Raw genomic sequence first — 55,344 nt, forward strand, 5'->3', positions numbered from 1 at the left:
TAGGAACAGGCAGCGTCCCGGCCGCGTACTGCCGTCGAGCGGTGATGTACGCGATGCCGGTCGACGACGCCCACTCCTTCAAGTTCACATGAGCATCATAGCTACCTTAACAGCGCCAAAGATGCTCAACACGCCAGCAGTTAGTTACCCCCAGACGTGGTCTTCCGCGTCGATCGCGTTCAGGAGGTCGGCCATCGCCGCGGCGTCGGACACGGCCATCGGGCGCCACACGAGGTTCTGCGATGCGACAGTCATGATCGCGACCCTAGGGAGCCCGGCGGGGGATGTCATCCCGATTTCGGCCCGGTGATGAAGTCCGATGTTCGGACTGGCCAGTGGTCATCGGCGATCAGTGATCGCTTGCTGGATGCGCCGTTCTGGACGCCTGTCAGCGTTGTGCGGTGCGGTCGTCGTACGTCTCGCGGGCGTCGAGTACTTCCTCGATGTGTTGCACCGACCACTCGGTGAGCGCCTTCAGAGGGCCTCGCAGTGTCTGGCCGAGCGGCGTCAGCGCGTACTCCACGCGGATCGGCGCCTCCGGGTAGACCGTCCGCACGATCAGCCCGTCGCGTTCGAGGGTGCGCAGCGTCTGGGTGAGCATCTTCTCGCTGACTCCCGCGAGCTCCTGGCGCAGCCGCGTGAACCGGCACGCCCCGTGCCGGCCGAGCTCGCCGAGCACGAGCACCGACCACTTGCTGCCGATGTGGTCCAGGACGTCACGTGAGGGGCAGCCACGTGCGTAGGGGTCCCACGACGATGTGGGCTCGTTCACCTTCTGGCCGGTCGGCACCGTGCTCACCTCGATCGTTTCGCCCGGGTGGCCACCTTACCCGGAAGTGCGTACTTACGGAAAGAGAGTGACCAGGTCATCGTGATGGACATGCCGCGGGAGGTCCACGGCAACTAGGGAGATCATCATGTCGATCGTCGTCACCGCCGCCTCCGGGCAGCTGGGCCGGCTCACCGTCGAAGCGCTGCTGGCCCGCGGGGTGCCGGCCGCCGGCATCATCGCGACCAGCCGTGACGTCACCACAATCAAGGACTTCGCCGACCGCGGTGTCGACGTCCGCCGCGCCGACTTCGCGGAACCCGACACTCTCCCCGCCGCTTTCGCGGGTGCGGACCGGCTCCTGCTGATCTCCACCACGACCCCGAGCGAGCGTGTCGCCAACCATCGCCGCGCCATCGACGCCGCAGTGGCTGCGGGCGTGCAGCTGGTCGCGTTCACCAGCATGCTGCGCGCGGACACGTCCACCACCATCCTCGCTCGCACCCACCATGCCACCGAGGCGTACCTGTGCGAGCGCCTGCCCAGCGTCATGCTGCGCAACGGCTGGTACCTGGAGAACTACACCGCCCAGCTGCCCCAGGTGCTGCAGAGCGGGGTCCTCGCCGGAGCCGCCGGCCCAGGCAGGATCAGCGCCGCGACCCGCGCCGACTACGCCGACGCCGCCGCGGTCGTGCTGACCACCGACGGACACGCCGGCACGACGTACGAGCTGGGCGGGGACCACGCCTTCACCCTGACGGAGCTGGCCGCGGCGATCTCGGCCGCCAGCGGGAAGCGGATCGAGTACACCGATCTCCCGGTCGACGCGTTCGCCCGGCTGCTGACCGGGGTGGGCGTGCCCGCCGCATTGGCGGACGTCCTCGCCGACGCCGATCGCGCCATGAGCCGCGACGAGCTCTACACCGACTCCGGCGACCTGCGGCGCCTGATCGGACGTCCGACCACGACCCCCGCCGAGGCCATCGCCGCCGCACTCCAGGTGTAGATGATCTCAAGAGCTACATAGCTGCCCTCTCGAGCCGGCGCGGGAAGTCCTGCGCGGCGCCGGTGATCTCGGCGGCGTGGCCCATCGGGTAGGCCGGGTGGTCGCCGTTTGGCGACCACGTCGTCGGGTGGGGCCATGCGGCTATCCATGGGCGAGGGCCCCGGCGCAGTTGCGCCGGGGCCCGGGTTTACAGGTCGATACACCATTTACCGACAGGTTCGTCGGGTTGTCGTTTCCACACCTGCCGTTGCGGACGGCGTGCGGTGCGAGGATCGCTTAAGCGTGACCGGAGACCACCTTTCGTACGATGGAATTTCGGTGTCCACCCCCAGGCCGGAACTGCGTCCTGGTGGCGGGCGATCCAACGGTGTTCAGCCCTCCCTTTCCTCTACGTCCGTTACTGCGGTGACGCTGCCTGCCTGTGCCGGAACCCCACGCGACTTCATGGCCCCGGACGCGTGCGACAGGCGGTTTTTCCAACAGGAGCCCTGAACCTGCATCAGCCCCTGCTTGATCTGCCCTGACCTGGACTTACGTCAGGGGCTTACCTGCACCATGCCGTACCTCTTGCACTACTTCTCCGTGCGGAGCCGGGCGAGCCACGACGTGTATCCGGGCCCTGCTTGACGCTCGGCTCGATCGTCGTGTTGCGGCGATCTCTGCTGTCAACAAGAAGAAAACTAGCCAGATCCGGCGACAATGTCTAGTACGTACGACATAGATTTTCTCGGGCGATCTCAGAGGGCTCCGGCGGTCGCCATCGCGGCCGGCAGGGTGAGCGTGAACCGGGTGCCGCCGTCGGTCCCGGGCCCGGCAGTGATCGTGCCGCCGTGTGCCTCGACGATCGCCTTGCTCACCGCCAGGCCGAGGCCGGTCCCCTTGATGTTGCTCCCGGTGGCGGTGCTGGCCCGGAAGAACCGGTCGAACAGCAGCGGGTACTGCTCGGCCGGCACGCCGATCCCGTTGTCGGTGACCGTCACGACGATCCCGGTGTCGTCATGGCCGGCGGTGACGGTGACGGTGCCGCCCGGCAGGGTGTATTTCACGGCGTTGGACAACAGGTTGTCCAGGACCTGCTGCAAGCGCCGGGCCTCGCCGGAGATGACCGGCAGCGGCCCGATCTCGGCGGTCAGCGTCAGCTGCCGGGCGTCGGCGGCACCTCGATGGTTCTGTACGGCCTCGTGGATCAGAGGTCCAGGTGCCACGGGTTCCGGGTGGAGCGTGTTGCGGCCGCCGTCGAGCTGGGCCAGATCGAGCAGGTCGTCGACCAGATTGGTGAGCCGGCCGCTGGTACGGTCGATCACGGCCAGGTTCTTGCGGAGCTTGTCGGGCAGTGCCGGGTCGGCCGCCATCATCTCGGTGTATCCGCAGATGACGCCGATCGGGTTGCGCAGTTCGTGGCTGACCACGGCGACGAGGTCGTCTTTCATCCGGTCCAGCTCGCGCAGCTGACGTACCTGCAGTTGTTCCTGCTGGAGCAGGTGTTCGCGCCGGTCGGCGAGGCGCCGGCGTTCGGTGATGTCGTGCAGGAAGGCGTGGAAGACCGGGGTGTCCCGTTCCAGGCACATCTGCATGGTCATCTCGACCGGGAACTCCTGACCGGTGCGGTCGGTCGCGGTCAGCTCCACCCGCCGGCCGGACAGGCGTGACGTGCCGGTGCGCCGCGTCAGTTCCAGGCCCGCGAGATGCGCGTCGTGGAAGCGCTCCGGGATCATCAGTGCGGTCGCCGGCCGGCCCACGGCTTCGGCGGCCGACCAGCCGAACAGCCGCTCGGCTGCTTCGTTCCAGGTGGTGACCTGCCCGTTGCGGTCCATCGACACGAAGGCGTCCTGGGCGGTGTCCAGCACCGAGCGCATCCGTGCCGAGGACAGCATGAGCTCGCCGTGCGCCGTGTGCAGGGCGATCTCCGACTCGGCGTTGGCCGCCAGGTCCTGCAGGATCTCCACCTCGGTCTCGGACCACTGCCGGGGCTGGCCGTCGATCGCGCAGAACGAGCCGAGCACCTGCCCGTCCGGCGAGCGCAGCGGAAAGCCCGCGTAGGCGATCACGTTGAGGTCGGGAATGGCCAGGTTTCCGCAGAGCCGGCCATCGGCCCGGGCGTCGGTGATGACCAGGGGAGCCTGGTCGGTGACGACGTACTGGCAGAACGAGTGCGACAACGGGGTCTGTCCCCGTGACGCCCAGGGCTCGTCCAGCCCGACCGCGCTGACGAACACCTGGCGGTCCGCGTCGACCAGCGAGACCAGGGCGACAGGGGCGTTGACCAGTCGGGTGGCCAGCCGGGTGAGCCGGTCCAGGGTCGTGGCCGAGTCGGCGTCGAGCAGCCCGGTGGCGCGCAGCGCCTGCAGTCGGACAGGGTCGTCGACCCGGCCCTGCACGCTCAGTTCAGCAATGTTGTCAGCCATCGCGAACTCCTGATCGACCGGCCACCGCCGCAACTGAGCAAACAGGCCCAGTGCTTCGGAAAGGTGGGGGTACTCGCGGGACCAGTTCGCGGCGGCACCTACCGGTGCGCGGCTCCTACCTTGCCGGTCTTCATGACGTAGTTAGTTTGCTCGCGAGTTCGGGCACCCGCTGTCGCTGAGTTTCGGCACCACCGAGATCTCACCTATCTCGATGTTCGTGAGTTTGGGCCCCACCCCCAGCGAGATTTGCTCACGCGTCGGCGGCTGACCCTGCCGCTCACGCACGGTGACGAGTGCTTGAGACAGGGCAAGCCTTGTCAGCGGCAGTTCCGAGTGCCCGAATCGAGGCTCAGCCGAGATCAAGTGGTCGGTATCCAGAATCGCAGCTTCTCGCCGCGCTGATCGTCGAAGATACCGCCGTTGGCCTCGATGACCTTGCGGGAGGCGATGTTCGTGGCGTCGCACATGACCAATGCCGACGGGATGCCCAGACCGTGCGCCAGAGGCAAGGCGGCACGCAGCATGGCTGTGGCATGACCGCGACGGCGAGCGGACGGTCGGACGTCATAGCTGATATGGCCGCCGACGTCCAGTAGGGAGGGCGTCAGGCGGTGTCGGATCGCGAGACGGCCCAGGTAATCGTCGCCCTGGATCCACCACAGCGAGGTCGAAGGCACATAACCTTCGGGTCGGGGCGAGTCCTCCAAGGACTGCGCGCGCAACCAGCCGACATACCCGGAGAAGCTCTCCCGCGCCGCCCAACGATGTCCGAATTCGCGTAACTCGCTTCCGATCATGGTCAGGTCGGCGGAGTCACCTCGTCCTTCGGCGCGGAACTCTGCCATGGCGGCGAGGAAAGACCGATGCACCTGTTCGGTGGGGAGGCTCAGCTGGGGCATACCGTTCATGGATACCGAGTCGGGCGATCCTGCGCATCGGGTTTTCGGCAGATCCGCGCGATCAGAGTGGGTGACACGGCCCTATGTTGTAACTCGCTGTGGCGGGCGGTGGTGGGCTCGGTTTGTGAACCTGAACCTGATCCGATTCGTGGACGAGCCGGGTGGGGCTCGGGCGTCACGATGAGGCGGTGAATGCGGTCGCAGGCGTCGCCTTCGGCCCGTTAGCCTCATGCGATGATCACGCTGATGCCGGTGCTGGAGCGGTGGTCCGCTGACTGCCCGTTCTGGCCGGCCGAGCAGACCGACTTCTATTTCGCGGTTCCGCGAATGCCGACGTCGCAGCAGGTGGGGGCGGTGGTCTGGACGTTGATCGGCCGCAGCGTGACCGCCGATGACCTTTCGATCACCGCGACGGACGCGGTCGAGGCGATCGAAAAGTATCTGGCCTGCGACGACGGAGACTTCGCGCCGGGTGGATTGCGGATGGGCGACGAGAACGTCGTCATCGACCCCGGATGCTGCGTCGGCCTCGACGAATGGCGCGACTGGCTCCGTGTGATCGGCGGTGAGGTGATCGACCTCGGCCATGACCCGGATCCGCTGATCGAGCACCGAGGGCCGGTGGTCCGGGTGTGGAGGGACGGCGGCCAGCTTCCTGCAGGGTCGGTTCTCGGCCCGGACGAACCACACATCGACATCCCGCGCCATATTTTGCCGAACCTATTGAATGCGGTTCAGCATGATCTCGCTGGTTTCCTGACCGCTCTGCATCCGTGGGTGCAGGGCATTCGCTCCGATCTGGCGGATGCGCTGGCCGCGGCGATGGATCGGCGCCTGCAAATCAGCGAGCCTCTCGGCATCTGACGCAGCATGCGCTGCTATCCCTTGCCATCCGGTGCTCGTCACGGCACCATACTTCGAGAATCTGTATCTGCTCGCGCCGCAGGAGGGCCCGCTGCCCGACGGCCGCAACGGCCTGTTGTTCTCGCTCGCCCTCGCCCTCGCCCTCGGCGACGGCACCTGGCCGCTGATCGCGTTGGACGACATCGCGTGGTTCGTCAGCCACATGTTCGATTCCTGGCAGGGCTGGGGCGAGCGGGACCTGGCCGTGGTGGGCGACAGTCTCACCGGGCAGCAGATTGCGTCCGTCTTCGAACGCGTCACCGGAGTTCCCTCGGCCTACCAGCCGTTGCCACTCACCACCCTGCGTGACGCCATCCCCGGGACCGGCCATGACTTCGCGGCCATGTTCCGGTTCTTTCAGAGTCGCAACATCGCCGTCTGCGACCGCGACATCGAGGCTCTGCGAAAGCTGCACCCGCAGCTGACGACGTGGGACGCCTGGCTGCGCGCGACGAACTGGGACGGCAGGCAGAAGAACTGCGAGCAGGAGAGTAGCCGCCGCAGTCGTGCGAGTGGCGGCGGCTCACTCTCAGGCCGTAGACAACGCGCGTCCGACGTGCCGTGTCCGTCATCGAACGTGAGCGGCACGTCGGTTCGGTGACAGGTGGATCCGCCGCATCCGGCGGTGGCGCCGAAACTCGCGTACAAAACCAGGTGTCCTTTGCCATCAGTGATGAGGTACTGCCAGTTGATGTACGGCGTCTGGGTGTTTCTGCCGGATAGGGGAGGCACGATCGGGTGTCTGCTGCCGTGCCGGAGTTCGGCGGGTTCGTACGGTCAGGTTGGCTCGACGGTGCGGGGGCGTTGGTCTCGTGTTGGGGCCAGCCGTTTGAGTGGTGCCGGTCGATCCGGTGGTTCTCGTCGCACCGGGGCAAGCGCAGCTTCTCGTTCCTGTGGTGGGTTCAGCAGGACTGGGCCGGACTTCTTCGTGCGATTCCGCGACGGCTCGGCGGCGGTCGTTGACGTACGCCCTGATGATCGGATCGAGCCGGAGGATGCGGCCAAGTTCGCGGCCTCGACGCAGGCGTGTGCTTCGGTCGGGTGGGATACCAGGGGGTGGGCGGGCTACCGCCGCCGCCGGGTCGCCGGTGACGACCTGGGCCACGCCATGACGGTGATGCGTCTGGTCGACGAGTACGCGGCGCGCCGGGTCGACGCCTGAGCGGTACGGTGGCCCGGCATTGCCGTCACGGTCCAATGTGGTCTGAGTCCGGTCTCAACCGTCGTCACAGGAGGATGAAGTGCGGATCTATCTGGGTGGGCCGATGTTCGACCTGCCGAACGTCGAATTCAACCTGAACCTCGCCGCCCGGCTGCGCAAGAACGGCTTCGTGGTCTACTGCCCCAACGAGAACGAGGCGATCAACGACAAGACCCGCACCGACATCACCCCGGAGAAGGTCTATCTGCAGGACCGTGAGGAGTTGCTGGCCAGCAACGTTTTCCTCTGCCAGGTGTCCGAGGACTCCGGCACCATGTGGGAGGCGGGTCTGATGGCCTGTCTCTCCACCGACGTGGACCCGAGCAGGTACTACGGCGTCATCGGACTGGCGACCGACATCCGCCTGGCCACGGTGCCAGACCCGGCCAAGAGCGGGATCGAGAATCAATCCTGGGCGGTCAACGCCTTCGTGATCGGCGGCCTCAAGACCTCGCTCGGTGTGGTCGGCGACGTCGACAGTCTGATCGCCCGCCTGCTGGAGATCCGGGCCGAGCGGGAAGAGACCGAGGACGCCCGTTCCTGACCGTCGATCGGCCCGGTCGAGGCGGAACACCCGGGCTCGTCCCGCGCGGCCCCGGACGTCATCGCCCTCGGCCCGGCGCGTGCGCGGCGGGCCGCAGATCCGCATCGTAGAGGTTGACCAGGAACGACGTGGCGAGGGTCAGTTCGGTCGCGGCGCGCATCTCGGGCAGTGACCGCCAGACCGGGCTGATCCCCTCCTGGTTGAGAACCACGTCCTGGGTGCCGCCGGCCTCGGTGACGAAACAGTTCCAGCGGTGTGCGTCGGCGCCGCGGCGGCACGAGTCCCCGGGGATGTCGACGTCGCCCAGGTGGTGCAGCGCCCGGGCATCGAGCGACGTCTCCTCCAGGAGTTCCCGCCGGGCGGCGTGTGCGGGATCCTCGTCCACCTCGACGTGCCCGGCCGGGATCGTCAGCCCGAAAGGGAACCGGGTCCGGCGGAACAGCAGGTACTCCCCGGCGTCGTTCCGGACGAATATCCCGGCGGTCTGATGCCAGTACTCGCCGTCCGCGGCGAGCCACCATCGGATGTCCGGGGTGATGATGACCGCCCGTGGCCGGTGCGCTCCGCAGGCCCCGCAGACGTAGAGGCCGGCCGCGTCCCGCGTGAGGTTCTCGCTGCCGCAGTCGATGCAGGTGGTGCGTTCGCATTTCTCGTCGATCAGGGCCGGGTCAAGCTTGACCATGACTCACCACCTCCGTGAATTCGACCAGGCTGTCGAGCCAGTCGATGTTTTCCCGCGTGAACAGTTCGCCCGGCACGAGCCCGGTGGCGACCCCGACGAAGTCCCAGCCCGCACCGAGCGCCGCGGACATGTCCATCAACGCGTCGCCGACATAGACGGTGCGCGCGGCGTCGACGCCGCGGCTCTCGAGAACGCCGCGGGCGAGGGCGAACACCGCGGGATCCGGTTTGTGCGCGCCGGTGATGTCGGCACCGTGCACGAACAGCAGCCGCGTGACGGGGAAACCGATCCGGGTGAGGTCGGCGATCGCCGGCTCGGTGTTGGCGGATGTGACGACACCGACGTGGATCCCGCGGTCCAGCAGGTGGCCGACCAGATCCACCGCTCCCGCCATGGCGGTCTTCGGGAATTCCGGTTCGAGGGCCAGGTTGGCCGCCCGCAGCTCGGGCAGGGGCGCCGCCGACCGGTACAAGGTTGTGATCAATTCGTCGAACGGCCGGCCCCAGTGCCGCAGCAGATCGTCATCGGTCACCTCCAGGTCGTAGACCCGGGCGGCGACTGCCTTGTGGTGGTCCCACTTGGCTTCCCGGCTCCGCAGCAGGGTGTCGTCCAGGTCGAAGACGACCGCGCCCGCGCGCAGGATCTTGCGGCGGGCCTGCCGCACTCTGGCCGCTACCATCCTCGGTCCTCCGGCGCCGGGGCCTCGTCACGCTGATGCCGTCCCATGTCTTAGAGGAACACCGTTTCCGGGTCCAGGCCGAGCAGCACCCGGCCGTGCACCTCCAGCGCGGAGTCGGCGTTCAGCGCGGCGTGCAGACTCATCGCCAGCGAGTCCCGGCCGATGCGCTGGATCGGCACGTCCTGCCGGATCGAGGAGGCGCCGGACGCCTTCTGCACGATCTCCACCGCCTCGTGCGAGAGCCTCGTGCTGTACGCCGCCAGCGCGCGCGCCTCGGCCCGTTCGGTGAGGGTGTGCGCGGTCCGCCGTTTCGCCGCGCCGGCCACCGCGGTGACGAGCCGGTCGCGCAGGGCGGTGGCCGCCAGGATCTTCATCCGCACCTCACCGGCCTGGTGATGGGTGATGGCCGCCGTGCGCTGGGCGGTGTACCGGGTGAAGGTGATGCCCCGCCCGTCGACGTGCTGGGTGAAGAAGTCCTCCGCGGCCTGGGCGAGACCCACCGGCGGCCCGGAGTTGTATGCCGACAGCAGGGGATAGAGCTCGTAGTGGAAGAAGTCGTCGGCCGCGCTCGGATGCGACGGCGGCCGGCTCCACCGCAGGTCCGGGAACGGCAGGACCCGCTGCCGGGGGACCAGCAGATCCGCCACACTGACGGTGCAGCTGCCGGTGCCTTTCAACCCGGAGGTGTGCCAGTCGTCGTGCACGGTGAGATCACCCTTGGGCACGAGGACCAGGACCTGGCGGCCGTCGGCGCGGGCGCCGAGCAGGTCCCAGGTCGCATCGTGGATCCCGGTGTTGAACGCCCATTTCCCGGTGAGCCGGTAGTCGTCGCCGTGCGGGGTGAGCGCGCCGGTCGGGCTGGAGACGATGCTGACCCGGCTGGCCGGCGTGGCGAACACCTCGTCGGCGACCTCCGCGGGGAAGAGGCTGACGGCCCAGGCACCGGTGAAGTAGATCGTCGTGCACCATGCGGCCGAGCCGCACCCGCGGGCGATCTCGGACAGCGCCCGGACCTGCTCGCCGAGATCGGCCTGCCGGCCCCCGTACCGGGTGGGTACCGGCATCCGGAACACGCCGGCCGTGCTGAGCGCCTCGATGGTCTCCGGTGCGACTCTTCCCATCTGCTCGGTCTTGGTGGCATTGGCGGTGAGCACGTGCGAGACCGCCCGAAGCGGCTCAAGACCGGAATCCGGCATGGCGACTCAACCCTCGCTTTCCTTGCGACGGAAACAGAACATCGAGGCCAGGACCGCAAGGCCGGCCAGTACGGCGCTCAGCACCCCGGTCGAGCCCCAGTCGAAGCGGGTGACCGCGGCGCCGAACAGCGGCGGCGCGAGCAACGTGCCGAGGCTGCCCAGCTGCGCCAGGACGCCGTTCGCGAGGTCGGCGTCGGCCCCGTCGTCGACCGTGTAGGGCACCAGGGCGAACATCAGGGAGACCAGGAAGCCGTTGGACACCAGGGCCACCAGACCGGCGCCGACGGCCACCCAGGTGGGCGCGAAGGACGCGAAGGTGATCGTGACCACCACGGGCACGACGACGATCCACCAGAGACCGCGTTGCGGAGAGCGCGAGCGTCTCAGCAGCAGGGCCGCGGTCACGCTGCCGAGCACGTTGCTGAACGACAGCACCGCGGTGACGACACCCGCGTCCACCACGCTGAGACCGTGCTGCTCGGTCAGGTATCGGGGGAGCAGCGTGGTGACGGCCACGCCGATCGCGGCGATCGCGGCGAACGCCGTGGCGAGCAGGACCGGCCGTCGGCGCAGCTTGATGGTCGTACGGTGTCCCTCGTCGGTGCTCGTCGTCGCGGAGCGCACGTTCCGCAGCACGCCGAGGAGCAGGATCAGCGGAGTGACGGCCAGGAGCGCCAGCCACGCCCGCCACCCCCAGGCCACGGTGATCGCCCCGCCCAGCGCCGCGGAGACGCCGAGGCCGATGGGGACGCACGTCCCCCACAGGGCGAGGGCGGCACCGCGAGCCGGGCCCTCGGTGATCCGCATCAGGGCCACCGGTCCGGCCACGAAGACGAGCAGGTAGCCGGCACCCGCGACGAGCCGGCTGACCAGAAGTACCCCGAATCCGTCCGCGAGGGCCGCGCACCCGCCGGCGACGCCGAGAATGAGCAGCCCGGTCAGCAGGGCCGTCCGGAAGCCGAGGCGCCGGATCAGCACCCCCGCTGGCAGCCCCAGGGCCGCGGCGACGCACGTGACGATCGAGGTGGTCCACCCGGCCTGGACCAGGGAGAGCCCGAGTTCGTCCTGCAGGATCCCGGAGATCGGAGCGATGGCGCCGAGCACCGCGGCCGCGAGCACGCCCGTGCCCCACACCGAGCCGACGGCGAGGATCACTCTCCTGCGGACTTTGCCGCCGGCCGGTGCGGTGGTCATGGAATTCCCGGTCATCGATGTGGCGCCTCTCGCTCCGATGGTTCTCCGTCGATCAGGTGTTAAGCCCGAACCGATCGAGGAGTTCCTGGTCCCCGGACACGTACGAGGTGTCGGTGATGACGGTGTGGTCGGACGGGCCGCGGCTGCACATGCACATGTGCCGGCCGGTCGAGGAGACCCGGACCGCACGGGCGCCACCGCTGACCATGATCTCCTCGGCGATGTCCTTCACCAGGAACTCCTGGATCTGGAAACGGCGGCTGTACGCCTGCACGAGACGTGGGAACTTGCCCAGTCCGAGGATGCGGTCGCCGGGTACGTAATCGATGTGCACCTTGCCGAAGAAGGGCAGGAAATGGTGGGCACAGATGGAGAAGTAATTGATGTCGTGCACGCGGACCAGCCCGCGGTGCTCGCCGTCCACCTCGACCGTGGTCTTGAGGATCTTGGCAGTGTCGGTCTCGTAACCGCTCAGCAGCTGCTTGTAGGCCCGGACGATGCGGTCTTCACATTCCGGCTCCTCGTACCATGCCAGTGCGCGCTTGTCCTGGGTGATGTTCTCTTCAAGCCATTGTGCGATGGTCATCTTTCGCTCCGTTCTGAGCTGCGGGCGGGGCAGACGGTTACTGCTGTTTCAGAACCTCGTGGTCATCCAGGTATCGGCCGACGGTGCCCCCTCTCAATGACTCCCATGAATGGCGACCGGCCTCGTAGATCCGTTCGTGATCAGAGCCCGGTCCGGCGGTCGCCGGTGCCGCCACGCTGCGCCACTCGGCGAATGGCAGAGCGAAATGGTGTAGCCCGGCGGTGACCCGGGCGAGCGTCTCCAGGTCCGTGTCGGGCCGGAACGCGGTCCACCAGGCGGCCCGGAAATCGAGGTGGCCGGTCGGTGCGAAGGCGCGCAGGCCGCCGTCGTACACCACACATTTCTCGAGCAGGCTGCCCATCGTGGTCAGTCGTTCCCATTCGAACTCCGGGGTCGTCGCGGTGGTGCCGCGAAGGAAGTCGAACGGCGCTTGCGGGAACTCGGCGGCGGCGCCGTTCTCCGGCAGCCGGAATATCGATTCCAGGGCGATGACGGTGGCCCGGGGCGGCGCCGGCAGGGTGGCCGCGTAGCTGTTGACCAACCTCTCGATCGCGGCGACCCCCGGGGCGGCGGCGATCGTGACCACGACGATGTGCGGAATCCGACGGCCGGTCCGGGCGCTGCGGTCCAGCACTGTCCGCAGAGCCAGGTCCACGGTGGAACCGGTCGCCACGATGTCACCGAGCACCAGGGCCCCGCCGTCGGCGTCCTCCCACCGTTCGTAGTCGATCCGCAACGCGCCGGCCTGCCGGTCCGTACCGATGAAACCGACCATCGGCGGCGTACCGGAGACCGCCTCGACGGCGCTCGCCACGCCGAAGGTGAGCCCTCCACGCAGGATGTTCAGGACCTCGGAACGCGTCCGGGTCAGTGCGGTGCGGAGGTCCGGGATCTCGGCCACGGCCATCGACAAGGCGTCCCGGACCCCGGTCCGCAGAGCTTGGCTGTACTGGTCGCCGACCAGGTGCGGACTCGTGAGCAGACGCCGGGTCGCCGGTGTCGAGCTCACGAGGACGTCGACCGGGCCCGCGGTGTGATGCCGGTAGCAGGTGGACGAGTTCCGGCTGGCAAGAAGTTCCATCAAGGGGATCCTGTTCTGCGGTCGTCAGGCCTTCAGCGCGGGGCGTCTGGCCGGCACACCCCGGCGCCGGGCTATCGCGCGCTCGATCAGATAGGACGACTCGACGCCGTCGACGGTCTTGGTGACGCCGTCCATCGGCTCGTCGTTCTCGATCCGGCAGACCACCACGCGCCGTTTCGGCCAGCCGTCGAGGTCGCCGGGTTCGTCCGCGACGACGATGTCGAGCCCGACCCCGGCGAACAGGCTCTCCCAGTCCAGCGCGCAGGACCTCGAGGATCGGCCGCCCCCGGATTCGTAGATCCCGTTGTCCAGGATCACCAGCCCGTAGTGCGGGAGGGCCGGCACGAGTGCCCCGAGGGCGGGCAGGACGGACAGATTCATCAGGAAGCTGCCATCGGTGTCGACCGCCACCACCGGGAACGTGGAGCCGTTGAGCCCGATACCGAGGGCGACGGCGGTGACGTCGCCCATGCTGTCCATGAACAGCGTGTCATCCGGCCGTAAGGCGTACATCTCCTCGCTGGTGCGCCCGAGGGACGAGACGAAAATGGCGTCCCGGCCGGCGTTCTCCACCACGGCCGACAGTGCCTCACGGGTGTTCATGCCGTTCCTTTCAGCTCTTGCAGGAACGGCCGTTCGGCGATGATGCAGACACTGCACTGCCCGGTGCCGAGCATGGCGAAAGCGGCATCGAGCGCATCTTTGAACTGGGCGATCGACTCGACCCCGGTCGAACGGATCCGTAATTCGTCGAGGTGCGCCGTCATCGTGGGGGAGTGCGCGATTCCCCACCAGTTCGCCTCACCGAACGAGCCTCGGTGGGAGACCAGCAGTGCGACGTGCTGCCGGTGCGACAGGATCAGCCGGGAGAGCGTCTCGCACGCCCGGCGCAGGCCGGAGTTCTCCATCACGACCAGGGTCCGGGTGCCCGCGAGGTTCGCGCCGGCCGCCATCGCGACCGCCGTGGCCTCATCGTTGACCTGGACGTAGGCGATGGGGCCGCCGGCCGCGAGCCGGCTGAGGAGCGGGGACAACTGCGAGTCCGGGACGGCGACGACCACCTCGACGTCCGCCGCGACCAGCGCCTCGTAGGCGAGCTCCACCGCGGTCGTCGTCACCATGGTTTCGTCTTCTCGCTCAGGAGCTCCACGATGATGTTGCGGTAGCGGCCGGTCCCGACGTTGTGCAACTGGTGCGGTATCCCCATGCCGTGCCGGACGTGGTCGCCCAGGGCATCGGTGACCGGGTCGACGTGACCGTCCTGGTGGTGCGTCTCGGTGCTGCCCGGGGCGATGACCACGTACACGTAGTCGCAGGGGTGCTGGTGCACCTCGGTCTTTCCACCGGGAGCCAGCTCCAGATTCCAGATCCGGACCTCGTCGTCGGAGTACAGCAGTTCCGTGCCGATCGGCTCCACCCGCTGCCCCAGCACGTCACCCGGGCCGGTCGTACCGAGTTCGCTCATTTTTGTCACCAAGCCTTTCGCTTCACCGAGATGCGTGCGGACAACCGTGCCGTGACCCGTCCCCGGGGGCGGCTCCCGCGGCGGCCGGGGAACGCCGCGCGCCGGGCGTACCCGCGTCGGCGGCGACGAACGACACGGGCAACGCGTCGAAACCCCACAGCAGGTTCGACCGCAGGCGACGTACCGGACCGGCGGGACGGGCCTCGGCCACGCGGTCGAGCAACTCGTCGAACATGACGGTCAGCTCCATGGCGGCCAGACTGGCGCCGACGCAGTAGTGATTTCCCTGGATGAAGCCCAGATGCCGGTTCGGTGAACGCCGGACGTCGAACCGGCCGGGAGCCTCGAAAACCTGCTCGTCGCGGTTCGCCGACGGGAGCCAGGCGACGACGTGCTCGCCGGCGCGGATCGGCACGCCCCCGAGCTCGACATCCCGGGTCGCGGTCCGCAGCGAATGCATGACGGGGCTCGTGTAGCGCACGATCTCCTGGATCGCCGAGGGCAGCAGGCTGCGGTCCTGGCGCAAGTCGGCCCACGCCGCCGGATCGGTCATCAGGGCCAGCAGCCCGCCGACCGTCGCGTGCCGGGTCGTCTCGTTGCCGCCGGACAACAGCGCGTCGCAGTTGTAGAGGACCTCCTCGTCGGTCAGCACCTTGCCGTCCACCGTGCCGTGCACCAGCGCGCTGACCAGGTCGTCGCCCGGACTCTTGCGCCGATCGGCGGCCAGGTCGAGGAAGTAGCCCATGATCTCCGTGTGCGCCTGCACCTTCTCGGCCTCCTCCTTCTCATCGGAGGCGGTGGAACTCCACGCGAACCTGGTCCGGTCGGCCATGAAGTCCCAGTCCGCCTCCGGGACGCCGAGCAGGTCGCAGATCACGGACACCGGGAGCTGATGGGCGACCCGGGTGAATTCGCAACCGCCGTCCGACAGCGCGGCGGCGATCGCCCGGCCGGCGGTGGCCCGCATGGTCGCTTCCAGGCGGCGGACCGTGCTGGGCGTGAAAGCCGAGCTGATCACCTTGCGGATCTTGTCGTGCCGCGGCGGGTCGGTGACGTTGAGCATCTTTCCCGCTGCGCGGGCGAGCACGTGTTTGTTCGAGTCCAGCCGCATGCCGTTCGCCGAGCTGAACACCTTGGGGTTCGTCAGCATCTCGCTGCACAGCGGGTGCGTCATGACCGCCCAGAAACGCTCGCCATCGGCGCGCCGGTTGTCGTGGACCGGCGACTGTGCGCGCAGGCGCGCCCAGACCGGAAGCGGATCGCCGTGCTGGTAGAGCGCCGCGTCGGACAGATCAACAGGATGCATGGGAGTCCCCGGTTCCGATCGCCTCGAGTGCGGCCCGCACGACGTCTTCCTCCCGGTGCGTGAGGTAGAAATGTCCGCCCGGGAACGACCGGTAGCGGAACCGGCCGCTGGTGACCGAGGACCAGGCGCGGACCTCGTCGGGGCGGATGAAGGGGTCGGCCAGTCCGGACAGCGCGGTGATCTCGACATCGAGCGCACCCCGCGGCTCCGCGGCGTACGCCTGGACGATCCGGTAGTCGTTCCGGATCGCGGGCAGCAGCACGGAGCGCATCCCTGGGTCGTCCAGCAGGGCGAGCCCCTGTGCGCCGGACTTCTCGAGCATCAGCACCAGGTCGTCGTCGCTGCGCGAGCCGGCGTCCTGCTGACCGCGGAAGGCCCGGGTGCGGCCGGGCGCCGCGGATCCCGAGACGACGAGTCGCCGGACGGCCCGGTGCTCGCCGCAAGCGGTGAGCCGGCCGGTGACCTCGTACCCGACCAGCGCGCCCATGCTGTGGCCGAGGATGACGACCGGCCGGTCCAGCAGGCCCCGGATCGCGTCCGTCACCTCGTCGGCGAGCGCCCCCAGGTCGGCCGGCAGCGGGTCGTCGACCCGGTTCTCCCGTCCCGGGTACTGGATCGCGCAGAGTTCGACGTCGTCCGGAAGCCGTTCGCTCCAGGTCCGGAAGTAGCTCGCGGCCCCGCCGGCGTGGGGCAGGCAGATCAGCCGGAGCCGGCAGGCCGGCACCCGGCGGAACACCCGGACACCGCGCCGCGTGGCCATCGCATCGGCGTTCACTGCGCCGCGGCCTGTCGCATCGCTTGCCGCCGCGCGACGACACCGGCCAGTCCTTCGATGGTCGGAGCGGCGAAGAACTCCCGGACCGGCAGATCGAGGCCCAGCGTGGACCGGACGCGCGAGATGATGGTGGCGGCGACGAGGGAGTGGCCTCCGATGTCGAAGAAATCGTCGACGACGCTGATGTCCTTCTGCTGCAGCGTCTCCTCCCAGATCTGCGCCAGGGCCTTCTCCGTGGTGGTGCGCGGCGCAACGTGCTGCCGCAGCGGCTCGGTCACCGGCAGGACCCGCAGGGCCGCCCGGTCGATTTTCCGGTTGGGGGTCATGGGCAGGGACGGGAGGACGGTGATCGAGGAGGGGATCATGTACCAGGGGAGTTCGCGCCGGAGATGGGAGCGCAGGTCGTCGGCGGCGGGGGCCGCCGAGGGATCGGCCACGACGAAACAAGCCAGTCGCATCTCACCGAGATCGTCCACCCGGTCGACGACCGCGCAGGCTCGCACCGAGGGATGGGCCGAGGCGACCGATTCGACCTCGCCCGGCTCGATCCGGTAGCCGCGGACCTTCACCTGGTCGTCGCCGCGGCCGAGGAACTCCAGGCAGTCGGCCGGTCCGCGCCGGACGAGATCGCCGGTCCGGTACAGCCGGGCGCCGGGCTCCGCCGAGAACGGGTCCGGGACGAACCGCCGGGACGTCAGTTCCGGCTCGTTCAGATAGCCGGCCGCGACACCCGCCCCGCCGATGTAGAGCTCGCCGGCGGATCCGGCCGGCACCGGCGACATGTCCTCGCCGAGAACGTGCGCCTGGACGTTGCCGATCGGGTACCCGATCGGGACGGTGCTGAAGTCCTCGGTCTCCCACCCCGGCGCCGGCTCGTAGACCGTCGAGGTCACCGTGCCCTCGGTCGGGCCGTACACGTTGCACCACCGGATCCGATCGCCGGCGTGCTTCTTCCAGATCGACAGCGCACCGCGCTGTGCCCGCTCCCCGGCGACGATCATCAGGCGCAGTGACGATTCCCCGGACAGCCGGACGAGGCAGTCGCTCTCGCGGACCCAGCTGTGCCAGAACGCGGTCGGAACGCTCAGGAACGTCGTCCGGGTGGTCACCAGCTGCTGGGTGAGGGCCCGGAAGGTCTGCCGCAGCGGGTCGCCCGCGACGATCAGGGTGGCGCCGTTAAGCAGGGGCGGGAAGATCTCCTCGACCGATGCGTCGAAGCTCAGTGACCGGCAGAGCAGGACGCGGTCGCCCGGCCCGAATCCGAAGAGCTCGTTCACCGCGAACGCGTGGTTCGCCAGCGAGGCGTGCGAGATCATGACGCCTTTGGGCCGGCCCGTCGACCCGGAGGTGTGCACGATGTAGGCCAGATCGGAGCCCCGCACCGCGGTCGTGACGGGCTCCGGGTGGACGTCAGCCGGCATCGCTGCGGGCTCGTCGGCTGCGAGGTGGTCGGCTGCGAGGGACCCGGGTTGGAGGTCGTCGGCGTCGAGGTCGTCGGGTTCGAGGTCGTCGAGGAAAAGCAGCTCGCCCTGATAGCCGGGGAACAGGGGTGCCAGATGCCGTTCGGTCAGCAGCAGTCCCGGTGCGGTGTCGGCGAGGATCAGGCGCAGGCGCGCTTCGGGGTACTCCGGGTCCAGCGGGATGTAGGCCGCGCCGGTCCGGAGGATGCCGAGCAGGGCGACGATCATCCGGGGGGACCGTTCCAGGCAGATCGCGATCGGGCGGCCCTGGTGCGCGGGATGCGTCAGGAGACGGCCGGCGAGCCCGGTGGACGCGGCGTCGAGGTCCTCATACGTGAGCTCTCCGCCCTCCCACTGCACCGCGACCGCGTGCGGCGTCCGGTGCGCCTGGTCGGTGAACAGTTCCGGCACGTATGAGGTGGCTCCCGCGCGGGCTCGCGCCGTCATCATTCATCTCCAGCAGCGTCATGGTCGGTGGCGCACGGCGGAAACCATGGCCGATGGCCACTCGAATACGAAATGGAAGCCCGGGTCCGGACCGATGTGGTGCACCGGAGAAAGATCGGTGAACCGATTATCCGTAGGGCGGCACGAATACCGGAATAATGGATGTCCGCGATTTATCACGCCGTCGGCGCCCGGTGTGTGATCGCGTCGAAAGAGCGCATGCTGCCGCCTCAGAAGCCATGTCATTCGATCCCATCGTGTAGGTCGGTCTCCGTACCGGAGGGCTCGACCCGATCTTCTGACCGCTCCGACGAGATTGCCTCTCCTCGATGTGGAATGTCAAGGCCCCCGAGCGGTAACCCTCAGTGGTGCAAACCATGTTGCCGGGCTCAATCGCGACGTCCGCGGGCAGGCGGCCGGTGAAGCGGGTTCATCGGCGAACAACTGCTCAAATGTGATGCGCATCACATATTTCCAGCGGATTTCGACGAGTGCCCAGGTAGAGTCCACATTGGTCGGAGGGTGGTCGCGCCGGCGCTGCTGCGGGGTGACGAAATCCGCTCTGGCCTGCAAGCATGTCGTGAACAGCGCCATCCGGGGCCGCGCCGGCAGGTGGCGCTCATCAAGATCCGAAAAGCTGCGTGAGCAGCCGATTACCCGATCTTGCAGGGCGTAAGTCGGCCTCCGGTGCAGGCGGTTAGGGAATGGCTGACCGCCCTTGACCGAAACGCGCATCCCGTCAATGCTGACCCGGACGTCCACCGTCGACCTCGTCGGCACGGAGTGGTCGTCGAAGTCGGCGCATCAGAACCCATTGCGACCTGTGTGATTCGGCCGCGGCGCCTTTCCGTAGTAGCCAGCACCGCGTCGGGGGAGCATGGATGTCGGAAGTGCTCATAATTTCGGGCAGTCCATCGAGTACCTCCAAGACGGAGATCGTCGGCGATTGCGTCGCGCGGCAACTGGCTGCCCGTGTGCGGCGTGTTCGCCACCTGCGAGTACGCACTCTTCCGCCCGCCGCGGTACTGACCGCGGATCTGGCCGACCCGGCTATCGCCGACGCGATGGAGCAGGTAGCTCAGGCGGACGGTGTGGTGCTGGCGACCCCGACGTACAAAGCCAGCTTTTCCGGGCTGTTGAAAACGTTTCTCGATCTTCTGCCGCAGTACGGATTGGCGAACAAGGTGGTGCTGCCACTGGCGACCGGCGGCAGCGCCGCACATGTGCTGATCCTGGACTACGCCCTGCGCCCGGTCGTGCAGTCGATGGCCGCGCACCACGTGGTGCAGGGAGCGTTCGTGCTGGACTCGCACGTCTGCAGCGACAACGGGAGCTCGTTCGTGCTGCCGGCGAGTGCGTTCATGCTGGCCGATGTCGTCGAGGCGTTCCGTCGAGCCCTGCCGGCGACATGACACCGCGTGACGTGCTGGAGCCGCTGGACCCGCCGGACACCGCCCGTCGCGGGCCGGCGGTCGTGGAAGCCGACCGGCCTCTGCTGATCATGCGGGACGACACCGACCACTGCGCGCGGGAACTCGCCCAGGGCATCGTCGCGGACGCGCCGCACGGCCGGGCGTCGCCGCATGCCCCGCTGGCCCGGTCCTACCGGCTGTTGCAGGCCGAGGTCCGGTCGGAGTTGCGGGAACACTCGGAGTCCGGCCGCGTACCCGAGATCCGCCTGATGGATCAGAACGCCCTGGCCCGGGCGGTGCGGTCCCGTGCCGGGAGCGGCCTGACGGTCTCGCTCGACCCCCTCCTCCGCGGCGATCACGATCTCCAGCTGTCCCGGGGGTACGGGCTGGGCGGCCACGAGACGATCGGCCTGGTGCCGCGACCCGGCAGCGCGGCGGTCAGCCGGCAGATCGACGTCCTCGCGCGGTCCCTGCACGGCGCCGCTTGTGTGGTTCTCGAGGACGACGTCTACACCGGGGGGACGATCACCGCGGTCGTCGACCTGATGCGCCGGGCGGGCGTGACGGTGGACCGCGTCGTCCCGGGCATCCACGTCGACACCGGGTCCCGCCTGCCGCCGCGGGTCGTCCTGGACCCGGTGCTGAGCTTCCGAGACCCCGGCGGTCTGGTCGACGTCGCCGATCCGCGGAACTTCCTGCTCGGCGTCTCCGGGCTCGTCGTGCGGCTTCCCGCGGGCCAGTGGTGCCGCGCTCCCTACTGGCTGCCGTTCGTGCACACCTCGCACCGGATCACGATCGCCGCCGGTCGCAACCGCAGTTTCGCCCTCGCGATGATCGCGGCGAACCTCCGGTTCTACGCGCGGGCCGAGGCGGACCTGGGCCTGACGATCCGGGTGCGCCATCTGAGCCGGCCGGTACGGCTGCTGCTCACCGCCCTCGGGATCGTCACGTCCGTCGCACCCGTCCGGGAAGCGCTGCGCGTGCTGCAGGCGATCCTGGCCCACCGGCCGTACCAGCCCGGCCGGGACCACAGGCTGTTGCCGTAATCGCGAATGAGGTGGATCCATGGTGGTGCGTGTCGGTGTCCTGGGCTGCGGCATGATCGCGCAACTGGCGCATCTGCCCGGTCTTCGCGCGTTGGGTGAGCTCTTCGAGCTGGTCGCGGTCTGTGACAGCGCCCGGGACCTGGCCGAGCACGCATCCGCGGTCCACGGGAATCCGGCCGTGTACGAATCGTTCGATATGATGCTGAAAGCCGAGCGCCTCGACGCGGTCGTCATCCTCAACCGCGACCACTTCGCACCCGCGCTGACGGCGTTGGAACACGGCGTGCACACCCTGGCCGAGAAGCCACTCTGCTACACGCTGCGGGAAGCGGAGGCCTTGGTCGCAGCGTCGCAGCGATCCGGCGCGCGGCTCATGGTCGGGTACATGAAACGGCATGACCCGGACGTACGCCGCGGGCTCACCGAGATCGGTACCATGGCGGCTCCGCACCTCGCGCGCGTGCACCTGCACGTGGGCCCGGACTACGGCAACTGGATCATTCCTGAGCTGCAGGCCGTCCGGCGCACCGCGGGAGTGCCGAACGTCCAGGACGACCAGGGCAGGCGCGCCAAGGTGCTCGCCGAACTCGGTGACCTCCCGGACCCGGTGTTCACCGCCTACATGGAGATGTTCGGGGTGTGGAGCCACGACATCAACCTGCTGCGAGCGGCGTTCCCGCAGGAGCCGACGTCGGTCAGCGCCAGCATCGACTCGTCCGGCACCACACTGACCGCGCTGCTCTCGTACCCCCAGGATCTTCAGGTGGTCTTCGAGGGGACGTCCTCGCGGCAGTACCGGTTCGAGGAGAGCCTCACCGTCTGGGGATCGGAGCAGACGGTCGCGATCGAGGTGTCCAACCCGTTCCTGCGGAACCTTCCCTCCACCGTCCGGATCCACGAGAACGGTTCGGGGCCCGGCCGGCCGGCCGCCGTCACGAGAACCCTCCAAGGCTCTTACCAGGACGCTTTCACGAAGCAGCTCGAACACTTCCACCGCTGCGTCACCGACCCTTCCGTCGCACCGCTGACCAGCGGCGAAGACGCCTGCCAGGACATCCGCCTGATGCAGCGCATCATCAGGTCGGTGTCCGGCTGACGGTGGCTTCGCCGAACACCGAACCGGGAGAGTGCCATGCCGCCACCGTTCGACCCCGAGGATCAGGAGACCCCGGCGTACGTCTACGACGTGCGGCGGGTCCGGACCGCGCACGAGCGCCTGGTCGCCTCGCTGCCGTCCCCGACGACGCTGCTCTACTCACTCAAGGCCAACCCGCACCCCGCTGTCCTGCGCGAGCTCGCCCGGGCGGGCTGCCGTGCCGAGGTCAGCTCCCCCGGCGAACTGGGGGCGGCGCTGCACGCGGGTTTCCACGCCGGCGACGTCCTCTACACCGGCCCCGGCAAACGCGATCGTGACCTGCACACCGCGGTGGAGGCCGGGGTCCGCTGGTTCTCGCTGGACTCCGCCGCGGCGTTCGTCCAGCTGGAGGCGATCGCCGGGCGGCACGCCCAGCCGGTCTCGGCGCTCCTGCGGGTCAACCCGCCCCGGCGGCCGCCGGGCGCCGGGCTGGCCATGACGGGCGGTGTGTCGCAGTTCGGGGTCGAACCCACCGAGGTCCGTGACCGGCCCGGGTCGTTCGCCGACCGGCCCCACGTCCGGCTGGCCGGGCTGCACCTCTACCTCGGCAGCAACATCGCCGAGGAGGACGCCCTGATCACGGTCTTCGGGTACGCGCTCGACGTCGCCGAGGAGATCCAGACGGCGCTCGCCCGCCGTCTGCCGGTGCTGGACCTCGGGGGCGGTTTCGGGGCGCCGTACGCCCGGCGCGGACCCCTGCCCACTTTCGCCACGCTCCGGCAGCGCCTCGAGGAGCTGTTCGACCGCAGGGTCCCGGCGTGGCGCACCGGTGAGCAGCGCATCGTCTTCGAGTCCGGGCGCTACCTGACCGCCACCTGCGGGACTCTCCTGACCCGGGTGCTCGACGTGAAGCGCACGCAGGGGCGGCGCATCCTCGTGCTCGACTCCGGCGTCCATCACCTCGGCGGCATGTCCGGGCTCGGCAAGGAGGACGGCATCGAGCCGGAACTGGTGACCGCGGAGCGGGCCGGCGAACTCCACGAGCACATCGTCTCGGGGCCGCTGTGCCACCCGCTGGACCGATGGAGCCACAGCGCGAAACTGCCCGCCATGCGTACCGGGGATCTGGTCGCGGTGCCCAACGTGGGCGCGTACGGGCTGCACTCGTCGCTGGCGCTGTTCCACGGTCACCCGCTGCCGGTCGAGATCGTGGTCGACGACGGTGCCGAGCTCGAGCGCACCCGGATCGTGGTCGGCCGAGAAGATGCCTGAGGAGCGCACCATGCACGCGTTGCCGTCCCTGTCGGTGGTGATCCCGACCTACAACCGGTGCGGCGCACTCGCCGACACCCTGGAGAGCCTGGCGCTGCAACGGACGTCGTCCGACCGTTTCGAGGTGATCGTCTCGGACGACGGTTCCACCGACGCCACCTTCGACCTCTGCCGTGCGTTCCGGGAGCGTCTGCCGCTGCGGTACCGGTACCAGCAGGACGTCGGGTACCGCGCGGGAGCCGCCCGCAACGGGGGCGCGCGACTCGCCGCCGCCCCGCTCCTCGCGTTCCTGGACGCGGGCACCCTGGCCAGCCCGGATCTCGTCGAGCAACACCTGCGAGCACACGCCCGCGGGCCGGCGACCGGGCTCGCGGTGGCCGGGTACGCCTACGGCTACCGGCTGTGGAACCGGCACACCGACCTGGCCGGGATCCTCCGGGACAGTACGCCGGAGGCGGTCGTGGCCCGGCATGGCGACGACCCGGCGTTCTGGGACTGGCGCCACGAGGCGCTCGCCGCGTTCGCCTTCGACCTGAGCGGATACGCCACGCCGTGGCAGGTCTTCTGGACGATGAACTGCTCGGTGCGGGCCGAGGACTTCTGGCGGGCCGGCGGGTTCCGGGAGAGCTACGCGCGCTGGGGGCTGGAGGACATCGAACTCGGCCTGCGCCTGTTCCGCGCCGGCGTGCCGATCACCTTCAGCCGGGAGGCGTGGTCGATCGAGTCGCCGCACGAGCGGGACGTCGAGAAGAACTTGCTCAGCAACCGGATCAACCTCGCCGAGTTCGTCGACGAGTACCGCGACGACCCGCTCGCCGAACTGACCTGGGCGGTGTTCACCGAGGAGGGTGAGCCGTTCGAGCTGGAACGGGTCTACCGGGACTTCCTCGCCTGGACCCGGCAGGCGCGCGAGGTGGACGTGCGGGCCGAGCTGTCGCCGGGGCTGCCGGTGCGGCCGGGCCGGCTGGCCGTCATCGGATGCGGGGCGGCGCTGCCGGCCGATCTGCCGGACGCCGAACTGTTCGAGTTCGACGAGACCCTCGAGCCGGACACCGGCGGGGGCCGCCATCAGTTGCATCGTGCCATCGGGCTGCGGACGCCGTTGCCGCCGCAGTCGATGGACCTCGTCGTCGTCACCTCCCGGCTGGACGGGCTGCGGGACCGCTGGGGTGATCGTCTCCTGGCCGAGGCGCACCGCATCGGGCGTCGCGTGATCGTCACGCCGGCGGCCGGCCCGAGCGCGGCGCCGGGCCCCGGCCCCGCACCGGCACTACCATCGCAGCGGTGACCGAGCAGAGCCGATCAACGCTGATTGACAAGATCGCCTGGATCCACCTGACCGGCGGCCGGGTCCTGAGCACCCGATCCGCCGGCAAACAGGTCTACTACCTTCCCGGCGGTAAGCGGGAGGCCGGCGAGTCCGACCTGGACACGCTGGTCCGCGAGATCCGCGAGGAGCTCACCGTGCGGATCGACGCGGCGAGCGCGACGCATCTGGGCACCTTCGAGGCGCAGGCCGACGGGCACGCCGCGGGCATCACCGTGCGGATGACCTGCTACACCGCCGATTACGCCGGTGAACTGGCCGCGTCGAGCGAGATCGCGGAGCTCGTCTGGCTGACGCTGCGGGACCGGGACCGGGTGTCACCCGTTGACAAGATCATCTTTGCTCATCTGCATCACGCGGGCCTGCTGCGGGACTGACCCGAACCCTCCGCACGCCGGCCGACGTCGTCGGCGCGCAGCACCGCGTCGGTCGTGCCGACGACCGCGGTGATCGGCAGTGGCAGCGCGGGAACGTCGCGGTACCGGTAGTCGGCGAGCAGTTCGTAGTCGGCGCGCAGGGCCGGCTCGAAGATCTCCCGGAAGTCGGCTGGGACGCCACGCCGGCGGGAATGCCGCCGTAGGACAGGATTTCGGCCCAGAACTCCTCGCCGGGCATGGTGTGGAGGGGCTGGCGCCGGCTCGGCGCGGTCCGGGGCGGGGTAGGACGCGACGACCAGCCCGGCCGGGAGACCTCGGCCGGCCCGGTGCATCCTGGCGGCCAGAAGGTACGCGAGCAGGGCGCCGGAGCAGTAGCCGAACAGCACCGCCGAAGCTCGCTGCGGAACGTGGTTCGCCAGCTCGCCGAGCAGCGCGTCCAGATCGGTCCGGGGCGGCTCACCGAACCGGGCCCGCCGGCCCGGAAGGTTCAGAGCCCACACGCCGACCTCCGGCCCCAACGCGTCGGCCAGCGGGGCGAAGGCGGTCGCACCCCCACCTGCCTGTGGGAACGCATAGACGTGTGCCGAGGCTCGATCGGGTGCGGACAGGGGGATGAACCAGTCGGTGGCACGCACCCGACCATGGTCGGCGGGTCCGGCCCACCGGCGCATGTCCCCACAAGATGCGACTGCCGGGCCGGACCGCGACCCGAGCCGGATCGAATACCGGCTGGTCCAGACCGCGGCCGACGGCTCGGTGACAGTGACCAACTACAAGATCGATCCCAAGCGGCTCGGCATGGGCGACATCCGTGTGGCCGGAACACCGTAGCGAGATCGGTGTGACAGGATTTCCACCGACGTCACGACGAGGAGAAGCGCATGACCACCTGGTTCGTCAGCGATCCTGGTGCGCTCCGAGCACAGCTGACCACCATCAGGGACATCGCCTGGCCGTGGCAGGCGGCGGCCGTCGAGGACCTGTGCCGCCAGATGCACTGGACCCTGCTCGAGATCCTCGACGGCAAAGGCGCCTTCGCCGACGCCGGGCTGGGCGTGCCCGACGACGAAGTGCGAATGACCTTCCGGGACAGCCGAGTCGAGGCCGTCATGTTCAGCGTCACGGAAACCGTCCGAGACGCGGGGCCACCGCGGGACCACTTCCTCGCCGCAGCCTTCGCCGGCGCCGTCGCCGAGGCAACAACGGTGTTCGGCCCGCCCACGCCCGGCCCGGTGCCGGAACCACTCATCGGCCGATGGCGCCTGGTCGAGTCCACCGTCCTCATCCGGCAGCTCAAGAGCGCGGTCACGCTCACCTGGGCGAGCAACTGGTACCAGGACGAATGGGACCGGGTCGCCGAGGCCCTGGCATGAGCGCCGCCTCCTGGGAGGACCTGACCGCCCGGCTCCGGGCCCGGCTGCCCGGGCTGCAGACCATGGAGGTGATCAGCCTCAAAGCCGCCGGCAACCGCTACACCCAGCTGATCCAGCGCCCGACCGGCCTCACCCTGGAAGCGACCGCCAACGAGTTCCTGCCGCCCGACGGGCGGCTCACCCCCGAGCAGGAAAAGCGGCTGCGGGACAAGGGTTGGCTACCGCCGGACCCGCCGGGGCGCAACAACTGGTGGTACGACATCGACCGGCTCCCACTGTCGGACGTGGATACCGCCCGGGTCGTCGATCTCATGGTGTGCACCCTGCGCGACGTCTACCTGGTCGCCGGCCCGGCCGACGTCACCGAGCGCTCGTTCACCGTCTGACGCCGATGGTCGGCGGGGCTCACCGGACCGGCTGAACGAACACCTGGTGCGCCTGGCGGTTTTCGCTGCGAGGTTCTTGTGTTGGTGGGCGCCGGGCTGGCCCGGACCTCGCCGGCGGTGACCCCGCCGCTCCTGCTGCCGCCGTTGGCGGTGTTCGTCCGCTATGCGGCCCAGCCCGCGGCCGCCTGAGTGTCGATGCTCAGGATCCTGGGCGCGTTCGGCCCAGGGACGCCACCCGTGATGATCAAAACCCTTTCGGGTACGCCATGAGCATCCCCGCAACCGCATCGGCATTAACAACTTTGGTTGTCACGGTGAGGCTGGCGGTGACAACCAAAGTTGTCACCACCGTTCCCACCAGCGCTTCGTCACCCGTGACTCGAGGCAACCTCCCGTCAACCCGGCGGCAGGGCGGTCAACCAGCGGCTCAAGGCGATTGCCTGCAGCGGTGAACCCTGCTGTGCCTGTTAGGGAAACCGTACGGTGATGGCCAGGCCGCCTTCGGTGCGTGCGCTGGTGGTGAGGGTGGCGTGGTGGGCTTGGGCGACAGCGTTGACGATGGCCAGGCCGAGACCGTAGCCGTCGCGGCGGCTGTGCCGGTCGCGCGCCAGTCTCTGGAAGGGTTGAAAGAGGCGCGGGATCTGGTTGTCGGGGATGACCGGCCCGCTGTTGGTGACCGTGACGGTCGCCTGCCTGCCGGACGTCTGCGTGGTGATCTCTATGTGCCCGCCGGGATGGTTGTGGCGGATGGCGTTGTCGACGAGGTTGGCGACGAGGCTTTCGACCAGTCTCGGGTCCCCGGCCATCACCGCGGACGCCAGGTGTTCCGTGATTTCAATATTCGTTCGTGTTGCTCGGTCGCGGCGGGACGCGAGTACTCCCGTGGCGACCTGGGCCAGGTCGACGGTGTCGCTGCGGGTGAGACCGCGCTCGCTGGTGGCCAGGGCGAGCAGGGCGTGGACGAGCCGTTCCTGGTGTCCGCCGAGAGCGAGGGCTTCCTGGCAGGCCGAGCGCAGGGCGTCAGCGTCGGCGTCGGGGTCGGCGAGGGTGACTTCGAGGAGGGTTCTCAGGCCGGCCAGGGGGGTGCGTAGCTCGTGGGAGGCGTTGGCGACGAAGTGCCGGTGAGCGTCGAAGGAGGCTTGCAGGCGGGCGAACAGGTCGTCGAGGATGGCGCCCAGTTCGGTCAGCTCGTCGGCGGGTTCGCCGAGGTTGAGGCGGTGGTGGAGGTTCCCGGCGGAGATCGCGGTCGCGGTGGCGGTGATAGCCCGCAGCGGCCCGAGGAATCGACCGGCAACGAACCATCCGGCAGCGAGGGCGACCGGGATGAGGACGGCGAGCGCGACGGCGGAGCCGACGAGAAGCTGGTGCGGGCCGATCCCCTCCCCGGTGCCGGTCACTGTTGCCGGTGCTGAGCTGTGGGCGGGGATGGTCGACTGGATGCCGACCAGCGGGAGGGTGACGGTGGCGAGGACCACGATCCCGCCTGCGTAGATGCCTGCGGCGTAGAACAGCGTGAGCCGGGCCTGCAGGGATCGCCGGGGGATCAACGGGGGGTTGGTCATGGCGGCCCGATCCGGTAGCCGCCTTCGCGGATGGTCTGGATCACCGGGGGGCACCGAGTTTGGCGCGCAGCCGGTGGATGGTGTGCTTGACCGCGGAGGTGAAGGGGTCGGCCGCTTCGTCCCAGACGCGTTCGAGGAGTTCCTCGGCGGGCAGAACCAGTCCCGGTGCGGCCAGCAGGCATTCCAGGAGCGCGAACTCCTTCGGGCTGAGATCGAGACGCCGCCCGGCGCGTAACGCCACCCGGCGAGCAGGGTCCACGGTGATGTCCCCGCAGGAGAGGATGGGAGGAAGCGACGGGGTGGCCCGGCGGGCCAGCGCCCGGACGCGGGCGACCAGTTCGGCGAAGGCGAACGGCTTGGGTAGGTAGTCGTCCGCGCCGAGGCTGAGTCCATCGACGCGGTCTTCGATCGTGTCGGCCGCGGTCAGCATCAGTACACGGGTGTCGCGGCGGTCGTTGGCGAGTCGCCGGCAGATCTCGTCGCCGTGGACACCGGGCAGGTCGCGGTCGAGGATCACCACCTCGTAGCGGGTGACGGCGAGGCTGTCGAGGGCGTCGGTTCCGTCCAGGACGACGTCGACGGCCATGCCCTCGCGGCGGAGGCCAGCTCCGATGGAGCGGGCGAGGATTTCGAAGTCCTCGACGACGAGGACCCTCACCGTCACTCACCGCCGATCGGCGTGCGCGCAGGGCGGCAGAATCGGCCGCCGGTTCGAGGTGCCATGCCGCAACGATGCCAGACCTCAGGTTCCCGCCGGGTCGCAGCCGCTGCGACCGGGCTGGAACCTGGTGCCGCGTACAACTGCCGGCATGAGTTCATTTGCAGCCTCGCGTTCGCCGCGATGAGCGCCCCGGAAATCGTCCTTACCGGACTGCGTAAGCGGTACGGGTCCATCCTGGCACTCGACGGCATGTCTTTCACCGTCCGTCCGGGCGTGGTGACCGGCTTCGTGGGGCCGAACGGTGCCGGGAAGTCCACCACGATGCGGGTGGTCCTGGGCCTGGACGCGGTCGATGAGGGTACCGCCTTGGTCGGCGGGAAGCCCTACCGCAGCCTTCGATGCCCGCTGAACCACGTCGGGGCACTGTTGGACGCGGCGGCGCTGCATCCCAGCCGTACGGGTCGTAACCACCTGCTCTGGCTGGCCTATTCACAGGGCCTGGCCGCGCGGCGGGTGGACCAGGTGATCGAGCAGGTCGGGCTGACCTCGGCGGCCCGGCGCAAGGCCGGCGGCTATTCGCTCGGGATGCGCCAGCGGCTCGGGATCGCCGCGGCCCTGTTGGGCGACCCGCCGATCATCATGCTCGACGAGCCGTTCAACGGCATGGACCCTGACGGCATCATCTGGATGCGGGGCTTCCTGCGGTCGCTGGCCGCGCAGGGCCGCGCCGTGCTGGTGTCCAGCCACCTGATGAGCGAGGTGCAGGACACCGCCGATCATCTCGTGGTGGTCGGGCGCGGCAAAGCCATCGCGGACGCCGGCGTGAACGACCTGATCGCGGCCACCTCGTCGGGCCGGGTGGCCCTGCGGACCACAGCCGGCCCGCACGCGATGGCGGTGCTCGCACACGCCGGCGCGACGGTGGTGGCCACCGGCAGCGACACCATCACCGTCTCCGGCCTGACCGCGGATCGGATCGTGACGCTGCTCAACCGGAGCGTGGTGCCGTTCTCCGAGGTGTCAGCACACCGCGCCACCCTGGAGGACGTCTACCTGGAACTCACCCGCGACGCGGTCGAGTTCCGCGCCGCGACGCCCACGGAGGTCACCCGGTGACCGCCGTGACGACTCCCCACCCGGCGGGTCGAAGGACCGCGCGCGACGGGTTCCGTCAGGTGTTGCACGCGGAGTGGACCAAGTTCCGGACGGTGCTGGGCTGGGTGGCAGGCATGGGGGTGGCGACACTGCTGGTGGTGCTGGTCGCCCTGCTCGCCGGAGTCAGCAGCGACCAGAAGGGCTCACCGCCGGTCCCGATCGGACCGGGCGGCGAAGCGGTCACCGACACCTGCTACTTCGTGCACCAGCCGCTGGCCGGAAACGGCAGCGTCACGGTCTCCGTCTCCGCACTCGACAGCAGCATCCCCCAGGGCCTCGGGGACCTGCGGCCCGGCGTGGTGCCGTGGGCGAAGGCCGGGCTCATCGTCAAGGAGAGCACCCGCCAGGGATCGCCCTACTCGGCAATCATGATCACCGGCGGCCACGGTGTGCGGATGCAGGACAACTACGTCAACGACAGGGCCGGACTGCCGGGCCCGGTCTCCGCCGCGTCGGTGCGCTGGTTACGGCTGGACCGCTCGGGCGACACGATCACCGGCTACGCCGGCACCGACGGTACGAACTGGGCCGAAGTCGGGACCGCGCAGCTGAGCGGGCTCGGATCGAGCGTGCAGGTCGGGCTGTTCGTCGCGTCTCCGCAGGTCGTGGACGGCATGGGTACGACCGGCAGCGTGTCGACGGCCGCCTTCGGGGACCTTCGTCTCCACGGGGGCTGGACCGGCGGTGAGTGGACCGGAGAGCTGCTGGGCGCTCACTCGCCCACCTTCGCCGGCTTCCCGGGCAACGGATCGGGTTCGTTCACCCAGTCCGGCGGCCGGTTCACGGTGACCGGCGCCGGCGACATAGCGCCCGCTGTCCGCGAGACCCTGCCGACCGGCGGCACCCTCAACGACATCCTCACCACCGGTACGTTCGCCGCGCTGATCGCCGTGATCGTGGTGGGGGCGCTGTTCATCACCACGGAATACCGCAAGAACCTGATCCACGTCACCCTGGCCGCCAGCCCCAGGCGCGGCCGGGTGCTGCTGGCCAAGGCGATCGTGCTGGGAGCCGTCACCTTCGTCGCCGGGCTGGTGGGAGCGGTTCTGGCGGTTCCACTCGGCGCGCGGCTCGCCCGGGCCAACGGCGTGTTCATCTTCCCCGTGACGCCCTGGACCGAGATGCGAGTGGCGCTCGGCACCGGGGCGCTGCTCGCGACCGCCTCGATCCTGGCCCTCTGCGTCGGCGTCATCGTCCGCGACAGCGCCGCCGCGGTCACCTCCGTCATCGGGGCCGTCGTGCTGCCGTACCTGCTGATCGCCAACCCGTTCATGCCCGCGAGCGTGGCGAACTGGCTGACCAGGGTGACGCCGGTCGCGGCCTTCGCCGTCCAGCAGACGCTTGTGCAGTACCCCCAGGTCGCCAGCCACTACACGCCGTACCAGGGCTACTACCCGCTGGTGCCGTGGGCCGGGCTCGCCGTCCTGGCCGGCTACGCCGTGGCCGGACTGGCCGTGGCGGCCGTCGTTCTCCACCGGAGAGACGGATGAGACCGGCCCTGCACGCGGAATGGACGAAGCTACGGACCGTCGCCGGCCCCAGGTGGCTGATGCTCGGGATGATCGCGGCGACAGTGGCCCTCAGCGCCGCGGCGACCTCGGTGGTGACATGCGCGGGCGACGGTTGCGGCGGTGACCCGACCAAGCTCAGCCTCATCGGTGTCGTGCTCGGCCAGGCGCCCGCCGTCGTGTTGGGCGTACTGGTCATCGGCGGCGAATACGGCTCCGGCATGATCCACACGACGCTGACCGCCGTGCCGCACCGGGTCACCGCCTTCGCGGCCAAGGCCATCACGCTCACCGGTGTGGTAGCCGCCGCCGCGACAATCGCGGTTCTCGGATCACTGCTGACGGGGCGGCTCATCCTGTCCCACCACGGCGTCACCGCCGCCCCCGGCCGCCCGGCCCTGTCCCTGACCGACGCGCTGACGCTCCGCGCGACCACGGGGTCGATCCTCTACCTGACCCTGATCGGTCTGCTCAGCCTCGGCATCGCCGCCGTCGTGCGCAGCTCCGCGACCAGCATCGGGGTCGTGATCGGCCTGCTCTACCTGCTTCCCCTCCTCGCCCAGGCGATCGGCGATCCACACTGGCAGCGCCGGCTCGAGCAGATCGCACCGATGAGCGCCGGGCTTACCGTCCAAGCCACCACCGATCTCGGCAGCCTGCCCCTCAGCCCGTGGGCCGGCCTCGGCGTCACCGCCGGGTGGGCCGCCGCCGCGCTCGTGGCGGGCGGCCTGCTGATACGCACACGGGACGCCTGAAGCACCCCGGCTACCGGGTTGCTGCCCAGCCCACGCGCCCGGCCGAGTGTCACTGCTCAGGATTCTGGGCGCGTGCGGCTCAGGGACACCACCCGGGATGATCAAAACCCTTTCGGGTACGCCATGAGCATCCCCGCAGCCGCATCGGCATTGACAACTTTGGTTGTCACGGTGAGGCTGGCGTTGACAACCAAAGTTGTCACCACCGTTCCCACCAGCGCTTCGTCACCCGTGACTCGAGGCAACCTCCCGTCAACCCGGCGGTAGGGCATCGAGTCGCCACCCGGCATGCGACGGAGCAGCTATGGCGGCGCTGACGAAGGCCCAGCACGATCTGGTGCAGGACGAACTGGCGCAGATGACGGTGCGGATCGCCCAATGGATGATGGCCGGCGAGGACTCGCCGGACTGGATGGACGAGCACCGGGTGCGACTGGCGGTCCTGGCGGCGACGGTCTTCCTCGAAGAGCAAGTCGCCGACCAGCAGCGCGAGGCCGCCCACCGGGCAGGCGCCGCCGGCGCCACCTACGTGCAGATGGGCACGGCCTGCGGGATCAGCCGGCAAGCGGCCCGAAAGCGCTGGCCCGACGTGGCGGCAGCCAGTAGGAAGTGACCGGCAGCGGCCGGGGTTGGCCAACAAGGGCACCCGCTGTCGGGCAACACTGGGGCAACTGTTGGCGCGCTCGGCCCGACTGTCCGGCGCCCGTGAGCGGATGAGCACCTCGCACCGGCACCCGGCCGGTGCCGGTCGTCCTCCGTGAGGTGCCCATGTCCGCGACATCGTGGCCGTCATCGCCCCTGCAGGCAGCACAGCGCGCCTTCGCGCTGCTGCTCACCCCACCGACCGCGTTCACTTACGACACCAGTGACCTCGAGGCGCTCGCCTGCGGCCCGATCCCGCTGGACCGGCTGCGCGGTCTGCTGCTGTGCGCCCGGACCACCCCGCAGGACCGCGACATCGTCTGGCGCGACCTGGTCATGCGCGCCCGCCGCGACGGCCCCGGCTGGGTCATCGCGGCGGCCGGCGTCGCGATGCCCGGACTGCGCCGCGCCGCGCGACGGCTGGCAACGGGCTGGCCAGGCGACATCCACGACCTGGACGCCGAACTGCTGACCGGATTCGTGGCCGCGCTGCGCACCGTGGACGTGGACAGCCCCCGGATCTGTGGCCGGCTGATCGAGGCCGGGGTGCGCGCGGCCCGCAAGGTCCGGGACGCCTCGGCGGAGCAGGTCGCCCGGATCGCCGGGATACCGGGACCAGCCCTGCCGGCCCGGCCCGCCGACCACCCCGACTTCGTGCTCGCCCGGGCCGTCGCGGTCGGCGTGGTCGACGCCGACGAGGCGTACCTGATCGGCGCGACCCGCCTCGAAGGAGCGAGCCTGGCCCAGGTGGGGGAGCAGCGCGGCATCTCGCCGCAGTTGGCCTCGACCTGGCGGACCCTGGCGGAGGCCCGGCTCCGGGCGGCGATCCAGGACGGCGACCTCGCCTTCGTGACGCTGAGCCCTCACCACACCAAAGCCATTGCCGAGGCCACCGTCTCGGCCAGCAGCGGGAATCTGTTGGCCGACACCCGCCGGTCGTAGATCGCCCGGGACCCCGTGTTGGGGTGCAGTCGGGCCGGTGTCCGGCGATGTTCGGTGCCCAACAGCAGGCCTTAGAGAGGTGCGGCATCAACCGGTGCCGTTCCCATCGCTGGGCCCCGCCGCGAGCGGGGCCCGGGAGGTGCCCATGCTGTCGCGCCCCATCGGCCGTCTCGCGCTCGCGGCGACCGCCGTCCTTATTCTGCTGATCGTCGCCGAACCGGCGCGGGCCGGCCAGGAAGCTGTGCTCGCCGTCTACACCCTGCCGCGGATCATCACGAACATCCGCAACTGGGTGATCGGGATCGCCGCGGCGATCGCCACCCTGTTCCTGAGCATCGCCGGGATCCGCTACATGCTGGCCAACGGTGACGTCGGCGAGGTCGAACGCGCCAAGACCGCGTTCCGGTGCGCGCTGCTCGGCTACGCGATCGCCCTGCTCGCCCCGGTGTTCATGAGCGTCCTCAAGGGTCTGATCGGGGCGTCCTGATGATGGGCTGGGCGTTCGACGCGCTGCTCGGGCCGCTGCTGGGCTGGATCGCCGACCTGGTGGAGGCGGCCCTGGACCTGGCGTGGCGGCTGCTGTCGCTGACCGTGCTGGTCGTGCCGGACGTGACCCGGCTGCCGCAGGTGCAGCACGTGATGGGCACCGCGCTCGGGGTGGTCAACACCTGTTACGTGCTCGCGTTCGTGTGGACCGGTGTGCTGGTGATGAACCGGGAGTGGCTGGCGTCGCAGGCCGAGCTCGGGGAACTGATCCCGCGCCTGGTGATCGGGCTGATCGCGGCCAACAGCGCCCCGGCGATCTGCTCGGCGATCACCCAGACGGCCAACGCGCTGACGGTCGCGATGACCGGGCCGCGCGGGGCGTCGCCGGTGCGTGGGCTGCAGGCGGCGACCGCTGACGCGCGCGGGCAGTGGGCGACCAGCCGGCCCGAGGACTTCCTACTGCTGATCATCGGGGTGTTCGTCGCGATCCTCGCCGTGCTGCTGGTCTACCAGTGGATCGGCCGGGCTGGGCTGCTGATCCTGCTGGTCGGGCTCGCGCCGATCGCGTTGGCCCTGCACGGCACCCCGCAGACCGACCCGATCGCGAAACTGTGGTGGCGGGTGGTGCTCGGGGCGCCTGCCACCGTGGTCCTGCAAGCGGTCGCGCTGCACACCACCCTGCAGATCCTGATCGAGGCCCGCACCACGTTCCCGGCACTGGGACTGTCCGGCACGCCGGGCGCGGCGATGAAACTGCTGGTCGTCGCGTGCCTGCTGTGGGGCGTGATCCGGATCCCGGGCCTGGTGGGCCGGCTGGTCACGCAGACCCGGCCCGGCCGGATGTCGGGCCTGGTGCGGGTTCTGGTCGTGCAGCAGGCCGCTCGGATGCTGCGAGTGCCGGTGAAAGCGGGCCGGGCGGCCGCAGGCGGTGCGGCGGCGCGCCGCAACCCGGCACCCGGGTACACCCCGCTCCCGCCGGGAAGCACCCCGGGCCCGCGCCCGGGCGGCACGCCGCCGAGCGTCCGCCGCCCGGCGAGCCGCCGCGCACCGGTCAGCCCGTACACCGCCGACCAGCTGCGCGACGGAGTCGACCTCTACACCCAGGCAATGAAGAGGAAAGGCCAGCCATGAGAGAGGACTTCGAGATGCCGGTCCGGGCGCGGATCCCGGTCGACATCGACACCCCCGACAAGATCGCCTACGGGTTGACCGCCCGCCAACTGGCGATCCTGGCCGTCGCTGCCGTGCTCGGCTACGGGCTGTACACGCTGCTGGCCGCCGTGCTGCCCACCCCGGTCGCCGCCGGGATCCTGATCCCACCGGCCGGCGCGGCGATCGCCCTGTCCATCGGCCGCCGCGACGGGATCGGCCTGGACGCCTGGCTCTGGGCCGCGCTGCGGCATCGGCGCCAGCCGCGCCTGCACACCGCCCCCGACCTGCAGCCCGCCACCGCGATCACCGACGACGGTGTGCTCGACACCGGCACCCACGCGGTCGCGCTGGTCGCCTGCACCACCGTCAACATCGGACTGCGTACCGCCGACGAGCAGGCCGCGCTGATCGCCGGCTACGGCCGCTGGCTCAACAGCCTGTCCACCCCGGTGCAGATCGTCGTGTCCACCCGCCGCGTGGATCTGTCCCGGCAGGCGCAGCGGGTCAGCGACACCGCGGAAACGATCACCGACCCCGGCCTGGCCGCGCTGGCCCGCGACTACGCCGACTTCCTCGACGATCTCGCCGCGCACCGCGACCCGCTGTGGCGTACCGTCACCGTCGCCCACCCGGCGGCGGGCGAACCGGCCGCGCGCACCGCACAGGCCCGCCGGCAGGCCGAGCACACCGCCGCCACGCTCGCCACCCTCGGCGCCGGCACCGCGGTCCTCGACGCCGGTGCCGCGCTCGCCGTGCTGACCTGCGCCGTTGACGCCTACACCCCGGCGGACACCGGCTGGCCGCGGGCGCTGCCGGATCAGCCGGTCACCGCAGGCGGTCCGGCATGAGACCGCGCCAAGATCCCAACCCCATCGAGGGTACGACCATGGCCGCGCTGCCCGGCCCCGCCGCCGTGCACACCCACCCCGACCACGTGCAGGTCGCCGACGGCTACACCGCCACGCTGATCGTCACCGGCTATCCCGCCGAGGTCGGCCCGTCCTGGCTCGAACCGCTGCTGTCCTGGCCGGGCCGCCTCGACGTGGTCCTCTACGTCGACCCGCTGTCCGCACCGGCGGCCGCGGCCCGGCTGCGCCGCCAGCGCGCCCGGCTCGAATCCCATCGGCTCGACGACGCCGGCCGCGGCCGGGTCAGCGACCCGCTGACCGACGCGGCCGCCGACGACGCCGCCGAACTCGCCGAACGGGTCGCCCGCGGCGAGTCCACACTGTTCCGCGTCGGGCTGTACCTGTGCGTGACCGCCGCGAGCCCGGCCGAGCTGCGCGACGCCGTCACCCACGTACGCGCCACCGCCGCGTCGGTGCTGCTCGACACCCAACCGGCCACCTGGCGCCACCTGCAGGGCTGGCAGTCCGGGCTACCCCTGGCAGCCGACCGGCTGCACACCCGCCGGGTCATGGACACCGACGCCCTCGCCGCCGCGTTCCCGCTGGCCGGCGCGGACCTGCCCGCACCGTTGCCGGGCCGGCCCGGACCCTCCGGCGGGATCCTGTACGGGCTCAACCGGGCCTCGCACGGCGTCGTCTGGTGGGACCGCTGGTCACAGGACAACGCCAACGGCGTCGTGCTGGCGCGCAGCGGCAGCGGCAAGTCGTACTTCGTCAAACTCGACATCCTGCGCGAGCTGTCCGACGGCGTGCACGTGGCGGTGATCGACCCGGAGAACGAGTACCTGCGCCTGGCCGACGCCGTCGGCGGCGCCACCATCGTGCTCGGCACCGGCGGTGTACGCCTCAACCCGCTGGACATCCCGGCCGGCGACCGCCGCGACCAGGCCCGCACCCGGCGCGCGCTGTTCCTGCACACCCTGGTCGCGGTGCTGCTCGGCGAACAGCCACCACCGGCCGAACGCGCCGCGCTGGACCGGGCGGTACTCACCGCCTACGACACCGCCGGCATCACCACCGACCCGGGCACCTGGCAGCGCCCCGCGCCGTTGCTGCGCGACGTGGCCGCCGCGCTCACCGACCAGGACGGCCCGGCAGGACAGATGCTCGCGGCCCGGCTCACGCCGTGGACGCACGGCTCGTTCCGCGAGCTGTTCGACGGGCCCACCAGCACCGTGCCGGCCGGGCAGCTGGTCTGCTGGTCGACCCGGGCGCTCGCCGACGAACTGCGCGCCGCCGGCATGCTGCTCGCCCTCGACGCGATCTGGCGCCAGATCGACAACCCGGCCGCCGACCCGCCGCGCCGGCTGGTCGTCGTCGACGAGGCGTGGACGCTGATGCGCGACGGCGACGGCGCCCGCTTCCTGGCCCGGCTGGCCAAACAGGCCCGCAAACGCCGGGCCGGGCTGCTGGTCTGCTCCCAGGACGTCCTCGACGTGCTCGGCAGCGACCTCGGCCAGATCGTGATCGCCAACGCCGCCACCCAGGTGCTGCTGCGCCAGGCACCCCAGGCGATCGACCTGGTCACCGACGCGTTCGCCCTGAGCACCGGTGAGGCCCGCGCGCTGCTCACCGCCCGGCGCGGCGAAGCGCTGCTGCTCTCCGGCACGCACCGCGTCGGGTTCCAGATCGTCGCCGCCCCCGCCGAACACCGGCTGTGCACCGGCGACCTCGACGACTGACCACCGCCACCCCGCTATCGGCTCACGGAGGCCACCATGACCATTGTTATTGTCGGGCTGTTGGTACTGCTGGGCGCGCTGGTGGGCGGCTGTTGGCTGCTGTGGGCCGAACGGCGCCGCCGCCGGCTGGCCACCGACGGCCGGGAAATACTGATCAACCCGCCCGCCGTGGTCGACCCGGCCGGCGCGGCGGTGTTCTGGGCCACGCTCGCCGCCGTGCTGCGCACCGGATGGCGCCGGCGACTGCGGCACGGCCGGGCTTTCACCACGTACGAATATCGGTGGCACGGCCGTCAGCTGCAGATCACCGTGTGGCTACCGCGCACCGTGCCCGTCGAACCCGTGCTCGCCGCGATCCGCGGCGCCTGGCCCGGCGCCGCCTGCCACGTCGCGTCGGCCGGCACACCACTACCCGCACCGGCCGACGCCGCCGCCGGCTCCGCGCTGGCACCGGTGCTGCCGGCCTGGTACCCGCTGCGCACCGAGCACCGCAACGACCCGCTGCGCACCCTGATCAGTGCCGCCGCCGGGCTGAAAACCGGCGAGCAGGCCTGCGTGCAGATCCTCGCCCGGCCCGCCACCGCCCGCGCCCAGGCCCGGCTACGCCGCGGCGTGCGAGCCCTGCGCGGCGACATCCCGCCGCGCAGCCTGCTCGACCCGGCCGGCTGGCTGCTCGCCGTCCTCGACCTGTTCGTCGGCACCGCGCCCCGGCCGACCGGGCGGCCCGCCGCGCGCCTCGACCCGCAGCGCGAGCGCGACGCCCGGGCCGCCCTCGACCAACTCGCCGGCCCGCACTGGGAGATCGCCCTGCGCACCGCGGTCGTGCGCGAACAGGCGCGCGGCGACCGCGACGCGGTGCAGGCCCGGATGACCGTGCTGGCCCGCGGGATCACCACCGCATTCGGGCCGTTCACCGCCCGCAACCGGCTGCGCGCCCGCCGCCTGAGCGACCCGCCCGCACTGCTCAACCAGCGGCGGCTGCGGCACGGCTTCCTGCTCACCCCGGTCGAACTGGCCATGCTCGCCGCCCTGCCGCAGGACGTCGCCGTGCCCGGCCTGGACCGGGCCCGCGCCAAAGCCGTCCCCGCGCCGGTCGGCGTGCCCACCGGCGGACGCGACACCAAACGCCTCGGCCGCGCCGAAGTCGGCGGCCACCCGGTCGCTTTGCGCGCCGCCGACGCCCGCCACCACCTGCACGTGCTCGGCTCCACCGGTTCCGGCAAGAGCACCCTGCTGCTCAACCTGATCCTCGACGACATCCACGCCGGACGCGGCACCGTGGTCATCGACCCGAAAGGCGACCTGGTCACCGACCTGCTCGACCGGATCCCGGCCGGCTACGCCCGGCGCCTGGTCCTGCTCGACCCCGACCAGCGCCACGGGCCCACCCTCAACCCGCTTCAAGGCGACGACCCCGACCTGCTCGTCGACAACGTGGTCAGCATCTTCGGCCGGATCTTCGCCAAACACTGGGGCCCACGCATCGACGACACCCTGCGCGTGGCGTGCCTGACCCTGCTGCGCCAGCCCGGCGCGACCCTGACGAGCATCCCGGAACTGCTCAACGACCGCGCGTTCCGCCTCAAATACACCCGCGACCTCGACGACCCGGTAGGTCTCGGCGGCTACTGGTCCTGGTTCGAAACCACCCCGGCGCACCTGCGGGCCACGGTGATCGGCCCGGTCCTGGCCCGCTTGCGGTCACTGTTATTGCGCGATTTCGTACGGCACACGTTCGGCGCCCCACGCTCCAGCTTCGACATGCGCCGCGTCCTCGACGGCGGCATCCTGCTCGCCCGGCTGCCCAAAGGCCAGATTGGCGAGGAGACCGCCCGGCTGATGGGCTCGTTCGTACTGGCCAGCGCGTGGCAGGCGGCGACCGCCCGCGCCCGGCTCCCACAAGACCAACGCCGCGACGCGACCGTCTACCTCGACGAGGCGCACAACTTCCTCAACCTGCCCGGCTCGATCGCCGACATGCTCGCCGAAGCCCGCGGCTACGGCCTCGGCCTGGTCCTGGCACACCAGAACCTGGCGCAGATGCCCCGCGAGACCCAGCTGGCCGTCTCCGCCAACGCCCGCAACAAGCTGATCTTCAGCTGCGCGCCGGAGGACGCCGGCCAGCTGGCCCGGCACACCAACCCCGAACTCGACGAACACGACCTGTCCCACCTCGACGCGTTCACCGCCGCGTGCCGGCTCATCGTCGCCGGCCGCGAGACACCGGCGTTCACGGTGCACACCCCGGGCCCACGACCGGTGATCGGCAGCGCTGCCGAACTGCGCGCCGCCCTGGCCCCACCCCGGCCCTGACCCCGGCCCACGCCTCGGCCCCACCCCCGCCTCGAAAGACCGGGCCAAACAGGCCCTGAACCGCCCAACACCGCAGCTAGGAGGCCCTCATGCGCGCAGCGATGCCACCCCGACAGCTTCCTGCAGGGGAAGCTCCCGAACGGGGGAGCAGCCTTTTGACCATCTCCCGCCGCCTGCAGGTCCGCGACTACACGATCGCGCAGCTGCTCGACGAACACACCGCCCTGACCACCGACCAGCTGACCGCGCTGCTGTTCGCGCACCGCACCACCTGCCGGCACCGGCTGCACACCCTGCGAACCCTCGGCTTCATCGACCGGTTCGTGCGCCACCGGCCCGGTGGCCGCTACCCGGTCTGCTGGGTCGCCGGACCCTTGTCCGCGCGGTACGTCGCCCTGGCCCGCGGCGAGGCTCCGCCGAGCGCCCGGGCGCTGCGCGATCGGCAGGACCGCACGTATGCGAGCCCTTATCTCGACCACCTGCTGGGGATCAACGACTTCTTCGTGAGTCTGTTGGTCCAGGCCCGCCGGCATCCCGGACCAGATTTGATCCGCTGGTGGTCCGAGCGGACCACGACCTCCGCGTTCGACCGCCGCATCCACCCCGACGGGCACGGCATCTGGCGCGACGGCACCACCGAGACCGGGTTCTTCCTCGAACTCGACCGCGGCACCGAATCCCTGACCCGCCTGGTCGACAAACTCGCCGCGTACCGGCGCCTGCGCGCCGACGGCGGCCCCGGCTACCCGGTGCTGTTCGCCCTGCCCAACCAGGCCCGCGAGCAACACCTGCACGCCAAGCTCGCCGACCAGCTGCTGGCGGGCCTGCTGGTCGCCACGTGCGTGACCCAGCCGGGCGTCAGCCCGGCCGGTCCGGTGTGGTGGCTCGCCGGCAACGGACCGCGGCGGCGCAGCCTGGCGGAGCTCGCCACCGACGACGGCCCGGCCGGTCCGCTCAACCCGGGCCCCGCGATGCCCGACCACCACCCGCTCGCCCTGATGACGGGCGTGCCGCTGCTGCCGTGAGATCCCCGGGGCCTCCTGACGTCCGGGCCCCGGGGTCGTGCGGTCAGCTGTCCGCCTGCGGCGGGTTGATCGGCAGCCCAGCAGCCTCCAGGAAGCCGCGCAGGGTCACCGCCAGCGCGGGCAGCTTGTCGTTCTCCACGAAGGCGAAACCGTGATCGCTCATCATGTCCGCGATCGCTTCGGCGATGCTCCCGTACGTCATCTCTGTCACCGGGCTCTCCTCGAGGTAGGGGCCGACGTCCGCGCCGGCCGCTCGGATCGGAACCGACCGCAGGCGTGCGCCGCCCGGCGGTCAGGGCTGCCTCCCGCATCGGGCTGCACCTCTGACCCCCGGCCGATCACCAGCAGCCCGTCGAGCTTGACGAAGATGTCGCGCTCCGCGACGGCCGCACCGGCCGCGTCCAGCTCATAGACCCGCAGCCAGACCCAGCCTCCGTAGGTCGTCCAGTCGTGCACGTGAATGATCCGCACCACGATCGGCGTCAGGAACTGCACACTGGCCGCCCGATCGACCAGCAGAACGTCCCCGGCCCGCGGCGCCGTCATCGCCGACCACCCGACTTGCGCAGGTAGGCGCGCCGGCCCAGGGCAGGGCGAGGTCCGATTGATCCGGTCAGCGCAAGCTGGCCGCTGCACACCCGTGCTCGTCCGCACATGATGGTCCCTGCCGATCGCCGGCGTCGGCCGGCGGTGCCAGGCTCGGGGCGGTGCCAGGGGGCGACCGGGGCCCGAGCGGGCTCGACTTCCACAGTGGCACTGAGCCTTCGGACGGTCAATCTTATGGCGTAAGTTCCTTGCGCTCGTACGGATGATTCTGCTGGGTTTCTCGGTAGGTGGCGCATTGCCTCTGTCATAACGGCCGAGGAAGATGGCCCCGACCGAAGCCTGCGGAAGGGGGCGTCTGCCATGCCACGGCCGATCGGTCCGACCATCCCGCGATGGCAACTGGGGGAGCAGCTGAGTCAGCTGCGCTCGGCCGCGGGGCTATCCCAGCAGGATGCGGCGAAGCGGCTCGGCTGCTCGGTCAGCAAAATCCAGAAGATCGAAGGCGGCGAGGTCGGGTCGAAACCGGTCGAGCTGGAGGCGCTGCTCATCCTGTACGGGACGCCCGATGACCTGCGGGAACAGTTGCTCGAACTGCGCACCCTCGGCGCCCAACGCGGCTGGTGGTCCCGTTTCGGAGCCCTCCCGGCGCCATTCGCGACTTTCCTCGGACTGGAGAGCGCGGCGACGAAGATCAGAATCTTCGAACCGCTCATGGTCCACGGCCTGTTGCAGACTCCGGACTACGCCCGTGCCCTGATCGAAAGCGTGAACCTGATGTCCACTCACGCTGAGGTCGATCGCCAGGTGCAGATCCGCTTAGAACGCCAGGAACGGGTCTTCGGCGAGGAGCATCCGGACCTCTGGGTAGTGCTCGATGAGGCGGTTCTCCGCCGGCAGATGGGTGGCTCTGACGTAATGGCCCGCCAACTGGATCATCTACTGCGACTCCCGAGATGGGTGACCGTTCAAATAGTTCCGTTCAGCAGCGGAGGCCATCCCGGAGCGTTGGGTGCCCTGACCCTGTTCGAGTTCGCCGATCAGACGCACACACCCGTGGCGTATGTGGAATCTCAGGCCGGCAATTTGTACCTCGAGAAGGAGGATGACCTGGCGAGAAGCGGCGTCGCGTTGGACCACATCGCGTCAGCCGCACTGAGCAAGCAGCAGTCCCGCGAACTGATCAAAACGACTGCTCAGCAGCTCGTTCCGCAGCAGTAGGATCCGCCCATGGACAAGTACGAGGTCGACCTGACCGACGCGCAATGGCGAAAGTCCGCCAAGTCCGCCGCCAACGGCGGATGCGTTGAATACGCGCAGGTAGCCGGATTCGTAGCCATCCGCGACTCACAAAACCCGGCTCGCGAACCGCTCGTCTTCGACGCCAACGAGTGGAACTGCTTCCTCGACGGAGTCGCTAAGGGAGAGTTCCCGGCACCGACCGCCTGACCAGACGTTTGCCAGCGTCGACAGGCGGAGGAGCAGGTGGGGCTGGTGGATGGCGCAGACCCCGCTGGGTGCCGGCCAGCTCAGGTCAGGTGAGGAGCCTGCGGGTGAAGCCGTGGGCGAGGAGACGCTGGTAGGCGGCATGGACGTCCGTGGGAACCTCTTGCTCGATGGCGAATCCGAGCTTCGGCGCCGTCTGTGCACGCTAAATCTTCTGGAGCACTTCGTCCCACACGTCTCCACCTTCGGCCCAGGTCCAGAGCCATCTGCGCGGCTGGTCCGGGCATTGCCGGATCCGCCCGAGCGTCCAGTAGTGGTGCTGGGTGTCGATGAGGACCACGGGCAGCAACCCGAAGACGGCGTCACTCACGTGACCTCGTCCTTGCGTAACAGGCTGCTGCGGCTGGTAGTCATTCCGGGAACCGCCGCGAGCCGAGATCCGTAAGAACGGGGTATTGCCCGCCTCCTGGTTCGAGCTCACACCCGGCGGCTGCTCCATGTACTGGTACATGTCACTCACCGATGCAGACAATCCGGTCCTGCTCCACGACTCCGACGGCTGGGCCGCTCCGACCGGCCAGGGCCAGGCCGATCGAGGTGAGCGTCTGCCGTAGCCCGTCCGTGCTGCGCAGTCGGCGGCGGGTCAGCCCGTCAACGTGCTCAACGAAGGTCCGCGCGCCGCAAGTGGTGTTGCCGCAGATGAACCGGCGCACCCGATCGATGTCGAGAGCCGCGAGATGCGGCAAAGCTGCTGGATCGTCGTGTCGCACAGTGGACCAACAATCCATCAGCGATGATCGATCATGCTTCCTGTGTCAGAACCCGAAACTCGCGAACATCGAATCCATCCGATCGAGGCGGGATCCGCGGTGGGGCCCGAACCGATGAACAAAGCCCAGGTTAGATACCCACGCAAGGAGATAACCTGCTGCTCAAAGGCCCTGTCATTCATTACTGTCGCGACGTGTGGAACCGCGACAACACCCCTGATGAACCGAGCGTGCTCATTCGCTGCCAGGAAGATCACGACACAGCCGTCCGTCTGCATAGCCGCTACTTGCCCGACGAGTACGGCATCGGCTTCGCCATCGACGCCCAAGCCGATGGACTCCGGGCCCAGCTCCGAGGAATAGAGGTATGGGTCTGGGACGACGCATGGCTGCCCGACTTCATCGCTCAACTGGCAGCCGACTATCAAGGCTGGGACGACGAGCGGATCTGGCGGACCAACCACCTATCGGTTCGCGCCAGCTTCCACACCGGCGGCCACGTCGCCCTCACCTGGCACCTTCACCACTGGCTGACCCGATCCGACACCTGGCAGGCATCAATCACAACCTGGCTGGAAGCCGGCGAGCAAATGAAGAATCTTGCCGCCGATCTGCGTGAGTTCCTGCCTATACCGACACCATCACGGTGACGCTGCCACAGCACCTGACGAAAGCCGCGCGGCACATGCTCCGAGGCGGGTCCCGAACTCGTGAACACAGAAATCGCCGATCAAACGGTGGGCTCCAAGGTCACGAGTAACTGGCACCCGAATCCACGACCCAAACCATGCGTTCGATGTCCTCGGTCCGGGACCCGCCTGTCCCGTCCAGCCGAACTGTTCGGCGTCCAGATCAACAGTTCGGGTCGATGTTGGACGGTCCGGTCGTTGGGTGCACAATGCCCGCCGTGGCGATTGATCTTCGTGCCCGTATGGAACTTCCAGCGCGTCTTCGGCGGCGTGTTTCGCCGAGCCGTGAGCATCGGCTGTCGCTCCGCTTGTCGGATGAGGAACTGCAGCAGGTCTGCGAGGCGGCGGGGCGAGCGCAGCTGGCTCCGACGGGGTACGCCGGCGAGGCCGCCGTCGCTGCTGCTGCTCGCGCATCGGTCGCAGGGCCGAACGTGCCGGCCACACGCGCCGAGTTGGCCACGGTGCAGCGCGAACTGTTCGCCATCCGTACGGCCTTGGTCGGGGCGGTTGCTGTTCGTGACCAAGAGAAATGCGCAGCGGCTGTTGACCAGTTGGACGAGGTGGCGAGGCGTCTCCACGCGTTGCTGAGGCGATCATGATCTGCTGGATCCACTTCTAGGACGCGAGCGCAGAACATTCGCGGCTTCACCGCGACGTTGACCGAACTGCCTTTCACGCACGGCCGAAGTCGGCCGGAACCTCGATTACCTTCGCTCTGAAAGCAGTCTCCAGCACGTCGCCGTCGATCAGGCCGTCGAAGTGATCGTCGGTCGGCCACGAGTCGGAGTCCTCGCCCTTCAAACTGCGCCTCAGGGTGTCTTCCAGGAGATCGGCGGCAGCAGTCAGCCCGAAGTAGTGCAGGGCTTCGACTGCGTGCCTGATCCGGAAAGGCTCGTTGACCTCCAAGGCGAAGAACAGGCCCCCACCCATCACGGAGTTATGAACGCGCATCAGGCCCGCGAGTTGCTCGATCCCCGGAGGGGTGCCTTTAGGCACGTCTCCGTCGATCCCGAAATCAATGGCCTCGTCCCAGATCAGGTCGAGGTCGTCCAACACGCTGCCACCATGGGCAAGAACCTGCGACAGCGCTGCGATCGTCTGGCTTGCTGCGACAGCGTCAGTGTCTTTCGGCCGTTCCTGTCGCCACCCGTCGGCAACCGGGGCAAGGGCGTCGAGCGCGGCTCTGGCCAGGCCCTTCACGAGCTTGGGCAGTCGAGCATCGAGGGTGGGATCATCCGCGGCCAACCTTCGGAGACGCTCGCCGAACTGGTCTCCACCGACCGAAGCCGCAGCGACGATCGCGGCGGCTGCGACTACCTGATCCGGAAGAACGTCGCGCCCGACCAGCTCGGGCTGGTCCTCCAGAGAGCCGAACAGCCGTTCCAGCGCTGCGGCGCGCAGCTCAGGAGCCACTTCGGCAAGTTTTTTCAAGAACTCCATAGCCTCCTCGCTGGAGAAGGCGTCAGCCCCGAACGCGGCCATGCTTGCTACCTCCTCATGCAGGACAGTCACCGACGTGAACCTACAAGATCAGGACGATCGACCGTCGACCTCCCGGGATTTAGCTCGGGGGTCCGCCCCTGCCGCCGAATCCGAAAAGTAGATCTGGACGATCTTGGTGGTGCGCAAGGCGGAGGCCGGGCGCATCGTGAACCTGAGCAGCTCGATGGGCCGCAGGGTGGCTCGTGGCGCGGTCGTACACCCCGACGGTGGTGATCGGGTCACCGCTGCCGTGCCAGGGACACGCTCAGGTCCGTGTTGTCGGTGAAGAACTGTCGCAGCATGGCCAGCAGTTCCTCGAGGTCCCGCAGTTGCGGTCCGGTCTGCAGCAGGGCCATGACGTGGCCGTCGAACGTACCGATATCGCTCTCGGCGTGGTAGCGGCCGGCCTCGCCCTCGAGCGCGATGGTGATCTCCATGCTGGGATCCTCGGCCCCGTCGTAGGGATAGACGCTGCGCCAGCAGGGCATCCCGCCGGTCCGTGTGCGCCATCCACCTGCCGGTGTCAGCAGCGGGGGATCGACGGCTCGCAGCCGATCGCCCTCGCTCCGCAGCAGATTCACCAGCACGTCCTGCTCGTCACGCGGCGCGTCCGGCATGGTCACCTCTCCACCACCACGAAGTCCTCGGCGGCGCAGAGAGTGCTGGTGCCGAGGGCCACTGATGCGATCACGTTGTCCCGGATGACGACGTCGTAGACGGTGCCCGGGTCGAAGCCGCAGACCGGGCACACCTCCGGATAGCCCTGCACCCGGACCAGCCGTGCGGGGACACCGAGGTCGTTGCCGCCCCACCGGAGGGCGTCGCCGATCGCGTACCGGTAGGCGCGCCGGTCGCCGTACTTGAACTGGACTTCTCGGGTGATCTCGCTGCCGCATCGAGGGCAGATCTCGGCCTCGGGCACGACGACGACGTTGAAAGCGCTCATCGCAGCAGCTCCATCGGGCAGGGGCAGGTTCGGAGAACCTGACCGAGCGCGGTCGTCGATGACGATCATCACGCACGGATCGCGGCATGGCCGGCACGACCCGTCCGGGACCGGCCCCGTCCAGTCTGCGACCTGTCGTCGGCCTGGTCGAGTGTCGTCACCGAGGATCGCGAGGGAAGGCACGCTCCGGTCGTTGGCACGGGAACGGCTCTGGCACAGCAGCGTCGGAGACCGTTGGCGGCGCGAATCAGCTGGTGCGGAGGCTGTTGGGCGCGACGGTTACGGTTCTGCGCATCACTCATGTGACCTTTTAGCACCACCCGCGGGCTTCGCCGCCCACGATCGCGGAAGCTACCACCCACCACCCGCACCCCGGGTCGGTCGGCTCGCGCCGTACGTGGAGATCGCGAACCGCAACCCTCACCGGCCTTGCCGGTTCCCGCGGCCTTGCGCCGCCTCGCGCCTGAAAAAGGCGCCCCCTTCCCTGATCCTGGAGGATCACCATGGCCTGCACCACCCTCGTCTGCCTGCCCGCAGACACTCCGCCCGCCGACGCCGCCTCCGCTGTCGCCGCCCGGCTCGCCGCCGTGGAGCTCGCCGCGACCAGCCTCGTCCGGCACTTCCGGGCCAGCACCCGCTGGCGCCGTGGCACGTTGCTGCTGCCGCAACACGGCACCGCGGCCGGCGGTCCGCTGTGCCGCCTGGAGCTCGACGCGATGCGCGCTGACGCGCACCGGTTCTACTGGCATCGCTGGCAGCTCTGGCAGTCCGCGGTCAAGGGCACGCCGACCGCTCGTCCGTTCTGGATGTTCGTGGACCGGCATCGGGCCAACCCTGACCGGTACGACCTGGAGCGGGCCCGTGCCGACTACCTGGCGCAGCCGCGGCTGGCGGCGATGCGGGTGTTCAACGCGCTGCCGCACCGGCCGTTCGGGTTGCCGACCTCGCATCTGGAGGCGCTGCAGCTGGGTGCCGACGCCTACAGCCACCTGGGCTGGTTGTCGGCGGTGCCGGGTCAGAGTCTGCTCTGCCCGGACGGGGCGCTGTTGGGTGCCGGCGGTGACCGGCTCGACGGGCGGTTGTCGTTTCTGGAGCAGGCCAACGGGTGCCTGACCCTGCTCGACGCCAAGGACGTGTTGGTCGCGGCGGTGACCGAACCGTGGCGGCGGCCGTGAACGGTCTGCTGCCGATCGTGCTGGCCGACGTGCTGCTGGCCGTCGCCGCGCTGGTCGCCGACCGGGTGTTGGGTGCGGCCGGGCCGGTGTTGGCCGCCCTGCTGCCCGCGCACGCGGCGGTGGTGGGTGCCTGGTTCGTCCGGGTGCGCGCCGAACTGGCCGAGGCCCGCCGTGACCCGGTCACCGACGTGTTCGTGCGGCGGGTCGCCGAACGGCACCTCGACCGGGTGCGCGGGCCGGTGACCGTGGCGCTGCTCGACGCCGACGACCTGCGCGGTATCAACACCCGGTTCGGTCATGCCGGTGGGGACGCGCTGCTGGCCGCGCTCGGGCAACGGCTGTGCTGGGCGGCGGTCGCCGGTGATGTGGTCGCCCGGCTCGGTGGCGACGAGTTCGTGCTGATCAGTCGCCGGCCGGTCGTGGCGGTGCATCGCGGGCTGCTGGCCGCGCTGGCGGCGCCGGTCACCCTGTTCGGCGTGGTCGTACCGATGCGGGTCAGTGTCGGTATCTGCCGCAGCGCCGGCGGTGAGCATCGGCGGGCCTTGGCCCGCGCCGACCGGCTGATGTACGTCGCCAAGCGGCACGGCGGCGGCATCGTCCACCTCTCGTCACCACCGGTGAACGCACCGCGGTGACGACGCGGCCGCCCGATGGCCGCTGATCCAACCCATCCATCCCGATGTCCCTTTCCGCCGTCCAGGCGCGGACACCGGGTGTGGAGACCCGGTGCGGGGACGCCCCCCATTCCGGAGGTAACCACCATGACGTGTGAGCGCTGCGGTCAACCAGCGGCACACCCCACCCGCACCGCGACCGGTGTGATGATCTGCACCGAGTGCCTCGTCGGCTTCTACACCCAGTGCGGTGGCTGCGACGGCTGGCACCACAACGACGATCACTGCCCGAACGGCTGCCCGTGCGGCGGCGACGACTGCGACTCGTGCTACGCCGTGCTCGACGCTTTCGTGCACGACTACTCCTACCAGCCCCGGCCGGTCTTCCACGGCGTCGGGCCGCTGTTCCTGGGCCCGGAGATCGAGGTCGAGGTCGGTGACGGCAACCGGTACCGGTGCGCCCAGATCGCCTTCCGTGAGCTCGGCGACCTCGGCTATCTCAAACGCGACGGGTCCCTGACCTGCGGGTTCGAGATCGTCACGCATCCGATGTCCTACGACTGGGCGCTGGCGAACTTCCCCTGGGACATGCTCGGCCGGCTGCGCGACAACGGCTGCCTGGCCACCGACACGACCGGGATCCACGTGCACCTGTCGAGGGCCGGGTTCTCGTCGGTCGCGCACTCGTACCGATGGATGAAGTTCATCTATCGCAATGAGCGCCAGGTGCAGCAGGTCGCGCGCCGGGAGGCGTCGCAGTGGGCGGCGTTCTGTCCCGAGGATCGGCGCGCGATCAAGAACTACGTCAAGGGCGACTGGTACGGGCCGCGGTACCGGGCGATCAACACCAACAACGAGCACACGTTCGAACTGCGGGTCTTCGCCGGGTCGTTGGATCCGCAGACCATTCAGGCGGCGTTCGCGTTCTCGGTCGCCACGGTCGAATACACCCGGCAGTTGAGTGTCGCCGCGATCGCCGGCGGTGGCTGGGGCTGGCCGGCGTTCACCGGCTGGCTCGCCGGGCAGTCCGCCTACACGCCGCTGGTGCGTCAGTTGGAGGCGCTGTCATGTGCCTGCTGACGTTCCTGCCCGGCGGGGTGCCGCCGCAGGTGGACGCCCTGTACAACGGCAGCCTGGTCAACACCGACGGGCACGGTTTCGCGATCGTTACGACCGGTGGGCTGCTGGTGCGCCACGGCATGGACGCCGCGCCGCTGATCGACGCGTTCGTGGCGGCACGGTGGGCGCACCCGGACGGCGACGCGTTGTTCCACTCCCGGCTCGCGACCGGAGGCACCGTCAGCCTGGACAACTGCCATCCGTACGCCGTCGGCGCCGACCCGCGCACCGTCCTGGCGCACAACGGGGTCCTGCCGATCCACCCGGACCGCGCCGACCCGCGCTCGGACACCCGGATCGTCGCCGAATCCCTGATCGGACAGTGGGGTTCGCTGCGGCATCGGCGCACCCGGCTGCGGTTACAGCGGTGGATGGGTCCGGCCAACAAGATGGTGCTGCTGAGTGTGGATCGCCGGTTCCGGCGCACGTCCTACCTGTTCAACGAGCAGGCGGGGGAGTGGTCCGGCGGGATCTGGTACTCCAACCGCGGCTACCGGGACTGGCCCGACCTCGACGACCTCGACGGCCCCGATGATCTCGGCATCGGTCCGTTGGGCTGGCCGCTACCTCGTTCCTGAAAATTTCCTCATCACCCCTCGCCGGGGACCCGTGCACCACTCCCGGCGGACAGCCGGGTGATGCACGGGCTCCTCGGCGGACCATCCGCAAAGGAGAACCGCCATGCAGAAACGCACCATCCGCATCGCCAATCCGGTCGACGCCGCCACCCTCGTCCCGTACCTGCTCGGCTACCAGCCGCAGAACAGCCTCGCCATGCTGGCCGTCGAGGACGGGCAGTTGCGCCTCGCCGGCGCGCAGGCACTGCCGGACGGCGACGACCCCCGCCCGCTCGGCCACCACCTGGCCGACGTGCTGCTCAGCAACGGCCTGAACCAGGCGCTGCTGATCGGCTACGGCCCGCACGAGCCGATGACCGACGCCGTCGACACCGCCATCGCGGTGTTCACCGACCGCGGCATCACCGTGCTCGACGCGATGCGCGTCGGCGAGGGCCGGCTCTGGCACCTGGGCTGCGACGAACCCCACTGCACGATCAAAAGTCTTCCGTACGACCCGGCGAGCACGATCGTCGCCGCCGAGGCCACCTACGCCGGCATGCAGATCGCCGTCGACCGTGACGCGCTGGCCACCCGGCTCGCCCCGATCAGTGGCGCCGACCAGCAACGCATGAACGCGGCGATCCTGGCCGCCGTGCACACCCTGGCGCAGCCGTTGCGCACCGACGACCGGCTCGGCGAGCGCATCGCCACCCTCGTCGCCGAAGCGCTCACCGCCGCACGCCAGGATTCGCAGCTCAGCGACGACCACGCCGCCCAGCTGCTGATCCTGCTCGCCTTCGCGCACCTGCGCGACGCCGCCGTGCCGCTGGTGCACGGCAGCCGCCACCACATCGCGGTGTGGAGCGACCTGACCCGCCGGGCCGGCGCCGGCAGCCTGGCCTGCGCCCCGGCGATCTTCCTGGCCCTGGCCGCCGTGCAAGCCGGCGACGGCGTGACCGCCGTACTGGCCGCCGACCGCGCCTGCCAGGCCGATCCCGGCGACGAGTTCGCCGAGCTGGTCCAGCACGTCATCCATTCCGGGATCAGCCCGGAAGCCGTGCACCAGGCGCTGCACCGGCGCTGACCCACCTCGCACCACCGGCCGACGCCCGGCCACCTCTCACACGAGAATCCCGGGCGCCGCCGTGACAGCGCGCCCGGGATCTCCTTGTTGGAAAGGGACATCCCGATGGGCTACACCCACTACTGGAGCCTGCTGCTCAACGACCCCGCCTACCAGACGTGCTGGCCGCAACTGGTCAGCGACACCGCCCGGATCGTCGACGCCGCGCGCCGCGCCGGCATCGTCATCACCGGCCCGTACGGCTGGGGCCGCCCGACCTTCGACCCCGGCTGCGACATCAGCTTCAACGGCGACGGCGCCGACGACCTGTCCGCCGACACGTTCGTCCTGCCCGTCCCCGAGCGCGACGAGCACCGCCCGCTGTGGATCGCCAACTTCTGCAAGACCCACCGCCGACCGTACGACCTGGCCGTCACCGCCACCCTGCTGCGCTGCCGGCTGCTCGCCCCGCACGCGCTGACGCTCAGCAGCGACGGCGCCTGGAACCGCCAGTGGAAATACGGCCGCAAACTCCCCGGCAGCCGCCGCCGCGCCCCCAGCCCCCGCGCGCTGCTGTCCACCCTTTTCGGCCCGATCCCGGACACCAACCCGCTGACCGTTCTCGGTCGCCGCGACGGGCAGGCGTGAGCATGGACATCCCCGTGCACCTGCGGCACCGCCCGACCAGCAGCGGCCTGGTCGTCCCGATCGCCACCCCGCGCACCACCGACGGGCAGTACCTGTTCGGCCTGCTCGAAGACCGCCGCCAGCGCCTGCTGCTGCTCGACCACCGCTGCCAGGTCTGCGGCAACCTGCTCGGCGAACGCCTGGTGGTCTTCGCCCGCCCCGCCGACCTGCTGCTGTGCTGCACGTCCGAGCCCGCGCTGTGCCCGCCGTGCGCCGCGTACAGCAGAAGCGCCTGCCCGATGCTGGCCGGCCGCCTGGACCACTACCGCACCCGGCCCCGCACCGCCGAAATCGGACTCGGCGCCGGCACGGACAGCCCACTGCGCCGCGGCGCCCCCGCCGAGACCTGGCACACCGTCTGGCTCACCGGCTACGAGGTCGTGCCACACCCGGCCCGCCCGGACGTGCTCGCCGCGTCCTGGCTGCACCACCCACCCCTGACGGTCAGACCGATCCACAGCGCCCCTTCATTCCCCAGGCAGGAGTCATGACTTCATCCCACGACCGCAGCGCCCTCATCCAGCTGGGCTGGCTCTTCGAACCAGGCAACCCCGCACTGGCCAGCCTGGTCACCGACATCGGCGCCGCCCAGGCCGTCTCCTCTTTACAAAAACAACCCCTTGCTCGTACGACGATCCGCCCCGAATTGCGCGCCCACGACGAGGAATGGCTCTGGCAGCGCGCCCACCACGAAGCCGCCACCGACCATCGCATCCTCGTGCCCGGTGAGCCCGACTGGCCGGCCGGCGCCACGGGTATCGCCCTGTGCCTGTGGGCGCAGGGCCCGGCACCCGCACCCCAGCCCACCACCGCGATCACCATCGCCGGATCCCGGGCCTGCACCGCCTACGGCGCGAACCAAGCCACCGACCTGGCCCGTGGCCTGTCCGAGCACGGCCTGACCGTCACCACCGACGGTGGGTACGGCATCGCCGTTGCCGCCCTGCGCGGTGCCCTGACCACCGGCCACCCACCGGTAGCCGTCCTACCCAGCGGCCTCGACCAGCTCCACCCGGCCGGCCACCGCGGCCTGCTCACCACCCTGGCCACCGACGGCCTGCTTCTCAGCGCCTATCCACCCGGCGCAGCGGTCGTCACCCGCAACCGGCTCGCCCACACCCGGCACCTGCTCGCCGCCCTCACCGGCGGCACGCTCCTGGTCGAAGCCGCCCCGCGCAGCAGCGTCCTCGACAGTGCCCGCCACGCCCTGGACCTGGGCCGCCCCACGTTGGTCGTCCCCGGACCGGTCACGTCCATCCACGCGGCCGGCTGCCTCGACCTGCTGCGCAGCGACCCCCGAGTACGCCCGGTCGGCGACGCCACCGACGTCCTCATCGACCTGGAAACCCACCAGCACTGACCCGCGGGCGGCCATCACTGATGGCCGCCCGCTCTTCCAGATGGAGGCAAAATGTCACCTCAAAATACGACTTCGGCCCGGCGATGAGCTCCCGCCTGATCAGCGCCGCCCTCGCGGGCATCGTCGTGACGCTGATGGCCTGTGCGGGCGGTCTCGCCATGGTCGGCGGTGCGGCCGTCAGCAGCGCGTGCACCACACCGTCTGCCGGCACCGACTTCGACGCCGGGCAGCGCGCCAGTGCGGCGCTGATCGCCCAGGTCGGCGCCGACCGGGGCATCCCGGTCCGCGGCCAGATCATCGCGGTCGCCACGGCCTTACAGGAGTCCGGACTGCGCAACCTCAACAGCGGCGACCGCGATTCGGTCGGTCTGTTCCAGCAGCGCCCGAGTCAGGGCTGGGGGAGCCGGTCCCAACTGCGCAACCCGACCTATGCCGCCGGCAGGTTCTACGCCAAGCTCACCACGGTCCCTGGTTGGCAGGCGATGCCGCTGACCCGGGCCGCGCAGGCGGTCCAGCGCTCGGCCTACCCCGACGCGTACGCGAAATGGGAGAACGCCGCGACCGCCCTGGTGTATCAGCGGACCGCGAGCAGCAACGCGGCATCGGTGCGTGGCGCGAGCAACAGCGCGGCATCGGTGCGGGCCGCGAGCAGCGGCGCGGCACCGGTCTGTCCTGATCTGGCGCTCGGGGTGGCGGAGCCGGCCCCGCGCAACGCTGACAGCTCCTGGCCGGCCGAGCGTTGCAGCATCCGCCCCGACCCGACCACAGGAGCCGGCTGCATAACACCCCGCCTGCAGCATCTCGTCCAGCAGACCACCGCCGCCGGGTTTCCCAAACCGAGCTGCTACCGCCCCGCCAACCACGGCGAACACCCACTGGGCCGTGCGTGCGATTGGATGATGACCTCAGGCGGCGCCGCCCTCGGTCCCGAAAAGGCTCACGGCGACGCGATGGCCGCCTGGGCGGTCACGAACGCCGACCGGCTCGGCATCGCGTACGTCATCTGGTACCGCACGATCTGGACCAAGGCCCAGGGCTGGCACGCCTACACAAACCCGTGGGGCGCCAACGACCCGTCCGGCTGGCACACCAACCACGTCCACATCAGTGTCCAGTAAAGGGCATGGCCTGTGGATCTCCTGTTCGTCCACTGACAGCTGAGCGGGCGGGTGTGCGAGGTTGGGGCCAGAGTCGAGCATCTCGGCCAGTCGATCTGTTCCGATCTGGTGGATG

Annotated in this window: 63 protein-coding genes and 1 pseudogene; 38 read left to right on the top strand and 26 right to left on the bottom strand. The window is 69.9% G+C overall.

Going from position 1 to position 55,344, the window contains the following annotated elements; translation table 11 throughout:
• Positions 1–388: 388 nt before the first annotated feature.
• A complete protein-coding gene (locus ADL15_RS39420; RefSeq protein WP_067703069.1) occupies positions 389–790 on the bottom strand; it encodes a winged helix-turn-helix transcriptional regulator in 402 nt (133 codons plus the stop codon).
• 127 nt (positions 791–917) lie between these two features.
• Between ADL15_RS39420 and ADL15_RS39425 the strand changes: the two genes are divergently transcribed.
• Positions 918–1,775: an NmrA family NAD(P)-binding protein gene (locus ADL15_RS39425; protein WP_067702798.1), complete on the top strand. Its 858-nt coding sequence runs from the start codon at positions 918–920 to the stop codon at positions 1,773–1,775.
• Between the two features lie 737 nt (positions 1,776–2,512).
• On the opposite strand, the gene ADL15_RS39430 is transcribed toward ADL15_RS39425, so the two are convergent.
• Together ADL15_RS39430 and ADL15_RS39435 are read right to left on the bottom strand one after the other, a co-directional pair.
• Complete coding sequence (locus ADL15_RS39430) at positions 2,513–4,180, bottom strand: ATP-binding protein (RefSeq protein ID WP_157441875.1); 1,668 nt, start codon at positions 4,178–4,180, stop codon at positions 2,513–2,515.
• 359 nt (positions 4,181–4,539) lie between these two features.
• Positions 4,540–5,079, bottom strand: a complete 540-nt coding sequence (locus ADL15_RS39435; RefSeq protein ID WP_067703079.1) for a GNAT family N-acetyltransferase — start codon at positions 5,077–5,079, stop codon at positions 4,540–4,542.
• Positions 5,080–5,313: 234 nt separating this feature from the next.
• On the opposite strand from ADL15_RS39435, the gene ADL15_RS39440 reads away from it, so the two are divergent.
• The 4 genes from ADL15_RS39440 (at position 5,314) to ADL15_RS39455 (ending at position 7,727) form a co-directional block, all read left to right on the top strand.
• Positions 5,314–5,943: a hypothetical protein gene (locus tag ADL15_RS39440; RefSeq protein ID WP_067702804.1), complete on the top strand. Its 630-nt coding sequence runs from the start codon at positions 5,314–5,316 to the stop codon at positions 5,941–5,943.
• Positions 5,944–5,974: 31 nt separating this feature from the next.
• Positions 5,975–6,583 (top strand): NmrA family NAD(P)-binding protein, encoded by a 609-nt coding sequence (locus ADL15_RS39445; RefSeq protein ID WP_067702806.1) that lies wholly within the window; start codon positions 5,975–5,977, stop codon positions 6,581–6,583.
• Positions 6,584–6,910: 327 nt separating this feature from the next.
• Positions 6,911–7,144, top strand: coding sequence for a hypothetical protein (locus ADL15_RS39450; RefSeq protein WP_067702809.1), 234 nt, complete (start codon positions 6,911–6,913; stop codon positions 7,142–7,144).
• A gap of 79 nt (positions 7,145–7,223) precedes the next feature.
• Entirely contained in the window at positions 7,224–7,727 is a 504-nt protein-coding gene (locus ADL15_RS39455; protein WP_083972313.1) for a nucleoside 2-deoxyribosyltransferase, read from the top strand.
• Between the two features lie 58 nt (positions 7,728–7,785).
• Here the strand turns inward: ADL15_RS39455 and ADL15_RS39460 are convergent, their stop codons facing one another.
• From ADL15_RS39460 to ADL15_RS53535, 13 genes are all read right to left on the bottom strand, one after another.
• Entirely contained in the window at positions 7,786–8,409 is a 624-nt protein-coding gene (locus ADL15_RS39460; RefSeq protein WP_067702812.1) for an NUDIX domain-containing protein, read from the bottom strand.
• Positions 8,396–9,088, bottom strand: a complete 693-nt coding sequence (locus tag ADL15_RS39465) for an HAD family hydrolase (protein WP_067702815.1) — start codon at positions 9,086–9,088, stop codon at positions 8,396–8,398. The genes ADL15_RS39460 and ADL15_RS39465 overlap by 14 nt, the downstream gene beginning before the upstream one ends.
• 50 nt (positions 9,089–9,138) lie before the next feature.
• A complete protein-coding gene (locus tag ADL15_RS39470; protein WP_232344835.1) occupies positions 9,139–10,242 on the bottom strand; it encodes an acyl-CoA dehydrogenase family protein in 1,104 nt (367 codons plus the stop codon).
• Positions 10,243–10,290: 48 nt separating this feature from the next.
• On the bottom strand, positions 10,291–11,493 hold the full coding sequence (locus tag ADL15_RS39475) for an MFS transporter (protein WP_232344836.1): 1,203 nt from the start codon (positions 11,491–11,493) through the stop codon (positions 10,291–10,293).
• 37 nt (positions 11,494–11,530) lie between these two features.
• On the bottom strand, positions 11,531–12,064 hold the full coding sequence (folE, locus tag ADL15_RS39480; RefSeq protein WP_067702821.1) for a GTP cyclohydrolase I: 534 nt from the start codon (positions 12,062–12,064) through the stop codon (positions 11,531–11,533).
• Positions 12,065–12,101: 37 nt separating this feature from the next.
• The gene (locus ADL15_RS39485; RefSeq protein WP_067702824.1) at positions 12,102–13,145 is read right to left on the bottom strand and encodes a hypothetical protein; all 1,044 of its coding nucleotides are present in this window, start codon (positions 13,143–13,145) and stop codon (positions 12,102–12,104) included.
• A gap of 24 nt (positions 13,146–13,169) precedes the next feature.
• Entirely contained in the window at positions 13,170–13,748 is a 579-nt protein-coding gene (locus tag ADL15_RS39490; protein ID WP_067702827.1) for a thiamine pyrophosphate-dependent enzyme, read from the bottom strand.
• The gene (locus tag ADL15_RS39495; RefSeq protein WP_232344837.1) at positions 13,745–14,266 is read right to left on the bottom strand and encodes a thiamine pyrophosphate-binding protein; all 522 of its coding nucleotides are present in this window, start codon (positions 14,264–14,266) and stop codon (positions 13,745–13,747) included. The genes ADL15_RS39490 and ADL15_RS39495 overlap by 4 nt, the downstream gene beginning before the upstream one ends.
• A complete protein-coding gene (locus ADL15_RS39500) occupies positions 14,260–14,610 on the bottom strand; it encodes a hypothetical protein (RefSeq protein ID WP_232344838.1) in 351 nt (116 codons plus the stop codon). Before ADL15_RS39500 ends, ADL15_RS39495 begins: the two co-directional genes overlap by 7 nt.
• A gap of 22 nt (positions 14,611–14,632) precedes the next feature.
• Complete coding sequence (locus ADL15_RS39505; RefSeq protein ID WP_083972314.1) at positions 14,633–15,916, bottom strand: cytochrome P450; 1,284 nt, start codon at positions 15,914–15,916, stop codon at positions 14,633–14,635.
• Positions 15,903–16,676, bottom strand: coding sequence for a thioesterase II family protein (locus ADL15_RS39510; RefSeq protein ID WP_232344839.1), 774 nt, complete (start codon positions 16,674–16,676; stop codon positions 15,903–15,905). Before ADL15_RS39510 ends, ADL15_RS39505 begins: the two co-directional genes overlap by 14 nt.
• 11 nt (positions 16,677–16,687) lie before the next feature.
• Positions 16,688–18,562: a non-ribosomal peptide synthetase gene (locus ADL15_RS39515; RefSeq protein WP_232344840.1), complete on the bottom strand. Its 1,875-nt coding sequence runs from the start codon at positions 18,560–18,562 to the stop codon at positions 16,688–16,690.
• 375 nt (positions 18,563–18,937) lie between these two features.
• Complete coding sequence (locus tag ADL15_RS53535) at positions 18,938–19,360, bottom strand: hypothetical protein (protein WP_157441876.1); 423 nt, start codon at positions 19,358–19,360, stop codon at positions 18,938–18,940.
• Positions 19,361–19,479: 119 nt separating this feature from the next.
• Between ADL15_RS53535 and ssuE the strand changes: the two genes are divergently transcribed.
• The 6 genes from ssuE to ADL15_RS39545 are packed head-to-tail and all read left to right on the top strand — an operon-like array spanning position 19,480 to position 25,107.
• Positions 19,480–20,010, top strand: coding sequence for an NADPH-dependent FMN reductase (gene ssuE / locus ADL15_RS39520; protein WP_067702830.1), 531 nt, complete (start codon positions 19,480–19,482; stop codon positions 20,008–20,010).
• The gene (locus tag ADL15_RS39525; RefSeq protein ID WP_067702833.1) at positions 20,007–21,056 is read left to right on the top strand and encodes a hypothetical protein; all 1,050 of its coding nucleotides are present in this window, start codon (positions 20,007–20,009) and stop codon (positions 21,054–21,056) included. The genes ssuE and ADL15_RS39525 overlap by 4 nt, the downstream gene beginning before the upstream one ends.
• 19 nt (positions 21,057–21,075) lie before the next feature.
• Entirely contained in the window at positions 21,076–22,152 is a 1,077-nt protein-coding gene (locus ADL15_RS39530; RefSeq protein ID WP_067702836.1) for a Gfo/Idh/MocA family oxidoreductase, read from the top strand.
• Positions 22,153–22,188: 36 nt separating this feature from the next.
• Positions 22,189–23,403 (top strand): type III PLP-dependent enzyme domain-containing protein, encoded by a 1,215-nt coding sequence (locus ADL15_RS39535; protein WP_067702839.1) that lies wholly within the window; start codon positions 22,189–22,191, stop codon positions 23,401–23,403.
• Between the two features lie 10 nt (positions 23,404–23,413).
• Positions 23,414–24,691, top strand: coding sequence for a glycosyltransferase (locus tag ADL15_RS39540; protein WP_067702842.1), 1,278 nt, complete (start codon positions 23,414–23,416; stop codon positions 24,689–24,691).
• Entirely contained in the window at positions 24,688–25,107 is a 420-nt protein-coding gene (locus ADL15_RS39545) for an NUDIX hydrolase (protein ID WP_232344841.1), read from the top strand. The genes ADL15_RS39540 and ADL15_RS39545 overlap by 4 nt, the downstream gene beginning before the upstream one ends.
• On the opposite strand, the gene ADL15_RS39550 is transcribed toward ADL15_RS39545, so the two are convergent.
• Positions 25,083–25,742, bottom strand: coding sequence for a thioesterase II family protein (locus ADL15_RS39550; protein WP_067702845.1), 660 nt, complete (start codon positions 25,740–25,742; stop codon positions 25,083–25,085). The two genes, ADL15_RS39545 and ADL15_RS39550, sit on opposite strands and share 25 nt — an antisense overlap.
• 34 nt (positions 25,743–25,776) lie before the next feature.
• On the opposite strand from ADL15_RS39550, the gene ADL15_RS53540 reads away from it, so the two are divergent.
• From ADL15_RS53540 to ADL15_RS39560, 3 genes are read left to right on the top strand one after another with little or no spacing between them, the layout of a single operon-like run.
• Positions 25,777–25,938 carry a hypothetical protein gene (locus ADL15_RS53540; RefSeq protein WP_157441877.1) on the top strand — a complete coding sequence of 54 codons (162 nt, stop codon included), beginning with the start codon at positions 25,777–25,779 and terminating at the stop codon, positions 25,936–25,938.
• Between the two features lie 50 nt (positions 25,939–25,988).
• On the top strand, positions 25,989–26,480 hold the full coding sequence (locus ADL15_RS39555) for a DUF6301 family protein (protein WP_067702848.1): 492 nt from the start codon (positions 25,989–25,991) through the stop codon (positions 26,478–26,480).
• Positions 26,477–26,866, top strand: a complete 390-nt coding sequence (locus ADL15_RS39560; protein ID WP_067702851.1) for a TY-Chap domain-containing protein — start codon at positions 26,477–26,479, stop codon at positions 26,864–26,866. Before ADL15_RS39555 ends, ADL15_RS39560 begins: the two co-directional genes overlap by 4 nt.
• 467 nt (positions 26,867–27,333) lie before the next feature.
• On the opposite strand, the gene ADL15_RS39565 is transcribed toward ADL15_RS39560, so the two are convergent.
• Together ADL15_RS39565 and ADL15_RS39570 are read right to left on the bottom strand one after the other, a co-directional pair.
• Positions 27,334–28,341, bottom strand: coding sequence for a sensor histidine kinase (locus ADL15_RS39565; protein ID WP_232344842.1), 1,008 nt, complete (start codon positions 28,339–28,341; stop codon positions 27,334–27,336).
• An 83-nt stretch (positions 28,342–28,424) separates the two neighbouring features.
• Positions 28,425–29,086, bottom strand: a pseudogene (locus ADL15_RS39570) (response regulator transcription factor).
• A 183-nt stretch (positions 29,087–29,269) separates the two neighbouring features.
• Here ADL15_RS39570 and ADL15_RS39575 point away from each other — a divergent pair.
• The 11 genes from ADL15_RS39575 (at position 29,270) to ADL15_RS39625 (ending at position 41,657) form a co-directional block, all read left to right on the top strand.
• Complete coding sequence (locus ADL15_RS39575; protein ID WP_067702857.1) at positions 29,270–30,205, top strand: ATP-binding cassette domain-containing protein; 936 nt, start codon at positions 29,270–29,272, stop codon at positions 30,203–30,205.
• Complete coding sequence (locus ADL15_RS39580) at positions 30,202–31,734, top strand: ABC transporter permease subunit (protein ID WP_067702860.1); 1,533 nt, start codon at positions 30,202–30,204, stop codon at positions 31,732–31,734. Before ADL15_RS39575 ends, ADL15_RS39580 begins: the two co-directional genes overlap by 4 nt.
• The gene (locus tag ADL15_RS39585) at positions 31,731–32,507 is read left to right on the top strand and encodes an ABC transporter permease (RefSeq protein WP_067702862.1); all 777 of its coding nucleotides are present in this window, start codon (positions 31,731–31,733) and stop codon (positions 32,505–32,507) included. Before ADL15_RS39580 ends, ADL15_RS39585 begins: the two co-directional genes overlap by 4 nt.
• 304 nt (positions 32,508–32,811) lie before the next feature.
• A complete protein-coding gene (locus tag ADL15_RS39590; RefSeq protein ID WP_067702865.1) occupies positions 32,812–33,120 on the top strand; it encodes a hypothetical protein in 309 nt (102 codons plus the stop codon).
• Between the two features lie 155 nt (positions 33,121–33,275).
• Positions 33,276–34,091 carry a hypothetical protein gene (locus ADL15_RS39595; RefSeq protein WP_157441878.1) on the top strand — a complete coding sequence of 272 codons (816 nt, stop codon included), beginning with the start codon at positions 33,276–33,278 and terminating at the stop codon, positions 34,089–34,091.
• A 145-nt stretch (positions 34,092–34,236) separates the two neighbouring features.
• A complete protein-coding gene (locus tag ADL15_RS39600) occupies positions 34,237–34,578 on the top strand; it encodes a pilin (RefSeq protein WP_067703101.1) in 342 nt (113 codons plus the stop codon).
• Entirely contained in the window at positions 34,578–35,708 is a 1,131-nt protein-coding gene (locus ADL15_RS39605; RefSeq protein ID WP_157441879.1) for a hypothetical protein, read from the top strand. The genes ADL15_RS39600 and ADL15_RS39605 overlap by 1 nt, the downstream gene beginning before the upstream one ends.
• The gene (locus ADL15_RS39610; protein ID WP_067702875.1) at positions 35,705–36,577 is read left to right on the top strand and encodes a PrgI family protein; all 873 of its coding nucleotides are present in this window, start codon (positions 35,705–35,707) and stop codon (positions 36,575–36,577) included. The genes ADL15_RS39605 and ADL15_RS39610 overlap by 4 nt, the downstream gene beginning before the upstream one ends.
• A 38-nt stretch (positions 36,578–36,615) precedes the next feature.
• Positions 36,616–38,319 (top strand): VirB4 family type IV secretion system protein, encoded by a 1,704-nt coding sequence (locus ADL15_RS39615; RefSeq protein WP_157441880.1) that lies wholly within the window; start codon positions 36,616–36,618, stop codon positions 38,317–38,319.
• Positions 38,320–38,355: 36 nt separating this feature from the next.
• On the top strand, positions 38,356–40,632 hold the full coding sequence (locus ADL15_RS39620) for a helicase HerA domain-containing protein (protein WP_067702880.1): 2,277 nt from the start codon (positions 38,356–38,358) through the stop codon (positions 40,630–40,632).
• Between the two features lie 155 nt (positions 40,633–40,787).
• Entirely contained in the window at positions 40,788–41,657 is an 870-nt protein-coding gene (locus ADL15_RS39625; RefSeq protein ID WP_067702883.1) for a replication-relaxation family protein, read from the top strand.
• A gap of 43 nt (positions 41,658–41,700) precedes the next feature.
• Here the strand turns inward: ADL15_RS39625 and ADL15_RS53545 are convergent, their stop codons facing one another.
• Positions 41,701–41,868, bottom strand: coding sequence for a hypothetical protein (locus tag ADL15_RS53545; RefSeq protein WP_157441881.1), 168 nt, complete (start codon positions 41,866–41,868; stop codon positions 41,701–41,703).
• Positions 41,865–42,203, bottom strand: coding sequence for a hypothetical protein (locus ADL15_RS39630; RefSeq protein WP_067702886.1), 339 nt, complete (start codon positions 42,201–42,203; stop codon positions 41,865–41,867). The genes ADL15_RS53545 and ADL15_RS39630 overlap by 4 nt, the downstream gene beginning before the upstream one ends.
• Before the next feature lie 360 nt (positions 42,204–42,563).
• Between ADL15_RS39630 and ADL15_RS39635 the strand changes: the two genes are divergently transcribed.
• Entirely contained in the window at positions 42,564–43,421 is an 858-nt protein-coding gene (locus ADL15_RS39635) for a helix-turn-helix domain-containing protein (RefSeq protein ID WP_067702888.1), read from the top strand.
• Positions 43,422–43,430: 9 nt separating this feature from the next.
• Positions 43,431–43,649: a DUF397 domain-containing protein gene (locus tag ADL15_RS39640; RefSeq protein WP_067702892.1), complete on the top strand. Its 219-nt coding sequence runs from the start codon at positions 43,431–43,433 to the stop codon at positions 43,647–43,649.
• Between the two features lie 202 nt (positions 43,650–43,851).
• Here ADL15_RS39640 and ADL15_RS53550 read toward each other — a convergent pair whose 3' ends face one another.
• Complete coding sequence (locus ADL15_RS53550) at positions 43,852–44,016, bottom strand: hypothetical protein (RefSeq protein ID WP_157441882.1); 165 nt, start codon at positions 44,014–44,016, stop codon at positions 43,852–43,854.
• Between the two features lie 142 nt (positions 44,017–44,158).
• Entirely contained in the window at positions 44,159–44,416 is a 258-nt protein-coding gene (locus ADL15_RS39650) for a hypothetical protein (protein WP_157441883.1), read from the bottom strand.
• Between the two features lie 230 nt (positions 44,417–44,646).
• Here ADL15_RS39650 and ADL15_RS39655 point away from each other — a divergent pair, with 230 nt between their 5' ends.
• Both ADL15_RS39655 and ADL15_RS39660 read left to right on the top strand, forming a co-directional pair.
• Entirely contained in the window at positions 44,647–45,066 is a 420-nt protein-coding gene (locus ADL15_RS39655; RefSeq protein WP_067702896.1) for a DUF6228 family protein, read from the top strand.
• A 257-nt stretch (positions 45,067–45,323) separates the two neighbouring features.
• Positions 45,324–45,704: a hypothetical protein gene (locus ADL15_RS39660; RefSeq protein WP_232344843.1), complete on the top strand. Its 381-nt coding sequence runs from the start codon at positions 45,324–45,326 to the stop codon at positions 45,702–45,704.
• 73 nt (positions 45,705–45,777) lie between these two features.
• Here ADL15_RS39660 and ADL15_RS39665 read toward each other — a convergent pair whose 3' ends face one another.
• From ADL15_RS39665 to ADL15_RS39675, 3 genes are all read right to left on the bottom strand, one after another.
• The gene (locus tag ADL15_RS39665; RefSeq protein ID WP_067702898.1) at positions 45,778–46,617 is read right to left on the bottom strand and encodes a hypothetical protein; all 840 of its coding nucleotides are present in this window, start codon (positions 46,615–46,617) and stop codon (positions 45,778–45,780) included.
• A 209-nt stretch (positions 46,618–46,826) separates the two neighbouring features.
• Entirely contained in the window at positions 46,827–47,210 is a 384-nt protein-coding gene (locus tag ADL15_RS39670; protein ID WP_157441884.1) for a hypothetical protein, read from the bottom strand.
• Positions 47,207–47,533: a hypothetical protein gene (locus tag ADL15_RS39675; protein ID WP_067702902.1), complete on the bottom strand. Its 327-nt coding sequence runs from the start codon at positions 47,531–47,533 to the stop codon at positions 47,207–47,209. The genes ADL15_RS39670 and ADL15_RS39675 overlap by 4 nt, the downstream gene beginning before the upstream one ends.
• A 503-nt stretch (positions 47,534–48,036) precedes the next feature.
• On the opposite strand from ADL15_RS39675, the gene ADL15_RS53555 reads away from it, so the two are divergent.
• The 9 genes from ADL15_RS53555 (at position 48,037) to ADL15_RS39720 (ending at position 55,229) form a co-directional block, all read left to right on the top strand.
• Positions 48,037–48,708, top strand: coding sequence for a hypothetical protein (locus ADL15_RS53555; RefSeq protein WP_067702904.1), 672 nt, complete (start codon positions 48,037–48,039; stop codon positions 48,706–48,708).
• The gene (locus tag ADL15_RS39685) at positions 48,693–49,343 is read left to right on the top strand and encodes a GGDEF domain-containing protein (protein WP_067702907.1); all 651 of its coding nucleotides are present in this window, start codon (positions 48,693–48,695) and stop codon (positions 49,341–49,343) included. The genes ADL15_RS53555 and ADL15_RS39685 overlap by 16 nt, the downstream gene beginning before the upstream one ends.
• Positions 49,344–49,469: 126 nt before the next feature.
• Positions 49,470–50,402: an amidoligase family protein gene (locus ADL15_RS39690; protein WP_198171208.1), complete on the top strand. Its 933-nt coding sequence runs from the start codon at positions 49,470–49,472 to the stop codon at positions 50,400–50,402.
• On the top strand, positions 50,390–51,019 hold the full coding sequence (locus ADL15_RS39695; RefSeq protein WP_067702909.1) for a class II glutamine amidotransferase domain-containing protein: 630 nt from the start codon (positions 50,390–50,392) through the stop codon (positions 51,017–51,019). The genes ADL15_RS39690 and ADL15_RS39695 overlap by 13 nt, the downstream gene beginning before the upstream one ends.
• A 103-nt stretch (positions 51,020–51,122) precedes the next feature.
• The gene (locus tag ADL15_RS39700; protein WP_067702912.1) at positions 51,123–52,085 is read left to right on the top strand and encodes a DUF4192 domain-containing protein; all 963 of its coding nucleotides are present in this window, start codon (positions 51,123–51,125) and stop codon (positions 52,083–52,085) included.
• 105 nt (positions 52,086–52,190) lie between these two features.
• On the top strand, positions 52,191–52,712 hold the full coding sequence (locus tag ADL15_RS39705; protein ID WP_067702915.1) for a hypothetical protein: 522 nt from the start codon (positions 52,191–52,193) through the stop codon (positions 52,710–52,712).
• A gap of 2 nt (positions 52,713–52,714) precedes the next feature.
• Complete coding sequence (locus tag ADL15_RS39710; RefSeq protein ID WP_083972322.1) at positions 52,715–53,242, top strand: hypothetical protein; 528 nt, start codon at positions 52,715–52,717, stop codon at positions 53,240–53,242.
• Positions 53,239–54,111, top strand: a complete 873-nt coding sequence (locus ADL15_RS39715; protein ID WP_083972324.1) for a DNA-processing protein DprA — start codon at positions 53,239–53,241, stop codon at positions 54,109–54,111. The genes ADL15_RS39710 and ADL15_RS39715 overlap by 4 nt, the downstream gene beginning before the upstream one ends.
• 83 nt (positions 54,112–54,194) lie before the next feature.
• Positions 54,195–55,229 (top strand): hypothetical protein, encoded by a 1,035-nt coding sequence (locus tag ADL15_RS39720; protein WP_157441885.1) that lies wholly within the window; start codon positions 54,195–54,197, stop codon positions 55,227–55,229.
• Positions 55,230–55,344: the final 115 nt, after the last annotated feature.

Source organism: Actinoplanes awajinensis subsp. mycoplanecinus (assembly GCF_001509495.1).
GTDB classification, from domain to species: domain Bacteria; phylum Actinomycetota; class Actinomycetes; order Mycobacteriales; family Micromonosporaceae; genus Actinoplanes; species Actinoplanes palleronii.

Coding starts and splice junctions, on each gene's coding strand:
- ADL15_RS39425 (WP_067702798.1), top strand. CDS start 918: ATGTCGATCGTCGTCACCGCCGCCTCCGGGCAGCTGGGCCGGCTCACC.
- ADL15_RS39430 (WP_157441875.1), bottom strand. CDS start 4,180: ATGGCTGACAACATTGCTGAACTGAGCGTGCAGGGCCGGGTCGACGAC.
- ADL15_RS39435 (WP_067703079.1), bottom strand. CDS start 5,079: ATGCCCCAGCTGAGCCTCCCCACCGAACAGGTGCATCGGTCTTTCCTC.
- ADL15_RS39440 (WP_067702804.1), top strand. CDS start 5,314: ATGATCACGCTGATGCCGGTGCTGGAGCGGTGGTCCGCTGACTGCCCG.
- ADL15_RS39460 (WP_067702812.1), bottom strand. CDS start 8,409: ATGGTCAAGCTTGACCCGGCCCTGATCGACGAGAAATGCGAACGCACC.
- ADL15_RS39465 (WP_067702815.1), bottom strand. CDS start 9,088: ATGGTAGCGGCCAGAGTGCGGCAGGCCCGCCGCAAGATCCTGCGCGCG.
- ADL15_RS39475 (WP_232344836.1), bottom strand. CDS start 11,493: ATGACCGGGAATTCCATGACCACCGCACCGGCCGGCGGCAAAGTCCGC.
- folE (WP_067702821.1), bottom strand. CDS start 12,064: ATGACCATCGCACAATGGCTTGAAGAGAACATCACCCAGGACAAGCGC.
- ADL15_RS39485 (WP_067702824.1), bottom strand. CDS start 13,145: ATGGAACTTCTTGCCAGCCGGAACTCGTCCACCTGCTACCGGCATCAC.
- ADL15_RS39490 (WP_067702827.1), bottom strand. CDS start 13,748: ATGAACACCCGTGAGGCACTGTCGGCCGTGGTGGAGAACGCCGGCCGG.
- ADL15_RS39495 (WP_232344837.1), bottom strand. CDS start 14,266: ATGGTGACGACGACCGCGGTGGAGCTCGCCTACGAGGCGCTGGTCGCG.
- ADL15_RS39500 (WP_232344838.1), bottom strand. CDS start 14,610: ATGAGCGAACTCGGTACGACCGGCCCGGGTGACGTGCTGGGGCAGCGG.
- ADL15_RS39505 (WP_083972314.1), bottom strand. CDS start 15,916: ATGCATCCTGTTGATCTGTCCGACGCGGCGCTCTACCAGCACGGCGAT.
- ADL15_RS39510 (WP_232344839.1), bottom strand. CDS start 16,676: ATGGCCACGCGGCGCGGTGTCCGGGTGTTCCGCCGGGTGCCGGCCTGC.
- ssuE (WP_067702830.1), top strand. CDS start 19,480: ATGTCGGAAGTGCTCATAATTTCGGGCAGTCCATCGAGTACCTCCAAG.
- ADL15_RS39525 (WP_067702833.1), top strand. CDS start 20,007: ATGACACCGCGTGACGTGCTGGAGCCGCTGGACCCGCCGGACACCGCC.
- ADL15_RS39530 (WP_067702836.1), top strand. CDS start 21,076: ATGGTGGTGCGTGTCGGTGTCCTGGGCTGCGGCATGATCGCGCAACTG.
- ADL15_RS39535 (WP_067702839.1), top strand. CDS start 22,189: ATGCCGCCACCGTTCGACCCCGAGGATCAGGAGACCCCGGCGTACGTC.
- ADL15_RS39540 (WP_067702842.1), top strand. CDS start 23,414: ATGCACGCGTTGCCGTCCCTGTCGGTGGTGATCCCGACCTACAACCGG.
- ADL15_RS53540 (WP_157441877.1), top strand. CDS start 25,777: ATGTCCCCACAAGATGCGACTGCCGGGCCGGACCGCGACCCGAGCCGG.
- ADL15_RS39555 (WP_067702848.1), top strand. CDS start 25,989: ATGACCACCTGGTTCGTCAGCGATCCTGGTGCGCTCCGAGCACAGCTG.
- ADL15_RS39560 (WP_067702851.1), top strand. CDS start 26,477: ATGAGCGCCGCCTCCTGGGAGGACCTGACCGCCCGGCTCCGGGCCCGG.
- ADL15_RS39575 (WP_067702857.1), top strand. CDS start 29,270: ATGAGCGCCCCGGAAATCGTCCTTACCGGACTGCGTAAGCGGTACGGG.
- ADL15_RS39585 (WP_067702862.1), top strand. CDS start 31,731: ATGAGACCGGCCCTGCACGCGGAATGGACGAAGCTACGGACCGTCGCC.
- ADL15_RS39590 (WP_067702865.1), top strand. CDS start 32,812: ATGGCGGCGCTGACGAAGGCCCAGCACGATCTGGTGCAGGACGAACTG.
- ADL15_RS39595 (WP_157441878.1), top strand. CDS start 33,276: ATGTCCGCGACATCGTGGCCGTCATCGCCCCTGCAGGCAGCACAGCGC.
- ADL15_RS39600 (WP_067703101.1), top strand. CDS start 34,237: ATGCTGTCGCGCCCCATCGGCCGTCTCGCGCTCGCGGCGACCGCCGTC.
- ADL15_RS39605 (WP_157441879.1), top strand. CDS start 34,578: ATGATGGGCTGGGCGTTCGACGCGCTGCTCGGGCCGCTGCTGGGCTGG.
- ADL15_RS39610 (WP_067702875.1), top strand. CDS start 35,705: ATGAGAGAGGACTTCGAGATGCCGGTCCGGGCGCGGATCCCGGTCGAC.
- ADL15_RS39615 (WP_157441880.1), top strand. CDS start 36,616: ATGGCCGCGCTGCCCGGCCCCGCCGCCGTGCACACCCACCCCGACCAC.
- ADL15_RS39620 (WP_067702880.1), top strand. CDS start 38,356: ATGACCATTGTTATTGTCGGGCTGTTGGTACTGCTGGGCGCGCTGGTG.
- ADL15_RS39630 (WP_067702886.1), bottom strand. CDS start 42,203: ATGACGGCGCCGCGGGCCGGGGACGTTCTGCTGGTCGATCGGGCGGCC.
- ADL15_RS39635 (WP_067702888.1), top strand. CDS start 42,564: ATGCCACGGCCGATCGGTCCGACCATCCCGCGATGGCAACTGGGGGAG.
- ADL15_RS39640 (WP_067702892.1), top strand. CDS start 43,431: ATGGACAAGTACGAGGTCGACCTGACCGACGCGCAATGGCGAAAGTCC.
- ADL15_RS39675 (WP_067702902.1), bottom strand. CDS start 47,533: ATGAGCGCTTTCAACGTCGTCGTCGTGCCCGAGGCCGAGATCTGCCCT.
- ADL15_RS53555 (WP_067702904.1), top strand. CDS start 48,037: ATGGCCTGCACCACCCTCGTCTGCCTGCCCGCAGACACTCCGCCCGCC.
- ADL15_RS39690 (WP_198171208.1), top strand. CDS start 49,470: ATGACGTGTGAGCGCTGCGGTCAACCAGCGGCACACCCCACCCGCACC.
- ADL15_RS39695 (WP_067702909.1), top strand. CDS start 50,390: ATGTGCCTGCTGACGTTCCTGCCCGGCGGGGTGCCGCCGCAGGTGGAC.
- ADL15_RS39700 (WP_067702912.1), top strand. CDS start 51,123: ATGCAGAAACGCACCATCCGCATCGCCAATCCGGTCGACGCCGCCACC.
- ADL15_RS39705 (WP_067702915.1), top strand. CDS start 52,191: ATGGGCTACACCCACTACTGGAGCCTGCTGCTCAACGACCCCGCCTAC.
- ADL15_RS39710 (WP_083972322.1), top strand. CDS start 52,715: ATGGACATCCCCGTGCACCTGCGGCACCGCCCGACCAGCAGCGGCCTG.
- ADL15_RS39715 (WP_083972324.1), top strand. CDS start 53,239: ATGACTTCATCCCACGACCGCAGCGCCCTCATCCAGCTGGGCTGGCTC.
- ADL15_RS39720 (WP_157441885.1), top strand. CDS start 54,195: ATGAGCTCCCGCCTGATCAGCGCCGCCCTCGCGGGCATCGTCGTGACG.